This window comes from Kribbella sp. NPDC051952 (assembly GCF_040680855.1).
Lineage (GTDB): Bacteria > Actinomycetota > Actinomycetes > Propionibacteriales > Kribbellaceae > Kribbella.
On record NZ_JBFAXQ010000031.1, the window covers coordinates 1 to 57,671 of the forward strand.

Annotated in this window: 49 protein-coding genes (1 of these 49 running past the window's edge); 19 read left to right on the top strand and 30 right to left on the bottom strand. The window is 67.9% G+C overall.

Features of this window, described 5'->3' with window-relative positions; translation table 11 throughout:
- From AB0L70_RS35990 to AB0L70_RS36030, 9 genes are all read right to left on the bottom strand, one after another.
- The coding region (locus AB0L70_RS35990; protein WP_363691305.1) for a BTAD domain-containing putative transcriptional regulator at window positions 1-2,703 on the bottom strand (2,703 nt) is incomplete at its 3' end.
- 101 nt (window positions 2,704-2,804) lie between these two features.
- Window positions 2,805-3,374 carry a hypothetical protein gene (locus AB0L70_RS35995; protein WP_363691306.1) on the bottom strand — a complete coding sequence of 190 codons (570 nt, stop codon included), beginning with the start codon at window positions 3,372-3,374 and terminating at the stop codon, window positions 2,805-2,807.
- 118 nt (window positions 3,375-3,492) lie between these two features.
- Window positions 3,493-4,446: a helix-turn-helix domain-containing protein gene (locus tag AB0L70_RS36000; protein WP_363691307.1), complete on the bottom strand. Its 954-nt coding sequence runs from the start codon at window positions 4,444-4,446 to the stop codon at window positions 3,493-3,495.
- Between the two features lie 20 nt (window positions 4,447-4,466).
- The gene (locus AB0L70_RS36005) at window positions 4,467-4,631 is read right to left on the bottom strand and encodes a hypothetical protein (RefSeq protein ID WP_363691308.1); all 165 of its coding nucleotides are present in this window, start codon (window positions 4,629-4,631) and stop codon (window positions 4,467-4,469) included.
- Window positions 4,632-4,820: 189 nt separating this feature from the next.
- Window positions 4,821-6,374, bottom strand: coding sequence for an MFS transporter (locus tag AB0L70_RS36010; protein WP_363691309.1), 1,554 nt, complete (start codon window positions 6,372-6,374; stop codon window positions 4,821-4,823).
- A gap of 141 nt (window positions 6,375-6,515) precedes the next feature.
- Window positions 6,516-7,319, bottom strand: coding sequence for a DUF899 family protein (locus AB0L70_RS36015; RefSeq protein ID WP_363691310.1), 804 nt, complete (start codon window positions 7,317-7,319; stop codon window positions 6,516-6,518).
- Window positions 7,320-7,400: 81 nt separating this feature from the next.
- Complete coding sequence (locus tag AB0L70_RS36020) at window positions 7,401-8,501, bottom strand: FAD-dependent monooxygenase (RefSeq protein ID WP_363691311.1); 1,101 nt, start codon at window positions 8,499-8,501, stop codon at window positions 7,401-7,403.
- Complete coding sequence (locus AB0L70_RS36025) at window positions 8,498-9,901, bottom strand: FAD-binding oxidoreductase (RefSeq protein ID WP_363691312.1); 1,404 nt, start codon at window positions 9,899-9,901, stop codon at window positions 8,498-8,500. Before AB0L70_RS36025 ends, AB0L70_RS36020 begins: the two co-directional genes overlap by 4 nt.
- Window positions 9,902-9,990: 89 nt before the next feature.
- Entirely contained in the window at window positions 9,991-10,725 is a 735-nt protein-coding gene (locus AB0L70_RS36030) for a BTAD domain-containing putative transcriptional regulator (protein WP_363691313.1), read from the bottom strand.
- Window positions 10,726-10,800: 75 nt separating this feature from the next.
- On the opposite strand from AB0L70_RS36030, the gene AB0L70_RS36035 reads away from it, so the two are divergent.
- On the top strand, window positions 10,801-10,968 hold the full coding sequence (locus tag AB0L70_RS36035) for a DUF1059 domain-containing protein (protein ID WP_363691314.1): 168 nt from the start codon (window positions 10,801-10,803) through the stop codon (window positions 10,966-10,968).
- 63 nt (window positions 10,969-11,031) lie between these two features.
- Here the strand turns inward: AB0L70_RS36035 and AB0L70_RS36040 are convergent, their stop codons facing one another.
- Window positions 11,032-12,561 (bottom strand): helix-turn-helix domain-containing protein, encoded by a 1,530-nt coding sequence (locus tag AB0L70_RS36040; protein ID WP_363691315.1) that lies wholly within the window; start codon window positions 12,559-12,561, stop codon window positions 11,032-11,034.
- Window positions 12,562-12,741: 180 nt separating this feature from the next.
- Here AB0L70_RS36040 and AB0L70_RS36045 point away from each other — a divergent pair, with 180 nt between their 5' ends.
- From AB0L70_RS36045 to AB0L70_RS36075, 7 genes are all read left to right on the top strand, one after another.
- Window positions 12,742-14,217, top strand: coding sequence for an MFS transporter (locus AB0L70_RS36045; protein WP_363691316.1), 1,476 nt, complete (start codon window positions 12,742-12,744; stop codon window positions 14,215-14,217).
- Window positions 14,207-15,316, top strand: a complete 1,110-nt coding sequence (locus AB0L70_RS36050; protein ID WP_363691317.1) for a sugar phosphate isomerase/epimerase family protein — start codon at window positions 14,207-14,209, stop codon at window positions 15,314-15,316. Before AB0L70_RS36045 ends, AB0L70_RS36050 begins: the two co-directional genes overlap by 11 nt.
- Window positions 15,309-16,640, top strand: coding sequence for an MFS transporter (locus AB0L70_RS36055; protein ID WP_363691318.1), 1,332 nt, complete (start codon window positions 15,309-15,311; stop codon window positions 16,638-16,640). The genes AB0L70_RS36050 and AB0L70_RS36055 overlap by 8 nt, the downstream gene beginning before the upstream one ends.
- Window positions 16,637-17,653: a DUF6282 family protein gene (locus tag AB0L70_RS36060; protein ID WP_363691319.1), complete on the top strand. Its 1,017-nt coding sequence runs from the start codon at window positions 16,637-16,639 to the stop codon at window positions 17,651-17,653. Before AB0L70_RS36055 ends, AB0L70_RS36060 begins: the two co-directional genes overlap by 4 nt.
- A 3-nt stretch (window positions 17,654-17,656) precedes the next feature.
- On the top strand, window positions 17,657-18,331 hold the full coding sequence (locus AB0L70_RS36065) for an aspartate/glutamate racemase family protein (RefSeq protein ID WP_363691320.1): 675 nt from the start codon (window positions 17,657-17,659) through the stop codon (window positions 18,329-18,331).
- A 129-nt stretch (window positions 18,332-18,460) separates the two neighbouring features.
- Complete coding sequence (locus AB0L70_RS36070) at window positions 18,461-18,970, top strand: RNA polymerase sigma factor (protein WP_363691321.1); 510 nt, start codon at window positions 18,461-18,463, stop codon at window positions 18,968-18,970.
- On the top strand, window positions 18,963-20,123 hold the full coding sequence (locus AB0L70_RS36075) for a hypothetical protein (RefSeq protein WP_363691322.1): 1,161 nt from the start codon (window positions 18,963-18,965) through the stop codon (window positions 20,121-20,123). The genes AB0L70_RS36070 and AB0L70_RS36075 overlap by 8 nt, the downstream gene beginning before the upstream one ends.
- Here the strand turns inward: AB0L70_RS36075 and AB0L70_RS36080 are convergent.
- Window positions 20,120-20,983 (bottom strand): alpha/beta hydrolase, encoded by an 864-nt coding sequence (locus AB0L70_RS36080; protein ID WP_363691378.1) that lies wholly within the window; start codon window positions 20,981-20,983, stop codon window positions 20,120-20,122. The two genes, AB0L70_RS36075 and AB0L70_RS36080, sit on opposite strands and share 4 nt — an antisense overlap.
- On the bottom strand, window positions 20,944-21,747 hold the full coding sequence (locus tag AB0L70_RS36085) for a class I SAM-dependent methyltransferase (RefSeq protein WP_363691323.1): 804 nt from the start codon (window positions 21,745-21,747) through the stop codon (window positions 20,944-20,946). The genes AB0L70_RS36080 and AB0L70_RS36085 overlap by 40 nt, the downstream gene beginning before the upstream one ends.
- Before the next feature lie 185 nt (window positions 21,748-21,932).
- Here AB0L70_RS36085 and AB0L70_RS36090 point away from each other — a divergent pair, with 185 nt between their 5' ends.
- Both AB0L70_RS36090 and AB0L70_RS36095 read left to right on the top strand, forming a co-directional pair.
- The gene (locus AB0L70_RS36090) at window positions 21,933-23,297 is read left to right on the top strand and encodes an MFS transporter (RefSeq protein ID WP_363691325.1); all 1,365 of its coding nucleotides are present in this window, start codon (window positions 21,933-21,935) and stop codon (window positions 23,295-23,297) included.
- A gap of 141 nt (window positions 23,298-23,438) precedes the next feature.
- Entirely contained in the window at window positions 23,439-25,049 is a 1,611-nt protein-coding gene (locus AB0L70_RS36095; protein WP_363691326.1) for a ubiquinol-cytochrome c reductase cytochrome b subunit, read from the top strand.
- 1 nt (window position 25,050) lies between these two features.
- On the opposite strand, the gene AB0L70_RS36100 is transcribed toward AB0L70_RS36095, so the two are convergent.
- The 9 genes from AB0L70_RS36100 to AB0L70_RS36140 form a co-directional block, all read right to left on the bottom strand.
- On the bottom strand, window positions 25,051-25,686 hold the full coding sequence (locus AB0L70_RS36100) for a class II aldolase/adducin family protein (protein WP_363691327.1): 636 nt from the start codon (window positions 25,684-25,686) through the stop codon (window positions 25,051-25,053).
- A 5-nt stretch (window positions 25,687-25,691) separates the two neighbouring features.
- Window positions 25,692-27,209 carry an L-arabinose isomerase gene (gene araA, locus AB0L70_RS36105; RefSeq protein WP_363691328.1) on the bottom strand — a complete coding sequence of 506 codons (1,518 nt, stop codon included), beginning with the start codon at window positions 27,207-27,209 and terminating at the stop codon, window positions 25,692-25,694.
- A 25-nt stretch (window positions 27,210-27,234) separates the two neighbouring features.
- Entirely contained in the window at window positions 27,235-27,912 is a 678-nt protein-coding gene (locus AB0L70_RS36110; protein WP_363691329.1) for an L-ribulose-5-phosphate 4-epimerase, read from the bottom strand.
- Entirely contained in the window at window positions 27,909-29,576 is a 1,668-nt protein-coding gene (gene araB, locus AB0L70_RS36115; protein WP_363691331.1) for a ribulokinase, read from the bottom strand. Before araB ends, AB0L70_RS36110 begins: the two co-directional genes overlap by 4 nt.
- 104 nt (window positions 29,577-29,680) lie before the next feature.
- Complete coding sequence (locus AB0L70_RS36120; protein ID WP_363691332.1) at window positions 29,681-30,718, bottom strand: LacI family DNA-binding transcriptional regulator; 1,038 nt, start codon at window positions 30,716-30,718, stop codon at window positions 29,681-29,683.
- 32 nt (window positions 30,719-30,750) lie between these two features.
- Window positions 30,751-32,001, bottom strand: a complete 1,251-nt coding sequence (gene mmsB / locus AB0L70_RS36125; RefSeq protein ID WP_363691333.1) for a multiple monosaccharide ABC transporter permease — start codon at window positions 31,999-32,001, stop codon at window positions 30,751-30,753.
- Window positions 31,998-33,536: a multiple monosaccharide ABC transporter ATP-binding protein gene (gene mmsA, locus AB0L70_RS36130; protein ID WP_363691334.1), complete on the bottom strand. Its 1,539-nt coding sequence runs from the start codon at window positions 33,534-33,536 to the stop codon at window positions 31,998-32,000. Before mmsA ends, mmsB begins: the two co-directional genes overlap by 4 nt.
- A gap of 82 nt (window positions 33,537-33,618) precedes the next feature.
- Complete coding sequence (gene chvE / locus AB0L70_RS36135; RefSeq protein ID WP_363691335.1) at window positions 33,619-34,758, bottom strand: multiple monosaccharide ABC transporter substrate-binding protein; 1,140 nt, start codon at window positions 34,756-34,758, stop codon at window positions 33,619-33,621.
- A 311-nt stretch (window positions 34,759-35,069) separates the two neighbouring features.
- On the bottom strand, window positions 35,070-36,065 hold the full coding sequence (locus AB0L70_RS36140) for an alpha/beta hydrolase (RefSeq protein WP_363691336.1): 996 nt from the start codon (window positions 36,063-36,065) through the stop codon (window positions 35,070-35,072).
- Between the two features lie 144 nt (window positions 36,066-36,209).
- On the opposite strand from AB0L70_RS36140, the gene AB0L70_RS36145 reads away from it, so the two are divergent.
- Both AB0L70_RS36145 and AB0L70_RS36150 read left to right on the top strand, forming a co-directional pair.
- Window positions 36,210-37,097, top strand: coding sequence for a sigma-70 family RNA polymerase sigma factor (locus tag AB0L70_RS36145; RefSeq protein ID WP_363691337.1), 888 nt, complete (start codon window positions 36,210-36,212; stop codon window positions 37,095-37,097).
- A 72-nt stretch (window positions 37,098-37,169) separates the two neighbouring features.
- Window positions 37,170-38,597 carry an MFS transporter gene (locus tag AB0L70_RS36150; RefSeq protein WP_363691339.1) on the top strand — a complete coding sequence of 476 codons (1,428 nt, stop codon included), beginning with the start codon at window positions 37,170-37,172 and terminating at the stop codon, window positions 38,595-38,597.
- Here AB0L70_RS36150 and AB0L70_RS36155 read toward each other — a convergent pair.
- From AB0L70_RS36155 to AB0L70_RS36180, 6 genes are read right to left on the bottom strand one after another with little or no spacing between them, the layout of a single operon-like run.
- Entirely contained in the window at window positions 38,569-39,270 is a 702-nt protein-coding gene (locus AB0L70_RS36155; protein ID WP_363691340.1) for an alpha/beta hydrolase, read from the bottom strand. The genes AB0L70_RS36150 and AB0L70_RS36155 overlap by 29 nt on opposite strands.
- Entirely contained in the window at window positions 39,267-40,286 is a 1,020-nt protein-coding gene (locus AB0L70_RS36160) for a saccharopine dehydrogenase NADP-binding domain-containing protein (RefSeq protein ID WP_363691341.1), read from the bottom strand. Before AB0L70_RS36160 ends, AB0L70_RS36155 begins: the two co-directional genes overlap by 4 nt.
- Window positions 40,286-40,660 carry a nuclear transport factor 2 family protein gene (locus AB0L70_RS36165; RefSeq protein ID WP_363691342.1) on the bottom strand — a complete coding sequence of 125 codons (375 nt, stop codon included), beginning with the start codon at window positions 40,658-40,660 and terminating at the stop codon, window positions 40,286-40,288. Before AB0L70_RS36165 ends, AB0L70_RS36160 begins: the two co-directional genes overlap by 1 nt.
- Before the next feature lie 14 nt (window positions 40,661-40,674).
- Window positions 40,675-41,676, bottom strand: a complete 1,002-nt coding sequence (locus AB0L70_RS36170; RefSeq protein WP_363691343.1) for an MBL fold metallo-hydrolase — start codon at window positions 41,674-41,676, stop codon at window positions 40,675-40,677.
- 13 nt (window positions 41,677-41,689) lie between these two features.
- Window positions 41,690-42,493 (bottom strand): GNAT family N-acetyltransferase, encoded by an 804-nt coding sequence (locus tag AB0L70_RS36175; RefSeq protein ID WP_363691344.1) that lies wholly within the window; start codon window positions 42,491-42,493, stop codon window positions 41,690-41,692.
- On the bottom strand, window positions 42,490-43,491 hold the full coding sequence (locus AB0L70_RS36180; RefSeq protein ID WP_363691345.1) for a zinc-dependent alcohol dehydrogenase family protein: 1,002 nt from the start codon (window positions 43,489-43,491) through the stop codon (window positions 42,490-42,492). Before AB0L70_RS36180 ends, AB0L70_RS36175 begins: the two co-directional genes overlap by 4 nt.
- 130 nt (window positions 43,492-43,621) lie before the next feature.
- Here AB0L70_RS36180 and AB0L70_RS36185 point away from each other — a divergent pair, with 130 nt between their 5' ends.
- On the top strand, window positions 43,622-44,533 hold the full coding sequence (locus tag AB0L70_RS36185; protein WP_363691346.1) for an AraC family transcriptional regulator: 912 nt from the start codon (window positions 43,622-43,624) through the stop codon (window positions 44,531-44,533).
- A gap of 70 nt (window positions 44,534-44,603) precedes the next feature.
- On the opposite strand, the gene AB0L70_RS36190 is transcribed toward AB0L70_RS36185, so the two are convergent.
- A complete protein-coding gene (locus AB0L70_RS36190; protein WP_363691348.1) occupies window positions 44,604-45,062 on the bottom strand; it encodes a carboxymuconolactone decarboxylase family protein in 459 nt (152 codons plus the stop codon).
- Between the two features lie 267 nt (window positions 45,063-45,329).
- Here AB0L70_RS36190 and AB0L70_RS36195 point away from each other — a divergent pair, with 267 nt between their 5' ends.
- From AB0L70_RS36195 to AB0L70_RS36215, 5 genes are all read left to right on the top strand, one after another.
- On the top strand, window positions 45,330-46,265 hold the full coding sequence (locus tag AB0L70_RS36195; RefSeq protein WP_363691349.1) for a hypothetical protein: 936 nt from the start codon (window positions 45,330-45,332) through the stop codon (window positions 46,263-46,265).
- A 102-nt stretch (window positions 46,266-46,367) separates the two neighbouring features.
- Complete coding sequence (locus tag AB0L70_RS36200) at window positions 46,368-46,703, top strand: YciI family protein (protein ID WP_363691350.1); 336 nt, start codon at window positions 46,368-46,370, stop codon at window positions 46,701-46,703.
- Window positions 46,704-46,783: 80 nt separating this feature from the next.
- Window positions 46,784-48,739: a glycoside hydrolase family 43 protein gene (locus AB0L70_RS36205; RefSeq protein WP_363691351.1), complete on the top strand. Its 1,956-nt coding sequence runs from the start codon at window positions 46,784-46,786 to the stop codon at window positions 48,737-48,739.
- Between the two features lie 77 nt (window positions 48,740-48,816).
- Complete coding sequence (locus tag AB0L70_RS36210) at window positions 48,817-49,689, top strand: LLM class F420-dependent oxidoreductase (protein WP_363691352.1); 873 nt, start codon at window positions 48,817-48,819, stop codon at window positions 49,687-49,689.
- A gap of 78 nt (window positions 49,690-49,767) precedes the next feature.
- A complete protein-coding gene (locus AB0L70_RS36215) occupies window positions 49,768-50,868 on the top strand; it encodes a nucleoside hydrolase (protein WP_363691353.1) in 1,101 nt (366 codons plus the stop codon).
- Here AB0L70_RS36215 and AB0L70_RS36220 read toward each other — a convergent pair.
- Window positions 50,840-51,661, bottom strand: coding sequence for an NADPH-dependent oxidoreductase (locus AB0L70_RS36220; RefSeq protein ID WP_363691355.1), 822 nt, complete (start codon window positions 51,659-51,661; stop codon window positions 50,840-50,842). The two genes, AB0L70_RS36215 and AB0L70_RS36220, sit on opposite strands and share 29 nt — an antisense overlap.
- Before the next feature lie 14 nt (window positions 51,662-51,675).
- On the bottom strand, window positions 51,676-52,701 hold the full coding sequence (locus tag AB0L70_RS36225) for an aldo/keto reductase (protein WP_363691379.1): 1,026 nt from the start codon (window positions 52,699-52,701) through the stop codon (window positions 51,676-51,678).
- A gap of 343 nt (window positions 52,702-53,044) precedes the next feature.
- Between AB0L70_RS36225 and AB0L70_RS36230 the strand changes: the two genes are divergently transcribed.
- Window positions 53,045-57,671, top strand: the 5' portion of a protein-coding gene (locus AB0L70_RS36230; RefSeq protein WP_363691356.1) for a hypothetical protein. The gene runs 638 nt beyond the window's last position; only the first 4,627 of its 5,265 coding nucleotides appear in the window; its start codon is at window positions 53,045-53,047; the stop codon falls past the right edge of the window.

The window sequence follows — 57,671 nt, forward strand, 5'->3', positions numbered from 1 at the left end:
CCGGAACGCCTCGGTGGTCTGCGGACCGCCGCTCAGGTTGGCGAACTGGACGAACTTGGCAGCCGCGAGCCGCGCGGCCGTGAGGTCGCCGACCTTCTCCTGCGTGAGGGCGATGACCACCTGGGCTTCGGCTTCCATGCTGGGATCGCCCAGCTGGCGGAAGAGGTCCAGGCACTCGGTCAGATGCACCAGGGCTTCGCGGTAGTTGCCGCGCTCGAGTTGGATCTCGCCCCGACTGCCGGCTGCCATGGCGAGGCCACGGCGGTACTCGAACGTCCGGTAGATCTCATACCCCTCGGCGGCGGCTTCTTCGGCACCGTCCAGATCACCCAGGCGCATCAGGCACGAGGCCAGGTTGGTGATGGCATTCGCCTGTCCCAGAGGTTGCTCGGTCTTGCCGCAGAGCTGGTAGCACTCACGGTAGTAGGGCACGGCTTCGGCATGCCTGTTCTCGAGGTGCAGAACGCGTCCGAGATTGCCGGTCGCGACCGCCTCGCGGCGGCTGTCGTTCGCCCGCCGGGCCAGCTCGTGTGCTTCCTCGAACGCGTCGATGGCGCGGTCCGGATGGCCTGACATCAGCTGGGCGTTGCCGTAGTCGTTCAACAGACCCCCGAGCCCCTGGACCTGACCGGTACGCCGCGCTGCGTCGACTGCGGTGGCGAAGAGAGTCCGGTGATCCTGCCAGCGGCGCCGGGCCTCGACGTACCGCCACAAGCTGGCCGCCAACTGCCAGCACCGGTCGTCCAAACCGTGCTCGGAGGCCCACTGCACCGCAGCGACGAGGTTGTCCCACTCGCGGTCGAACCAGCCGAGCGCCGCATCCACACCCACGACCGACTCGGGCACGAGTCCCGTCGGGGGCGGATCGCTGATACCGGCGATGCCGCTGTCGTAGATCTGGCCCGCCGCCGCGGCGGCGGAGTACAGGTACCAGTCCAGCATCCGGGCCCTGGCGACGATTGCCTGCGGGTACTTCGAGACCTGCTCGCAGACGTACTCCAGCAACAAGTCGTGGAAGGCGTACCGATCCACGTCGACACGGATGAGCAGACTGGCATCGGCCAGCCGACTCAGCGATCCGGCGGCATCTGCGGGCGAGCGGCCCGTCAGCGCCGCAGCGACCCCGGCGCCGAACTCGTGGCCGGGGTGCAGTCCGAGCAGCGCGAACAACTCCCGCTCGGCCGGTGGAAGCGCTCGATGGGAAAGGTCGAAGGCCGCGCGGACGCCGCCCAGGTGCCCGGGCCCCAGCGACAATCGATCCAGCCGACTGCCGTCACGCAAGTGTGCGACGTACGTCGACAAGTTCAAGCCGGCGGCCGTAACAGCAGCGATCCGGAGTGCGAGCGGCAGGCCGGCACACAACCTGACCAGCTCGTCGAGTGCCTCTCCTTCGGCCAGCCCTGGTTCGGCGGCCAGCAACAGGTCACGAGCTTGCGGCAGCGCCAGCGGATCGACGGTTCGGCACCGGGCTCCCACCGAGATCGCCAACGCCCCGAGGCGGTGCCGGCTGGTGATCAGCACAGCGGCGCCCACCGAGTTGGGCAGCAACGACTCCACGTCCCCGTCCGCGCCGGCATCATCCAGGATCAGCAGCACACGTCGTCCGGTCAGTGTCTGCCGAAGCAGACCCGCCCGGGCCTCGAGCCCGGTAGGAATGACGTCCGCAGGCACCCCGCAGTAGGTCAGCAGCTCGCCGCACACCTCGGCAAGGTCTCGTGGCACGCCTCCGCCGCCGCGCAACGCCACGAACCATTGCCCGTCGGTAAAGGTGGATCTCAGCTCATGGGCGACCCGGATCGCCAGGGTCGTCTTGCCGACGCCCGGCAAGCCCGAGAGTGCGACAACCGGCGTCCCGTCGGCATCCGCGAGGGTGGCTCGGAGTTGCCGCACCAGGTCGTCGCGCCCGACAAAGCCTGCGACGGTCAACGGCAGCCTGGTGCGGACCGGCCAGCTGTCGACCGGACTCGTCGCCCCGGCCAGGATCGTCTGGTGCAGGTCGCGGAGTTCCGGTCCGGGGTCGGCCCCCAGCTCGTCGGCGAGCACGCGACGGACGGCGTCGTACGCGGCGAGCGCCTCGCCCGATCGACCGGCCGCCACAAAGGCCCGCATCAGCAGCAGCCAGGCCCCTTCACGAAGCGGGCTGCTCGTGGTCAGCGCGGCGAGATCGGCAATCGCCGCATCGACCGCACCGCTGTGCAGCCTGGCCGCCGCACGTAGTTCTGCGGCGGCCAGGCGCTCCTCAGCGAGCGCCGACGCGTGACGATCGACGAGCGTCCCGGTGGTAGCACCCTGGAGCGGGTCACCTCGCCACAACCCCAGTGCCCGGTCGAGCAGCTCGATCCGGTGCGTGGGCTGATCGACCTTGCGTGCCGCGGCCGTCAATTCGCGGAACTGTTGCAGATCCGTGGTGTGCCCGTCGAGATCGATCAGGTAGCCGCTGGGATCGGTCCGGATCAGGGTTGCGTCCGTGTCCCCCAGCGCCCGCCGGAGCCTGGAGACTCCGGCCTGGATCACGCCGCGCGGGCTCAACGACGATTCCTCGCCCCAGACGTCGAGACGCAACTGGTCGACAGTCACCACGCGCCCCGCTCGCAGCAGCAACGCCGCGAGCAGGGTCCGCATCCGGCCGCCACCCAGCCCAACGGGGCCGTCGTCACCGACGGCCCCGACCGTACCGAGCACCTGGAACTCCACAGACGCCATTCTCACCGCACAGTGGCTCACTCGTTGGCTCACTCGTTGGCTCACTCGTACGGCGGAGACGTCGCGCCGGTCCCGTCCCGAGAGCGGTCCGGCGAGCTGCCCTACTTGTGGGTCCAGACGTAGCCCATGAAGCCGTCCAGGTGCCAGCCGGCCTTCACGTACGCCGCGGCCTGGGCAGTGCGGAGCACCCGCCAGCCGATGCCGCTCTTCGAGACCCGATAGATCTTGACCCGGTCGGCCGCCGCGGCCACCGGAACCCGGCCGACGACACCCTGGTACACCCATGCGCCTGACGCCGTGAGCTTGTTCCGCTCGGCGGCCGAGATCGACAGCAGGTACGACGCCCGGGTCTTCATCTTCAGCCGGTACACAGGCACCGTGCCGCGGATCGCCGTATTCGCCACATACCCCGGCACCTGGCCGGTGAACTTCATCCCGTATTTCGGCGCGTTCAGGTACTCGGACTGGCTGGCGGTGTAGAAGTACCCCTTGCTGCCCGCGGTCCGCATCTCGATCAGCTGGGTCCGGTACGACGTCGCCGTCGCGCCGGTCTGCGCCGCGCCGGCATTGCCGGCAACTGCCACGCCACCCGCCACCAGCCCGGCGACGGTCGCGACGGCACCCGCTCCGAGCGCTATCCGCCGACGGGATCCGGCAAACTTCCAACGCATTCAGGTCGTCCTTTCGATCCTGGTGAAATTACATGCTGTAGGCAACAAGCCCAGGACCAGTGTGCCCGGCGGCGTTGACGGATCGCTGACGGTTCGCTGACGGACCTGCGGAGCTCCGTCAGCTGAAGACGTCCAGCAGGGCCGCGCCCCGGGCGGTGCGGTGGATGGCGATCGAGCGGCCTTGGCGGACGCGTTCGACCAGGCCGGCGCTTTCCAGCGTGTTGCAGTGGTGGGTGAGGCTGCTCGGGGGACAGTTCAGCCTGGCGGCGAGCGCGCTCATGGTCGTCCGGTGGTCGAGGTTGCGCAGTACGTCGGCACGGAAGCGGCCGACCACGGTGGCCAGCGGGTCATCGATCTCCTGGACGGCACGCGCCGGACGCGTCCAGTTGGCCAGCGCGCCGGGGAGTGGGTAGCCGATCACGACCGCGACCGGATCGTTGTTCTCGACAACCATCGAGTCCGGGGCGGAGATCATCGGCGCGAGCACGATCCGCCGGCCGTTCACGGGGACCCGAACGCGGCCGTCGAGTACGAACGCGTCATCGGCGTACCCGATCCGGGGCGACAGGGTGTTGTACAGCGCGTCAGCGGCGCCGCGGCCGGCCAGGTCCTCCTGGCGCCGGAGCTCGCGGTCGATCGCCGGGCGGGATCGGTTCCAGGCATCGTGGCCGAGGCCGTTCCAGACGTCCGCGAGCACGTCGCCGAGGGATCGGGACCAGCGGGCCGGTCGCTCGGCCGCCGCCCGCCAGACCGCCGGAATCCGGTCGGAGTAGATCTCGATCAGGTTGGCGCGCAGCCGGTCGTTGTGGTTCGACCGGAGCGCGTCCACCTGCGTCGCGATCGACAGATCTCCGGTCGGTGTCAGCGGCGCCACCGCCGACGGAATCTGCCGCCGCTGCCCGGGTGGCGTCACCATCGGGCGCAACGCGGCACGCCCCGACGGTGTGTGCATCAACGAAAGCATCCGCAACCGCAGCGGATCCGCGATACTGCCGCTCTCCCCCTGCAACGTCTCCAACGTCACGGACAACATCGACAGATCCGGTACCAGGACCCCCTGCGGCTCGCTCATCACCGTCATCTCCGCCCGGATCAGGCCATCAACGGGTGCGACTGCGCCAGGTGCCGAATGCCCGCGACCTTGGCTGCGTCGGCGACATTCTTGCCCTGGGCAATCTCATTCGGCGCGACCGCCGCCGGCGTGGTGACGTCTCGCACCAGGGCGATGACCAGGACCGTCTCACCGTGGAGGTTCATGGCACTGGTTCTCCAATCAGTGCGTCGAGGCGGGAGCAAACGCCCACCGAGAGGGATGGTGCACCGGCGCGTCGGAGGGGCGACCTACCGGTGCACCATCGGGACGGGCAGTGATGGGCCGGCCGCATCACCCGCTCATCCGTTGTGCGCTCCAACCATGCCCGACGGTCCTGACCGATCGCTGACAGGTCATTGACCGAGTACCGACGGGCGGGGATCGGCCAGTGGAGTCGGTGCCGCTGCCGGCTCCTGAGCCTGAGCAGTTCCGCGGAGCGTGAGAGTTGAGGTGATCGCGGTGGCCAGCAGAAGGAGGGCCCCGACCAGCGCGACCACATTCATGCTGTGGGTGAAAGCATGCTGCGCGGTGGTCAGAACGGTCTGAGCGATCTGTCCCGGCAGATGCGCGGCCGCGGCAGTGGCGGCAGGTAAACCTTCGCGGACCGCACCGGCCACCTCTGCCGGCAGGCCGGCCGGCACGTCGGCGCGGTACGCCGCTGTGCCGATCGACCCCAGGACAGCGATCCCCAGCGCCCCGCCGAACTCCGAGCAGGTCTCCATCACCGCAGACGCGGAACCAGCCCGCTCCGGAGCGACAGCTCCCACGACGGCCTCGGTCACCTGCGACATCACCATCACCAGTCCCCCGGCCAGCAACCCGGCACCCGTGAGTACGCCGACCAGTCGCGTCTCGGCCTGCACCTGGGTCAGGACGACATAGCCGGCCGCGGCCAGTGCGAACCCGGTCCCGATCACGTAAGCACGGTCGATCCTGCCCGCCAGTACGGCGGCCAGCGGGGCAGCCATCGCAACCCCCACCGACGGCGCGAGCGACCACAGCGCCGCGGTGAAGGGGCTCAGCTCATGCACCAGCTGCAGGTACTGGGTCATGAAGACCGCGTTGCCCACCAGCGCCAGCGTCGCGATGGTGTTGGCGACGAGCGCGCCGCTGAACGCCCGGTTGCCGAACATGGCCAGCTCGATCATCGGGTGGTCCGCAGTACGTTGCCGCTGGATGAAGCCGAACCCGACGAGCAGACCGGCGACGATGCTGACGATCGGCAGGATCTCGAGGCCGTTCGCGGCGAGCTCCTTGATCCCCCAGATCGCCGGCAGTACGGCGGCCAGCGAGAGCAGCGAGCTGAACAGGTCGAAGCGGCCCTTGACCGGCGTCTTGAACTCGGGCAGGAGAACCGGAGCCAGCACGAGGAGCAGCACCATCGCCGGGGTGTTGATCAGGAAGACCGAGCCCCACCAGAAGTGCTCGAGCAGGAACCCACCGAGCACCGGCCCGAGCGAGATGCCGCCCATCATCACCGCGCTCCAGAACGCGATCGCCTTCGACCGCTGCCCCGCGTCGTGGAACATGTTGCGGATCAGCGCCAGCGTCGACGGCATCAGGGTCGCGCCGCCGATGCCGAGGATGGCGCGGGCCGCGATCAGCTGCTCCGGGTTCTGTGCGTACGCCGCTGCCACCGAGGCCAGCCCGAATCCGATCGCACCGAAGATCAGCAGCCGGCGCCGCCCGATCCGGTCACCCAGCGAACCCATGGTGATCAACAGGCCGGCCAGCACGAACCCGTAGATGTCGAAGATCCACAGCTGCTCGGTCACCGATACACCGAGATCTGACGAGATGAACGGAACCGCGAAGTACAACACCGACACGTCCATCGAAACCAGCAACAACGGCAACGCGAGTACACCGAGCGCGATCCATTCCTTGCGCCCCGCCCGTTCCGCCATCCCCATTCCACCCCTCCACGACACGTCCGAGCTCGCGAGAGAGCTTGAACCAGTCGGCGTGAATTACCTTGTGCCCGTCAACGATGCCCGGTTGCTCTGACGAACCGCTGACCGATCGCTGACGGGCTTCGATCCCCGCGGTTATGCGCCGCCGGCGAGGTCGTCGGATCGGCCTGCGGCGAGGCGCGACCACTGCGCGATGGGGCGTCCGTTCGCGCGGGTGATTCCGTCGTACCGGGTCCGTGGGTCGGCTGAATCCTTGACACCCCAGCCTTGCGGCCAGCCGGAGGGCGAGTCCTCCCACGGCTCCTGACGTCCCCAGACGGTCAGGTCGATGAGCCGGTAGTTGATGTCCATCGCCTCCACGCCGCGGCCGGTCGTCCAGTAGGTCTCGAAGACGCGATCGCCGTCACGCAGGTAGCAGACAATGTGCATGGAGCCGATCGAACGGCCGACCAGCAAGGTCTCGAGCGACGCCTGCGCCGAGTACCACGGCATCGTCCAGCCCATGAAGTCGCGGTAGCGGCGGCTCTCGTCGTACGGACCCTGGCAGAGCACCGCGTAAGTGATGTCGCGGGATTCCAGGTAGGAGCGCTCGTCGGTCTGGGTGTTGTTCCAGGTGCAGCCCTCGCACTGCTCGTCCGCAGGTCGGCCTGGGTACCACATCATGTAGTAGGTCAGCAGCTGCCGCCGCCCTCCGAACGCGTCGAGCAGAGTCGTCGGACCGTTCTCGCCGATCAACTCGGTGCCGGCATCCACCTCGACCATCGGCAGCCGCCGCCGGGCCGCCGCGATCGCATCGCCCTCGCGCGTGTGGACCTTCTCCCGCACCCGCAGCTCATCCAGCTGGGCCTGGAACGCCTCCCGATCCGCGACCGGAGGCAGACTTTCCGCCTCGGTTGCCCCAGGAATCAGACCACTCAGCTTGCTCGCCGCATCGACCATGCATTTCTCCTCGCCTGTTGATCGGGCCCACAGCAGGCTCGATCGCGAGGAGACACTAGCGCCCATCACTGACACACCGTGTCAAGTTTTCTTGAGAATCCGTAGTGGTTCGTAGGTGGCTCGGTAGGCACGCGGGCCCATCAATGGGGCCACGGGATGGGACAGCCAGGATGGCAGGCGTGCCAGGCGGGACAGCTGGTCGGTGGCGCGCTGGACGTGCTCGACCCGAGGACGCCGTACCTGTTCCCAGAGGGATCCCACGGTCGACCAGTCGTCGGTTTCGGCGAGCAAGTCGGCCAGGATGATCGCGTCCTCCATGGCCATCGCGGCGCCCTGGGCCCAGACGGGGCCGGTCGCGTGTGCGGCGTCGCCGACCAGGGTGACGCGGCCGTGGTGCCAGGTCGGGATCCGGACCTCCTCGACTGGCGAGTGGTACGGCGGAACCGGCGCCGCGAGCGCCTGGGCGACCGCGCGGGTGACCGGCTCTGGGAAAGCGGCGTACGCGTGAGCAAGGGTCGCGATGTCCACCCCCTGGCTGCTGGATGCGTAGGCGTACACCTCGCCGGGCGCGACCGGGATCAGGAGGAAGGTGCAACCCCGGCCGGTCCAGGCAGTCCAGCAATCGACGCCGGGGTTCGCGGTGATGAACCGCCAACTGGCGGCCGTCATCAGGGAGGGCCGTGGAGTCGCGGGCGCCAACGCCGAGCGCACGGTCGAGTGGACGCCGTCCGCGGCGACCACGAAGTCGACGCGGTCCTCGCTCCCGTCGGCGAAGAGAACGTTCACGGAGCCATCCGCCTGCTGTTCCAGGGATGCCACCGCCACGGCATGGTCGACCGAGACGCCGGCCGTCAGGGCATCCAGCACCACCTGGTGCCGGACGCAGATCGAGCCGGCCGTCCCCGACCAGAACCGCGCCTCGTCGACGTCGAACAGCAGTCGGCCCCCGGCCGTGCGGTACTCCCGTCGCGCGACCGGCACACCTGCGGCCCGGACGTCGTCGGCCGCCCCGAGCACCGCGAGAGCCGCGACGGCGTTGCCGGGCAGGTTGAGTCCGAGCCCTGCTGTCGAAGGGTGTGGTCGCCGTTCGACGACCCGGTACTCGAGGCCGTGCCGGCCGAGGGCGCGAGCGGCGGCCAGGCCGGCGATGCCCGCACCCACGACCAGCACGGTCCGGCTCATCGCGGCGGCTCGTTCGGTGAGATGTTCTGGTTGATGTGGAGGGCGTTGTCCGGGTCGTAGCGACGCTTGATCTCGACCAGCCGCTCGAAGTTCTCCCGATAGCTGGCGCGGACCCGGTCCGGTCCCTCGTCGTCCATCATCATGTTCACGTAGGCGCCGCCGGCCGAGTGAGGGTGGAGCGCGTCGTGGTACTCACGGGCCCACTCGGTCATCGGCTCCAGGTTCGCGGGATCCGGATCCACGCCGACGATGACCTGGCAATACCTCGCCTGCCGATGGGCGTACGCCGTCTCGCCGGCACCGACTCGCTGGGCTGCGCCGTCCACCGGGTAGAGGTGCATCGTCGACAGCGGCGTCGGGAGCCTGCTGCCGTAGTCGACGTGGATCGCGATCGCCTCGTCGGTGAGTTCGTCGACGAAATCGGCACGCCAGTACCACTGCATCCCGGCGGGCAGCAGCGGATCGAAGATCGACTGCAGCGCGGGCCAGGGCAGCTCACCGACACCATCGAGCAACGGCTCCAAGGCACGCAGCGGCGCGAGGAGCGCGGGTACGTCGACAGCCGGGCCGTTGTAGCACCACATGATCGCGGCCACCGTACGTCCATGAAGCTCGACGGGGAAGCTCTCCGCGGGCGGCACCTCGAAGAATCCGAACCAGCCACTGAGGGTCTCCGGCGACTCGGCGAGGAGCCGGTCGTAGGCCCGCAGTACCTCGCCGGTGCGATTGATGTCGAACATCATCGGGCCGGCCACCACGTCGCGCACCGGCTGACCGCGGAACACGAACGAGGTGACAATGCCGAAGTTGCCACCGCCGCCGCGCAGCGCCCAGAACAGGTCGGGGTGCCGCTCGGCGTCGGCAGTGACCATCGTGCCGTCGGCCAGCACCACGTCGGCCGACAGCAGGCAGTCGATGGTGAGCCCGAACTGCCGGGCCAGGTACCCGATCCCGCCGCCCAGCGTGAGTCCGCCGACGCCGGTCGACGACACCCATCCACTCGGAACCGCAAGCCCGAACGGATGGGTGGCGTGATCCACGTCCGCCCACACAGCGCCACCCTCGACCCGCACGAGTCGCTCAGCCGGATCGACGTGTACGGCGTGCATCGCGGACAGGTCGACGACGAGCGCGTCGTCCCAAACGCCGAGGCCACCGGCGTTGTGGCCGCCGCCGCGGACAGCGATGGTCAGCCCTCGGGCTTGTGCCACTGTCACTGCGGCCATCACGTCGGCGGTGTCGACGCAGCGCGCGATGATCCGCGGGCGACGGTCGATCGCACCGTTGTAGACAGCGCGGGCCTCGTCGTACCCGGGATCGCCGGGCTCGACGAGCTCCCCGCGGAAGCCGGGTACGTCGATCCTGACGGTGGATGCTGCGGCCTCTTCTAGCGTGGTCATGATGGTCTCCTGCTGCGTCGGGAACGTCGGAAGGCCAGCCTCGACGAGCTCCCTTGGCGCAACATTTCTCAAACCTTGGCGCGGTCCCGTCAGCTGAGCAATGCCTGGTAGGCGTCCTGCAGGTCGCGACTGGGGTTCACGCCGAGCTCGTCGCGCAGGTGCCGTCGCAGTCGCTCGTACACCGCGAGCGCCTCGGCCGTGTTGCCGGCCGCTGCCAGCGAGCGCATCAACATCAGATGGCCCGTCTCGCGCAGTGGAGCGACTTCGAGGAGCTCGCGGGAAGCGCGCTCGGCGCCGGGCAGCTCCGGCCCACCCAGCTCGAGGCAGGCCGAGGCGTAGGCCTCCAAGGCCCGGACGCGCACGTCCGCGAGACGTCGACGCCAGGAATCGACCCAGGCCAGTTCGGCCTCCGGCAGCAGGGTGCGCCGCGCGTTGAACTGCGCGGTCAACGCACTGAACCAGGCGCGCTGCCAGTCCCCCATCGCGACCGCCGACTCCGCCGTGTGAAGGGCCGCGAACGCTGTCTCCACGTCGATCTGGACGTCATCGGGGAGTGCGATCGCGACCTCGGTCCGGCCGCGGATGAAGTCACTGCCGACCGTGGTCCGAAGCTTCGAGATGAGAACACTCAGAGCCGCTGCCGCCGAGGTCGGCGAGGTGTCCCCCCAGAGCGCGTCGACCAACATGTCCCGGGTCACCGGGTGTGGCCGGGACAGCACGAGGTACGCGAAGAGCACCCGGGTCTGACGACTCGGAAACGTGGTCGTGACCCCGGGCCTCAGCTCGACGACGAACGATCCACAGAGCTGGATCCGGGCGGTCATGGATCGACAGTAAACCCTTCCCGAGCCGCTCACTCCAGGCGATAACGTGGAGCGCCCAGGCAGGAGCGGAGACCAATGACAACGCGACAGGTGCGGTGCGAGTGCGGCTACACGGCGCAAGGAGCGACCGACGAGGAGGTGATTGCATTGACCCTCGCGCACGTTGCCGCTGACCATCCCGATCTGGCCGCCACCGAGACCGCCGACGACGTCCGCGGCTGGATCGAACTCCTACCCGAATAGCCGTTAGAACCGGCGGATCCGGGGACTATTCGGATTTGGTGCGATCCTCCAGGGTGGGAGCTGTCACAGCGACTTCAGGGCCAGGAACATGTCGACGCGGTCGTGGAAGCGGGAGAGGTCGCGGCCGGTGAGTTCCTCGATCCGTTCGATCCGGTACCGCACGCTGTTCACGTGGAGATGAAGCTGCTCCGCGGTCCGTGCCCACGAGCACGCGGTGTCGAGGAACGTGGACAACGTCGACACAAGGTCGCCGCGAGTACGGCGATCGTGGTCGAGTACCGCAGCGAGCACGCTGGTCGCATAGGTACGACGTACGTCGGCCGGGACCGCGGCCAGCAGGAGTACGTGAGACGTGACATCCTCCGCGCTCACCACGCAGACCGGCGTACCGCCGACGCGGGCGACGCCGTGCGCGAACCGCGCCTGCTGCAACGCGTCCGCGAGCGCGGACACCTCTGCCGGTCGGCTGATGCCGACGGAGAGCGTGGTGCCTGGCAGCAGGCCCGGCTCGAAGCGGGAGCACGCGGTGCGCACGAGGTCCGGCAGGTCCGATGAGTACGGGAAGAACGCGATGGCCAGACCGTCGGCGCTACGAGCCACCACGGGTCGGCTGACCGCGAGCGCGAGGTCCTCAAGCAGCGCCGGCGCACCCTCCGGCGGACCACTGCCCGAGATCTCCACAATGACGGCGACCATCGGCCCATCGGTAGCCAGGCCGGTCTGCCGGATCCCTGCCAGTACGTCGCTTTCCGGTGCCCCGGCCTCGACCATCGCTACGGCTTCGGCGGCGATCGGACGGAGTGCGCGCTGGCTCTCGTCGCGCCGGGAGCGGTCGAGCGACGCGATCGCGCAGAGTTCGCCGACCGCGTCGACCTCCTCGCGTGCCCACGTGCGAAGGTCGCCGTCGACGACCACCAGCCAGGTGGTGAGCCGCTGGCCGAGCGTGGACCCGACCGGGAACACGCTGTACGTCGCCGACGCCGTCTCGATCGGCGCCGGTAGCCGATCGGCGGTGAGGAAGCCGGCCGTGACGGCATCCACGATCGCGTCGTCGAGCTCGACCGGGCCCGGCACCACGTGGCGGCCCGACGGTGTGAGCACCCGGCAGACGTGGCCGAACGCGACCGACACCCGGTCGGCGAGCTCGTCCAGGCTGCGGCCGGCGGCGATCGCGGAAAGCATCTCGCGCTGACGGACGCGGCTGGCCGACGTACGGGAGTGGCTGCTCTCGGCGTCGTGCTCAGCGATGTGCTCGGTGATATCGGTGAACGCGACCTCGGCCGGCACCTCGACCAACGTGAGTCCGTGCGCCCGGCAGGCCTCGACCAGATCGTCGGGGACCTCGCCCAATCGCTCGCGCGCGGCCAGTAGGGCGTGTACGTTCCGGCCGGACAGCTCGGTCACGAAGCGCTCGCTGTCACCGGGACCGCGGTGCCAGACGAGGCCGCTGAGTACGAGCTCGCCTCCGCTCAGGTAGCGGCCGGGCTCGAGCAGGTCGGTGGTCACCAACCGGCCGATCGGCTGCGCGGGCGCGTGCGGCGCGGCGAACAGCACCCGCAGGCCGAGATCGTCGAGCAATTCCGACAGCAGCACAGGCAGCCTCCAAGTCCTGGATGATTCTACAGTTTCAGCGCCTCGGCGGCACGCCTCGACTGTGGGATTGCATGAGCCAACTCCTTGACACTAGGGATGGTCGGGTTCAGCCTCTAGGAAATCGGAATCGAGTTTCCGATATGCGGAAATCCTTCTTCGGGCAGTGGTCAGGAGCGCACGATGGCTGAGCTAGAAAAGATTCCTGAGCAGGACGTCCTGCTCGCACCGACCACGAGCACAGCGGGCGATCGCTCGCCCGACGACGGCAGGCGGGCGCTGCTGCTGCTCGCGGCCGTGATGGACCGCATCGGCACCACCCGCAGTCACAAGGTCATCCTGGCCGTCGTCGTCTTCGGTGCGTTCTTCGACGTGATCGAGCAGAACACCGTCGGCATCGTCGGACCGTCGCTCAAGGAGCAGTGGGGCGTCTCGTCCGCCGGGATCGGCTTCCTGGCGTCCGCGACGTTCGGTGCGATGTACATCGGCGCCGCGCTCAGCGGCTGGTTGAGCGACCTCAAGGGCCGCAAGACCATGTTCAACTTCAACCTGGCGCTCTACAGCGTCGGCGCCCTGGTCTGTGCGCTGGCTCCGAATTTCCCGGTGCTGGTGATCGGCCGCGGGATCGTCGGTCTCGGCCTCGGCGGTGAGTTCGTCGTCGGACTGGCGCTGCTCGCGGAGATGACGTCGACGCAGTACCGCAGTACGGCGGTGGGACTACTGCAAGTGGGCGCCGGCGGTCTGGGCAACCCGGCCGCCTACCTGTTCGGCTTCGTGATCGTCGGCGTGATCGGTCCCGATCTGCCGCTGTGGCTCGGCGGACCGGAGGCGAGCTGGCGCTGGGTCTTCGCGCTGCTCTGCCTGCCTGCACTGCTCGTTCTCTGGACGCGTCGGCACATGCCCGAGACGCCGCGGTACCTGCTGAGCAAGGGCCGCATCGCCGAGGCGAACCGGTCTCTCAGCGTGCTCGCGTCCGGCCGGTTGAACCCGGACGGCCTGAGCGTGACGAACTATCTGCCGCACGACCTCCGGCTCGGGCGGGCCGACGTACGGTGGACCGAAATCCTGCGCGGTCAGCTCGGGCGGAACTCGGCGGTGCTCGGAGCCTGTACGGCGTCGCTGTTCGGGGCGCAGTTCGTACTCCTCACCTTCTGGCCGGTCCTGCTGGTCGAGCAGGGCTACGCCATCGCGACCAGCCTCTGGTTCACGATGGTGATCTTCCTCGGCGCCGTCAGCGGAGCGCTGTTCGCATCGTCGCTGAACGCACGGTTCCGCCGGCGTCCGACCATCGCCGTCGCCGCCGCGTTGTCGTGCATCTCCGCGCTGGCCTTCGCCTTCCTGGCCCACGGTGCGGTCGCGATCCTGGTGCTCGGGTTCCTGTTCGAGTTCTTCTCGTGGTGGGCGAACTGCTCGATCTCGACCTGGTGCCCCGAGCTGTACCCGACCCGGGTGCGCGCGTTCGGGATCGGCGTGATCTCGAACCTCGGCATGATCGGCGGCGCTCTGCTGCCGCCGCTGGCCGGAGCTCTGCTCGGTTCGCTGGGACCGGTCGCACTACTGAGTCTCGTCGCTGCGATGTGTGCGGTCGTCCTCGTGGCCGTGCCGTTCGGTCCGGAGACCTTCGGACGTTCGCTGGAGGAGCTGCACGATGGCAACTGACACGATGGCACCTGACAGCAGGCCAACCTCCCCGCGGGTCGGCGTCGACGGACTCAAGATCCCCGAATCGGCCAAGCGCGGTCCACTCGGAACCATCGAGCACGCCCAGCAACTCGGCCTCGAGGGCGTCTTCTTCCGGTCCGTGCTGGACATCAGCCCGACGCTGGACCCCGGCGAACTGCGGAACGTCCGGGCCTGCGCGGACGACCTCGGTATGTATCTCGAGACCGGGCTCGGCAAGGTCAACCCGTTCGCGATCCCGGAAGCTCCCGAGCTGCGGGCGGTGGGCGACGGCAACACGTTGCTCGGGTTCCGCCGGATGATGCAGGCGTGCGCGGCGATCGACTGCTACGAGCTGTGGTCGTCGACGGCACTGTTCAAGCCCCAATTCCGGGGGCGATGGGCCTGGGATCGGTTCCGTACGGACGTCACCTGGGACGAGCAACTGGTTGCGATCGAACGCTTCCTGCTGCGGCTCGCGCCATTCGCTCGTGACCTCGGCATCCACGTGAACCTCGAGACCCACGAGGAGATCAGCTCGTTCGAACTGGTCCGGCTGGTGGAGACCGTGGGGCCGGACGTGACCGGGATCGTCTACGACACCGCCAACCCGTTGCACCGGATCGAGCACCCAGTGTGGACCGCCCGGCGGGTCGCGCCGTATGTCCGCCAGAGTCATATCAAGGACGCCCATCTCGCCCATGGTGAGGACGGTCTCTACTACCAGCTCCGGCCGTGCGGAACGGGCGTCGTGGACTTCGCCGAGGTGCTGCCGATCATCCTCGACGCGAACCCCACGCTGAACCTCACGATCGAGAACTACGAGTCGTACGACGACCGGCCGCGGCCGCCGGAGAAGTGGCTGCTGGAGGTCTACGAGGAGGAGTTCCTCGCCGCCCATCCCGACCTGACGGTCCAGGAGTTCGCGGCCTACCTCGGCCTGGTCCGCCAGTACGAGGCGCGGATCGCGGCCGGCGAGTTGCCGGACCTCGCGACGTACGCCGCGCAGCCCTTCGGGTACGGCGAAACGGTCCGCTACATCGCCGACAGCGCCGACCACATCCGCGACATCTGCCGTGGGAGGACGATCGATGGCTGAACTGTCGACGACGACCACGACGAGCGCCGAGCGCGACCGGATCTTCCGGCGCGTGGTGCTCCAGATCGTCCCGTTCATCACGCTCGTCTACGTCATCGCCTGGGTCGATCGCGTCAACGTGGGCTTCGCGAAGCTGACGATGCTCGAGGACCTGCACTGGAGCGAGGCCGTCTACGGCGCCGGCGCCGGGATCTTCTTCCTCGGGTACTTCCTGTTCGAGGTGCCGAGCAACCTGCTGCTGGAGAAGATCGGCGCACCCAAGACGATCATGCGGATCGCCCTCGGGTGGGGCGTGGTCTCGATCCTGATGGCATGGGTCAGCGCGCCGTGGCACTTCTACGTCCTGCGGTTCCTCCAGGGCGCCTTCGAGGCCGGACTGCACCCGGGCATCATCGTCTACCTGACCTACTGGTTGCCGACCCATCGCCGGGGCAAGGCGGTCGCGATCTGCATGTCCGCCTCGCCGCTCGCGCTGCTGATCGGCAGCCCGATCGCCGGCTACATCATGAAGTACACCGACGGGCTGCTCGGTCATGCGGACTGGCAGTGGCTGTTCGTGATCGAGGGAGCGCCGTCGATCCTGCTCGGTGCGCTCGCCTACTTCCTGCTCACTGACCGACCGAGGAACGCCACCTGGCTCACCGACGATGAGCGTGCTCATGTCGAGCACGAGCTGCAGGCGGAGGCCGCGGAGCTCGGAGGCCGCGAACACTCCTTGCGGGGTGCGCTACGGCTGCGCAGTACCTGGGTACTGATCCTCACGCTGTTCTGCATCATCTGTGGCAACGCGACGCTGTCGTTCTACGGGCCGAGCCTGGTCGCGGCAGCCGGGTTCGACGACCTCGCGACGATCGGGTGGATCATGTCCGCCGTTTTCGCGTTCGGCTGGCTCGGCATGATCGTCAACGGGTGGTGGTCGGACCGGCGCCACGAGGCGCGCTGGCACACGGCCTGCGCCGCGGCGGTGGGCGCGTCCGGCCTGGTACTGGTGGCGCTCGCACAACATGCGGGCAGCACGGTCGGCGTCATCGCGGGCCTCGCGATCGCGGCCGCGGGCACGATGGGTTCGATCCCGGTGTTCTGGAGCATCCCGACGCGCTTCCTGTCCGGCACCGCGCTCGCCGGCGGCGTCGCACTCATCAACTCGTGCGCCAACCTCGCCGGCTACTTCTCGCCCCAGTTCCTGGGCGCCATGAAGTCGGCCAGCGACTCCTACTCTCTCGGGCTGGTCATCATCGCCTGCGTCGAGCTGGTCGCGGTGGTGCTCATCTTCACGTTCATCAGCAAGGAACCCACCACAGAAAGGACGGATCGGACTCCATGACCGATCTCGCGGAGACCTTTGACAACCGCTCGATGGAGCTTCCCGACGAGCTGCTCCGGGGCGCGATCGACATCCACGTGCACGCCGGCCCCTGGCTGCGGTCGTGTCCCGGCCGGCTCGATCCGTTTCAGATCGCCGAACAGGCCAGGGACGTCGGCATGCGAGCGGTGATGTACCTCGACCACACGCTCGGGATGAGCTGCGGCACGTCACTGCTGACGACCCGCCAGGTGCCCGGCATCGACGTGTACGGCGGGATCATCATGACGTCGGTCCTCGGCGGCCTGAACCCGAGGGCGGTGAAGACGGCACTGCAGTACGGCGCCGGCGCGCGGTTCGTGCACTTCGGTGCCCACTGCACCCATTTCATGGCCAGCCACGAGGGCAGCTACGTCGACGGGAAGCCGGTCCTGTTCAAGGATCGGTACCCCGAGTTCCAGAAGGAGCTCGACCGCTCGATCCGGATCCCGCTCGACGGTTCGGTGCCGGACGACCTGGCCGAGATCCTGGAGCTGATCGCGGCGCATCCGCACGTCCACCTCAACACCGGGCACGTCTCGGTCGAGGAGGCGATCCGGCTGTCCGACCTGGCTCTCGACGCCGGGATCACGAAGATCGTCGTACCGCATCCGTGCCGCGGCCGGATGACGGTCGAGCAGCAGCGCAAGCTCGCCGAGAAAGGTGTGCTGCTCGAGGGCGCCGTCTCGGACTGGATGTTCCATCGGGGGCTGCCGCGGACGAACTACTACGTCGAGCGCGAGTGGGCCGACGAGATCGCGGGGATCGCGAACGCGCCGGAGTTCAGCGGCATCATGCCGTGGGCGCGACAGATCCGCGAGATCGGCGTCGAGCACTTCGTCCTCGGCACCGACTACGGGATCCGGTCCGGCCCGACGCCGGTCGAGGGCATGCGGACGCTGATCAGTTCGCTGCTGGATCTCGAGTTCACCGTCGACGAGATCAACACCATGGTCAAGACCAACCCCGCCCGCCTGCTCGACCTCGAGCCCTGATCGATGGAGGAGACCGTGCCGACCGTCCTCGTCGTCAACCCGAACACCAACGAGCAGACCACCGCGATGATGACTGAGCTGGTCCGTCCGGAGCTGGCTACGGCCGGGTTGGCGGTCGAGGGCATCACGGTCGCGCACGGTCCACGGATGCTGGCCGACCCCACCACCCTCGCCGCGGCCGAGACCCACGTCCTCGAGGCCGTCCGCCGCCGCCTCGCGGCACCGGTCGGCGATCGGGACGTTGTCGCGGTGATCGTCGCGGCGATCGGTGATCCCGGGCGGGATCGGCTCGAGACAGAGCTGGAGCTGCCGGTGGTCGGGATCGGGCAGGCGTCCATCCTCGCCGCCGCGCGGGACGGATCCCGGTTCGGCATGGCGACCAGTACGCCGTTACTCGCGGACTCGCTCACGGCGCTGGTCGCCCGCTGGGGTCACCGGACCACCTTCACCGGCGTCCGGCTGACCGAGTCCGAACCCCTGGTACTCGCGGCTGACCCCGAACGTCAGTTCCGCGAGCTGGCCGACGCGGTCCGTGGCTGCGTCGCCGACGGCGCAGAGTCGGTGATCATCGCCGGTGGGCCGTTGGCCGACACCGCCCGCCGCCTGGCCGAGCTCGGCCTCGCGCCGATCGTCGAGCCACTCCCGAGCGCAGCCGCGCTGGTCGTCGCGAAGGTCTGAGAAGTCGTTTGTGCTCCCGCAGCCGCCGGGAGAGGCTGTGTGCTGCCGATCGACGTCGTGCTTCGGTGATGCAACCGGATCGTTCCGCCAGGACTCGTGCAGGCAAAAGGGTCCGATCTGGGAGTGGTGATGGCTGACGGCGACACGGTGCGCGAGCTGTATGAGGGGTGTTACCGGCGGCTGGTCGGGCAACTGTTCGCGATCTGCGGGAATCTGGGCGAGGCCGAGGACGCCGTCCAGGAGGCGTTCGTCCGGGCGGTCGAGAAACCTCGGCGCTTCGCCCAGGTCGACAACCCGGAGGCATGGCTGCGCACAGTCGCGCTGAACGCCGTACGCCGGCACTACCGTCGCGCGACCCGATTCCACGGGTTGCTCTCCCGCACAGGTGTCCCCGAGACCACGACGGCCGGGCTGTCCGCGGACCGGGTCGCGGTGGTCGAGGCCCTGCGGCAGCTCCCCTACGAACAACGCGAGGCGATCGTGCTGCACCACATCGTCGATCTGCCGGTGAGTGAGATCGCCGTACAGCTGGGTGTTCCGGAGGGGACGGTCAAGGCTCGCCTGTCCCGGGGCAGGGCCCGGCTGGCACCACTGGTCCACGAGTTCGCCGACGACGTCGAGGAGGTCAACCATGTCTGAGCTGAAAGAACTGTCCTGGGAGGTCCAGGAGACCGTCCAGCCGCTGCCGTTCGAGGCACTGGAGCGCCGTGCTGTCCGCCGCCGGCACCGTCGGCAGGCGCTGACCGGCGCGGGAGTCGTCGCGGCGGTGACGATCGCCGTACTGGCTGCCGTCCTCCCGCTGGGGAACGTGATCGGCACCGAGAAACACCCGGCGTCGATGCCGCTCGACCAGGCGGCCGAGCAGGTGATTCACGACAAGAGGGCCGGCGCTTTCGGTATCGCGTACGGAACACCGACGCGGTGGGCCGCGGTGTGGGCGGTATCCCAGCCGGGATACACCTGGAAGTCCGCCGCGGTGCTCAGCCGCGACGGCGTACGGGCCACCGCGCCGGTGCGCAAGAACCCGTACGTCGTGGTGCGGGACGGTGACGAGGCGCTGGCACTGTCGATGCCGACGAGCATGAAGGGCAGCGATCCGACCTGGGCCCAGTCGGTGATGGTCCGGCTGACGGATCAGGGCCGGACCGAGAAGAGGTTGCGCTGGGCTCCGCCGACCACCGAGTTCGGCGCCGGCGACGTACTGATGGCGTACGGCACCCTACGGGCGCTGAATCCGGAGACCGGCGTGCTGCGGGAGGTGAAGATCCCCGGGATCGACAATGCCTACGAGCCCTTCCGCGACCGCACCGGACGGTGGTGGATGGTCGCCGCCAAGAGCAGTGGCGTCGGCAACATCTACTGGACCGACGACAGCGGCAAGACCTGGGGCCACTCCGTCATCAGCGCGGGTCGGACGAATGGCGGGCTGGGGGTCAGCCCCGACGGGAAGACGCTGGTGGTGATCCCCGGCAGCAAGCCCCGCGAGCCGCAGGACATGGTGCCGCTACGGTTGTCCACCGACCGGGGCGAACACTGGACGACGGTGGCCACCCGGGACTCGCCGTACCTGCAGTCTCCCGTTGCTTTCGACAACGGAACGGGGCTGGCGCTGTATCAGGGAAAGGAGCGCGAACTCCTCCGGCCTGGTGCCGGTGCGTCGTTCACACCGCCGACCGACCTGGGCGAGCTGAGGGCGGTAGGCGACTTCGTCTACGGCATGCAGTACGGCGGCAACCAGGCCATCACCAGCACCAACCACGGCAAGACCTGGACCCACTTCGAACCCCGCTAGGAATGGTTCCGGACGGCAAGCAGGTCACCGCAGAACGAGGCGATGGCCCGGTTGACCGTCTCCGGCCGCTCCCACGGCATGAAGTGGCCCGCGCCCTTCACCCAGAACGGACCGACCGCCGCAGGAAAGGCGACCGCGCACCGCTGTTCGGCGTGGTCGCCTTTGGTCACCTGGTCCTCCCCGATCAGTACCAGCGCCGGCCGCTGGACCGGCCGGTCCAGCAGCTCCGGGGCCGACAGCGACCGGTTGCCCATGACAACCTCATAGTCGGCGAACGCGGCCCGGAGCCGGGCCGCGTCGCCGTACGGCTCGGTCAGGAAGGCCAGGTCCGCTTCGTCGAAGGCATCGGGCGGACACCACAGGCGATGACCGTAGAACTCACCGATGTAGCGCCGCCGCCGCTCAGGGGTGTCCAGTTCGGCGACCAATGCGTCGGCGTGGTGCCCTTGGAGACGGTGGTAGTCGTAGACGGCGGGCTTGGGGCGAGTCGGCGGGATACCAGCCGCTGCGAACGCCTCACCCAGGTCGGCCATGGAGTCATCGAGGATCACCAGGCGGTCCACCCGGTCGGGGTGACGGTTCGCCAGGTCGATGGCGATCATCGCGCCCAGATCATGACCGGCAACGACCGCCCGGTCCCAGCCGAGCTGGTCGAACAGGCCGGTCAGGTCGGCGTTGAACGCGTTGAGGTCGTAGAAGTCGTCGGGCGCGAAATCGGAATCGCCGTACCCACGCAGGTCCGGAGCGACGGCGTCGAAACCCGCCTCGGCCAATTCGTACGGGCGCAACCAGATCAGTGGGGAGAGCCATGCACCCTGATCTACACCAGGTTCCGGACGGAGGCCTTCCGGAAGTTTGATCGGCGGGCGAGGTGGGTGGTGATTTCGGCGTTGATTTCCACGGTTTCGGGGAGGACCTGGAGGATTCGGCGGAAGACCTGGTCCCGATCGGCGGGTGGGAGGAGCACGTACGCCGAGACCGTCGAGAGGTGACCGATGTAGTCACGAGAGCTCATCGTCAGGCGCCGTTCGAGCACCGACTGCTGGACATCGCTGAACCACTCGGACTGCTCGAGCTCCGTGCCCGGCCACTCCATCGGGCGGTCCGCGGGCGGTCTGTCGTCGGGCGACGGAACGCCGTCGGTCTCCAGGTACGGCGCACGTGCCACCCGCGCGGCCTCCTTGAGGTCCGGGTCGGCCAGCTGGATCGGCACCGCGAACGAGGCGAACACCCCACCCGGCCGGACCAGCGCAGCCATCCGAGCCCACCGGCCCTCAGGCTCGGTCCAATGCAGCGCGGCAGCCGAATACACCAGCTCGTACGACGAATCCAGCGGCAAGTCCTCGAAGGCGGCTTGCACGGCGGTGACGTTTGCCGGCACGTGTTTGCGCAGCTCCGCGAGCATCGCCGCGTCAGGCTCGGTCGCCGTGACCGCGATCCCTCCCCGCGCGAACACGCGCGTCGCCTTGCCTGTCCCAGCGCCGAACTCGAGGGCAGTCCGAATCGGCCCACCGGCGTACTCCGTCACCACGTCGAGAAGTTCCACCGGATAGCCAGGACGAAAACGTTCGTACGCCTCCGCCACCGTCCCGAAGCTCAACGCGCGCACGACCATGCCCGGCATCCTGGCACCTCTCACAGCCCCACCGCTTGTCATTTTCTCAGCCTGTGTCGGATCAGGTCCGGGGTGTTCGTAGAAGCAGTGAGAGGCCGCCCGGAGCGGGTTGCCCACGGCAGAAAGCAGGCATACCACTCATGACCACCCTCGTAGAACCGGGCACAGTCACCTCCCCTCGTTCGAGTCGCTGGATGTGGGCGATTCTGGGGCTGGTGCTGCTGGCCGATGCTCTCGACGTGATCGATGCGACCATCACGAACATCGCCGCTCCCACCATCGCCAGTGACCTGAACGGCGGTGAGAGCCTGATCAAGTGGCTGGGACCGGCGTACATGCTCGCCATGGGCGTCCTGCTCGTGGTCGGCGGACGACTGGGTGACAAGTTCGGCCAGCGCCGGCTCTTCCTGATCGGCATCACCGGATTCACCCTCGCCTCAGCGGTGGCCGGGTTCTCCCCCGACCCGACGCTGCTCATCGCCGCCCGGGTCGTCCAGGGAGCGTTCGGGGCGCTGCTCATCCCGCAGGGCATGGCGATCATGACCAAGGCATTCAGCCGCGACATGCTCGCCAAGGCGTTCGGGCTGTTCGGCCCGGTCCTCGGCCTGTCCAGCATCGGCGGCCCGATCCTGGCCGGATTCATCATCAGCGCCGACCTGTTCGGTCTGTCCTGGCGCCCGATCTTCCTGGCCAACGTCATCCTCGGCGGCATCGGGCTGGTCCTGGCCGTCAAGCTCCTGCCACGTGACGACGGCGACCGGTCCACCGTCATCGACGGCTGGGGCTCCGGCCTGCTCGCCGCGGCCATGTTCGGACTGCTGTACGGCCTGATCGACGGCTCCACCAACGGCTGGACGACCATCCCCGTCGCCACCATCACCGTCGGTATCGTTGCCTTGGCCGCGTTCGCCTACCGTCAGCGCACGGCAGCCGATCCGCTCATCACACCCTCGTTGCTGAAGAACCGGGGCTTCACGTCCGGGATGCTCGTCGGCCTGGTCGTCTTCGCCGCCGGTACGGGCCTGATCTTCGTCCTGTCCCTGTTCCTGCAGGAGGGACTGCACGCCAGCGCACGCGACGCCTCACTCTCGCTCCTGCCGCTGACGGTCGGCACCATCGCCGCCGCGTTCGCCGCCATGGGTGGACTGGTCGCCAAACTCGGCCGCCGGCTCGTCGTCATCGGCCTGCTCGTCACCCTCGCCGGCTGCGCCTGGGTCCTGGCCCTCATCACCAACTCCGGTACCGACCTCAGCCTCTGGTCGCTGGCCCCGGCCTTCTTCGTCATCGGCGTCGGCATCGGTCTCTCCTTCGCCACGATCCCGGCCGTTGCCCTCGGCGACGCGAAGCCCGACGAGGCCGGCAGCGCCAGCGGCTCCCTCAGCTCCATCCAGCAACTCGCCTCAGCCATCGGCTCCGCCGCGGTCACCTCGACCTTCTTCCACGCCGCGCCCGCGGGCCTCGACCACGCCATGAAGCTCACCCTCATAGTCGTCCTCGCCGCCACCGTCCTCAGCCTCCCGGTCGTAGCCCTCATGCCCCACAAAGCCCCATCGGACTGAACACCCAGCTTCTCCAGCCAAGCGGTGACGTCACGTAATTCACGGACGTCACTGCATCCGGTGGGGGGTTTGGGGTGGAAGTAGGGGTGACAGGGTCGTCGACGGTGCGGCTGACTGCGCTCGAGAGGATGGCTCGACCAGATGGCGGAGCAAGGACTTCCCGGGCCGGTTGCGTGGGTTGACGAACGGGTCGGGATCGGCAAGATCGGGCGGAAGAATCTGCGCAAGGTCTTCCCGGACCACTGGTCGTTCATGCTCGGCGAGATCGCGCTGTACAGCTTCCTCATCCTGATCCTCACCGGCATCTTCCTGACCTTCTGGTTCAAGCCCTCCATGGCCGACGTCGAGTACCAGGGCTCGTACAGCCTGCTCAAGGGCCTGCACATGTCCGAAGCCTACGAATCCACCCTGAACATCTCGTTCGACATCCGCGGCGGCTTGCTGATGCGGCAGATCCACCACTGGGCCGCGATCCTGTTCACCGCCGCGATGAGCGTGCACCTGCTCCGGATCTTCTTCACCGGCGCGTTCCGCAAGCCCCGCGAACTCAACTGGCTGATCGGCATCGCGATGCTGTTCCTCGGTGTGGTCGAGGGCTTCATCGGGTACGGCCTCCCCGACGACCTGCTCTCCGGCACCGGCCTGCGGATCACCGAGGGCCTCGTACTCGCGTCACCCGTGATCGGCACGTACCTGAGCTTCTTCATCTTCGGCGGCGAGTTCCCCAGCGACGACTTCGTCTCCCGCTTCTACACCGTCCACGTCCTGCTCATCCCGGGTCTGATCCTGGCGCTCGTCACGGTCCACCTGTTCCTGGTCGTCTACCACAAGCACACCCAGTTCCCCGGCCCCGGCCGGACCGAGAAGAACGTCGTCGGCTACCCGCTGATGCCGGTGTACATGGCCAAGGCCGGCGGCTTCTTCTTCGTCGTCTTCGGCATCACCGCCCTGATGGGCGCCTTGTTCCAGATCAACCCCATCTGGTTGTACGGCCCGTACAACCCGGCCCAAGTGACAGCAGGGTCGCAGCCGGACTGGTACATGGGCTGGCTGGACGGCGCGGTCCGCCTGATGCCCGGATTCGAGTCGCACTTCTGGGGCGTCACGCTCAGCTGGAACATCCTGCTGCCCGCACTCCTCGTCCCACCCCTGTTCATCACCTTCGTCGCCCTCTACCCCTTCCTCGAGGCCTGGATCACCGGCGACAAGCGCGAGCACCACCTGCTCGACCGCCCACGCAACGCGCCCACCCGGACCGGGATCGGCGCCGCGATGATCACCTTCTACGGCGTCCTCTGGCTCAACAGCGGCAACGACCTGATCGCCACCCAGTTCCACAGCTCGATCAACACGATCACCTGGATCTGCCGGATCCTGATCTTCCTCGGACCGCTGCTCGCCTTCCGGATCACCCGGAGAATCGCGATCTCACTCCAGCGCGCCGACAACGACCGTCTGATGCATGGCTACGAGACCGGAATCATCGTGCGCGGGCCAAGCGGTGAGTACGCCGAAGCGCACGCCCCGATGTCCAAGTACAAGGCGTACGAACTGTCCGCCCGCGAGCGGCTCGTGCCGGTGGAGCCGGAACCGCACACCGATGACAACGGCGTCGTACGACCGCACCGCAGGCGCAACCGGATCCGTGCGGCGCTGTCCCGCTTCTACTTCGCCGACTCCGTACAGAAACCGACCGCGGACGAACTCACGGGAGCCGCGCATGACAAGCCCCGCGAGCTGACCCCGCCCTAGATCACTGCGTGCCGCGGTTGCGTAGCCAGTCCGTGGCGTGGGGGTCGAGGGGTTCGGCCGTGCCGAGGTGGCGGGCGATGTGGACTGTCCGCATCGTCTGCTCGAGCTGGGCGGCAAGTCGGACTGCCTCGCCCGGGTTCGGCCCGGTGGTGAACAGCCCCTGGCCGCGCATCAGGACAGCTGGGGATCCGCTCGCCAGCAGAGTGTCGACGATTCCACGGCCGATGGCTTCGCCGGTGCTCGAAACCGCCGGGCCGACCGGAGTCGGACCTTCGAACCCGTGCGCCATCCCGGGCAGGCGCGGAATCGACTCGCCTCGGCCCGCCCAGGCAAGCGCCAGCGTCGACCGGATGTTCACGATGCCACGCACTTCGGGCACATTTCGGTACACGTAGGCGTGCGCGTCACCGCCGGCCGCCGGCGCGAGCACGCCGTCGAGCAGCTGCCCGGACAGGTCCGTGACCACGATCGAACTGGTCGAGAGCTCGTCGGCCGAGACCGCCGAGGGCTTGAGCCCGATCAGGTCATCCGGCAGCCGAACGGACACAACGCCCGTCATGAACAGGGACAGCTCAGGCTCCGTGCGGTCGACCACGCTTCGGCGCAGCTCACCGACCGCATTGCCTACTTCGGTCATGAGCATCAGCGAGCACCGGCCCTGCTGAGCCGGTGGTAGACGTCGTTCCAGTGCAGCTCACGCTGGAACTCGCGCACAGTGGTCGACGCATCGATGACGGCCAGCTCAACGGAGAGAATGTCGGCGAAGTCCTCGTACACCTCGCGCTCGAGGGCTGTGGTCAAGACGGTGTGGTGAGGTGCGCCGGCGACGAGCCACGACTCGGCCGAGGTGGCCAACGACGGCTCCGGTTTCCACACCGCACAGGCGACCGGCAGCTTCGGAAGCGCCTCGTCCGGCTCGACGACGTGTACGACGTTCGCCGTGAGCCGGAAGCGATCGCCCAGATCGGCGATCCCGACCACGACACCGGCGCCAGGATCGGAGGTGAAGCGCAATCGGACCGGATCCTCGCGGCCGCCGATGGAGAGCGGATGAATCTCCAGCGACGGGCGTGCCGACGTGAGCGACGGACACACCTCGAGCATGTGGGCGCCGAGGATCTTCTCCTCCCCCGGCACCAGGTGGTACGTGTAGTCCTCCATGAACGACGTACCGCCGGGCAGGCCGACGGCCATCGCCTTGCTGGCACGCAGCAGCACCGACGTCTTCCAGTCCCCTTCGCCGCCGAATCCGTAGCCGTCGGCCATCAGCCGCTGCACGGCCAGCCCGGGCAGTTGGCGGAGTCCGCCGAGATCCTCGAAGTTGGAGGTGAAGGCCCCGAACCCGCCGTCGGTCAGGAACGCCCGGAGCCCGAGTTCGATCTGGGCGCCGTAGCGCAGCGATTCGTGCCGGTCACCGCCCGGCAGCAGTTCGGGCGCGACGGTGTAGGTGTCGACGTACTCGTCCACCAGCGTGGAGATCTCGGCACCGGCAACACCGTCGACCGCCGCGACGAGCTCGTTGACGCTGTAGGTGTTGACCGATACGCCGAACCTCAACTGCGCCTCGACCTTGTCGCCCTCGGTCACGGCGACATCGCGCATGTTGTCACCGAACCGGGCGAGCTTGAGCGAACGGAGTTCGGCGACGCCGAGCGCTGCGCGCGCCCAGTGCCCGACTCGCTGCTGAACGGTCTGCGACTCGACATGTCCGGCCACGGTCTTGCGCGGCACCTGCAGCCGGGACTGGATGTAGCCGAACTCCCGATCGCCATGGGCAGCCTGATTGAGGTTCATGAAGTCCATGTCGATCGTTGCCCAAGGCAACGCAGCGTTGGCCTGCGTATGCAGGTGCAGCAGGGGTTTGCGGAGCGCGTCGAGTCCGGCGATCCACATCTTCGCCGGCGAGAAGGTGTGCATCCAGGCGATGACGCCGACGCACTCCGGCGCACTGTTGGCCTCGAGCAGCTGCCGGCGGATCGCATCGGCGTCGAGCAGCACCGGTTTCCACACGACCGTCACCGGCAGGCGCGCGTCGGCGAGCCGCTTGGCCACCGCCTGGGATTGTTCGGCGACCTGCTCGAGCGTGCTGGGCCCGTAGAGGCCTTGGCTGCCGGTCAGGAACCAGACCTCTCGAACGGTCTCGGTGGTGTTCACAGACATGCGGTCCTTCCGGGTCCGGGCTGCGTCATCGTTGGCCGTAGACGTTCTGGTAGCGGTCGAAGAGGCGCTCGACGTACGACTGGTCGATCGGGATCGGGTCACCGAGCTGCCGGGCCAGGTGCACCGACCGGGCCACGTCCTCACACATGACCGCCGCCTTGACCGCGGCCTTGGCGGTCGGCCCGATGGAGAAGACACCGTGGTTCTGCATCAGGACGGCCGGCGAACGCGATCCACGGAGCGTCTCGACGATGCCGCGGCCGATCGAGTCGTCCCCGATGATCGCGAACGGCCCCACCGGGATCGGGCCGCCGAACTCGTCGGCGCACATCGTCGTGACACAAGGGATCGATTCACCTCGAGCCGCCCAAGCGACGGCGTACGGCGAATGGGTGTGCACGACGCCGCCGACGTCCGGCATCTCCCTGTAGACGTAGGCCTGCGCCTCGGTGTCCGAGGACGGGGCGTGCTCACCGTCGACGACCCGGCCGTGGAGATCGCAGACAACCATGTTGCCGGGTGTCAGCTCGTCGTACGCGACCCCGCTCGGCTTGATCACCAAGAGGTCGTGGCCGGGAACCCGGGCCGACACGTTGCCCGCCGTCCAGACCACCAGCCCGTTGGCCGGCAGGTGCGCATGCAGCCGGCACACCTCGGTCCGGAGCCGGGTGAGAGTGTCGGCGACCTCCGCGATCGCGCTCACCGAGCCTCCTCCACAGCAGTACGCCGGATCTTTTTCAGCTTCCGCATCAGCCGGGTCTGCCGTCCGAAGTAGTCGTGCAGCTCGAGGTACACCTCGAACAACTGGTCGTAGGCCTTGGCCCGCTCCTCGTCCGGGAGGTGCACACCGCGTCGGACCTTGCCCATGCTCTTGGCCGCCGTCGGAACATCGGGATAGGCGCCGGCGGCAACGGCCGCGTGGATGGCCGAACCCAGCGCCGGACCCTGTTCGGAGTCGATGATCGAGAGCGGAAGCCTGGTGACGTCGGCGTAGATCTGCATCAGCAAGGCGTTCTGGGCCAGTCCGCCGGCGATGATCAGCTCCTTCACCGGTACGCCGCTACTGGCGAAGGTCTCGACGATGACGCGAGTACCGAACGCGGTCGCCTCGAGCAGGGCCCGGTAGCCGTCCTCGGCGCGCGTCGCCAGCGTCTGGCCGACGATCAGTCCGGAGAGTTCGTGATCGACGAGCACCGACCGGTTGCCGCTGTGCCAGTCAAGCGCGACCAGACCGTGCTGGGCGACCGCCTGACTCGCGGCGAGTCTGGTGAGGTGCTCGTGCAATGACTCCCCCGCCGCAGCCGCGGCTTCGTGATACGAGGGCGGTACGGCGTTGTCGACGAACCAGCCGAAGATGTCGCCGACACCGCTCTGGCCGGCCTCGTAGCCCCAGCGACCCGCGATGATGCCGCCGTCGACGACACCGCACATGCCGGGCACCTCTCGCAGCGCGTCCGCGCTCATGACGTGGCAGGTCGACGTGCCCATGATCGCGACCATCTGTCCCGGGTCCACGGCCTGTGCCGCCGGCGCTGTCACGTGCGCGTCGACGTTCCCGACGGCGACCGCGATGCCCTCCGGCAGCCCGGTCCACGCCGAGGCCTCAGCGGTCAGCCGGCCCGCCGCGGACCCGAGCTGGCCGATCGGATGTTCCAGCTTGTCGGCGACGAACCCCTCGAAGCCGGGCGCGAGTTGCTCGAGGAAGTCCGTCGACGGGTACCGGCCGTCCTGCAGGATGCCTTTGTAACCCGCCGTACAGGCATTGCGGACATAGCGTCCGCACAACTGCCACACGATCCAGTCGGCGGCCTCGACCCAGTGCTCCATCCGGTCGTAGACCGCGCGGTCCTCGTCGAACATCTGTAGCGCTTTGGCGAACTCCCACTCCGACGAGATGAGTCCGCCGTACCGCGGCAGCCAGGTTTCGCCCCGCTCGCGAGCGAGCTCGTTAATGCGGTCGGCCTGGGGCTGGGCGGCGTGGTGCTTCCACAGCTTCACGTAGGCATGCGGCCGGTCCGCGAGCCCGTCGACCTCGTTCAGCGGTGTGCCGTCGGCCAGACACGGGACCATCGTGCAGGCAGTGAAGTCGGTGGCGATGCCTATCACCTGGGCCGGATCTATCCCCGCCGCCGCGGTTGCCGCGGGGACCGCGGTCTTGAGCACCTCGCGATAGTCGGCGGGAACCTGCAGCGCCCAGTCCGGTGGCAACCGCGGACCAGTGCCCGGCAGCTGTTCGTCGATCACGGCATGTGCGTACTCGTGCACCGCCGTACCGAGCTCGGCCCCATCGGAGACGCGGACGACGACGGCGCGGCCGGACAGCGTACCGAAGTCGACTCCGACGACGTAGGGCTCTTCGGGGCTCATGCACAGTTCCTCTCTGATGATGTGGAGGCAGCATCAGAGACAAAAGTGTGAACGCTAACATTCTTTGTTGTCAAGGACGGAAGTCCGCGGATGGATCTTGAATGTTAGCGCTCGCGAGCGGCCGGACGCGGCGCCGCGGTGGAGTCGCGCAGGACCAGCGACGGCCGGATCAGCTCGGTGGACGGATCGGTCTCCCCGGCCAGCGCCCGCAGGGTCAGCTCGACCGCCCGCCGGCCGAGCAGGGAGAACTCCTGATCGACGGTCGTGAGCGCCGGCCAGAGATACGGCGCCTCGGGTACGTCGTCGAATCCGACTACGCTGATCTCGCCCGGTACGTCGCGACCCTTCTCGTGCAGCGCGTACATCAACCCCATCGCCATACCGTCGTTGGCCACGAAGACCGCGGTCACGTCCGGATCCTCGGCGATCCGCAGTCCGGCGTCGTACCCGCTCTTCGGCGACCAGTCGCCGGCCAGCTCCGGCCCCGGCAGAACATGCCGATCCGCGTGCGCATGCTGCCAGCCCGTACGCCGCTGGCCGGCTTCCACCCACTCCAGTGGTCCGGTGACATGGGCGACATGGCGGTGGCCGAGGTCGAGCAGGTGCTCCACCGCCGCGCGGGCACCCGCCTCCTGGTCGATTCCCACCGCCATCCGCTGTCCGTCGCTCACCCCTTGGACGACGATCATGGGGACGGGTATCTCGACCGACCTGACCTGCTCGAGAGCGTCACGATGGGCCACGGCCACGACGATCGCCTCGACCGCCTCGTCGAGCAGGCGATCGACCGCCTCCCGGAGCGACTGCGACGAGAAGTCCTCGACCGCGACGAGTGAGACGTCGTACCCCGCCTTGTGGCCGGCGTCCTGCACCGATACGGCGATCATGCTCGGCCCGTGCAGAACCAGGTGCGCCGAGATCATCCCGATCCGGCCCGACCTGTTCGTCACGAGCAGCCGCGCCGCGTTGTTGCGCCGGTAGCCCAACTCGGCGATCGCCGCGAGCACGCGGGTGCGGGTCTCGTCCCGAACCAGCTCCGATCCGTTCAGCACCCGGGACACGGTCTGATGCGAGACGCCGGCCGCGGCGGCCACATCCGTCATGCTCGGAGCCCGTCCGAGACCTTCGCTCGCTCTCACCATAAGCAAATACTAGGGATCCCCACCGATGACCGTCAGCGGGTGGCACCGGCGCGGCGCTTGTTGTAGATGTCGAAGGCAACGGCCAGCAGCAGCACCAGGCCCTTGACGACGGACTGGGTCGACTGGTCGACACCCATCAGCTGCATGCCGTTGCTCATGACCGCCATGATCAGGCCACCGACCATCGCCCCGACCACGGTGCCGACGCCGCCCGCCACGGCCGCGCCGCCGATGAAGGCCGCCGCGATCGCGTCCAGTTCGAACATGTTGCCCGCCGCGGGCTGGGCGCCGTTGGACCGGGACGAGTAGATGACGCCGGCGATCCCGGCCAGGAATCCCATGTTCACGAAGATCCAGAAGTTGACCTTGCGGACCTTCACCCCGGACAGCATCGCGGCCGACAGGTTGCCGCCGATCGCGTAGACCTGGCGGCCGAACACGGTGTTCTTCGTCATCAACCCGTAGGCGATCACCAGGACAGCCAGAATGATCAGGACGATCGGCAGACCGCGGGCGTGGGCGAGCTGCCAGGCGAAGTACATGACGACCGCGGCGACCGCGAGTACGCGCGTGACGAACAACGGGAACGACTCCACCGGCTGCTCGTAGCGGATCCGGGCCAGCCGGGTGCGGAAGACGCCGACCGCGTACCCGGCCACCGCGATCCCGCCGATGAGCAGCGTGAACGCGTCGTACCCCTGCCCTCCGATCAGGCCGTTCAGGAAGCCGCTGGCGACCTTCTGATACTCGCCCGGGAACGGCGACAACGAGACGTTGTCGAGCACCTGCAACGTCAGTCCACGGAACAGCAACATGCCCGCGAGCGTGACGATGAACGCGGGCATACCGACGTACGCGACCCAGAAGCCGTGCCAGGCGCCGACCGCGGTGCCGACCGCGATCGATGCGACCACGCCGATCCACCACGGCTGTCCGTGCTGGATCACCAGTACGGCGGAGACCGCGCCCGTCAGCGCGACGATCGACCCGACCGACAGGTCGATGTGGCCGGCGATGATCAGGATCACCATGCCGATCGCCAGCACCAGGATGTAGGAGTACTGGAGCACGATGTTGGTGATGTTGCCCGGGCTGAGCAGGACACCGTCGGTCAGGGTGGCGAACAGCGCCACGATCACGACGAACGCGATGTAGATGCCGCTCTGCCTCAGGTTGCGCATGATCAGCGTGAGCGGATCGCTGGTGCCGACGTGCAGCGCGGCGGCGGAGGCGCTCTCTGCTGATGCCTGTTCCGTTGGCACGGAAGGTTTGGTGCTGGTCATCCGGCGAGCTCCTTCTCCTGCGTCATGAGCGCCATCAGGTTCTCCTGGGTTGCCTGGCCCACCGGCACCTCGCCGGTGATCCGTCCGGCCGACAAGGTGTAGATCCGGTCACACATCCCCAGCAGTTCGGGCAGTTCCGACGAGATGACGATGACCGCCTTCCCCTCGGCGACCAACCGGTTGATGATCGTGTAGATCTCGAACTTGGCTCCGACGTCGATACCGCGGGTGGGCTCGTCCAGGATGAGTACGTCGGGATCCGTGAACAGCCACTTCGACAGCACGACCTTCTGCTGGTTCCCGCCGGACAGGGTGCCGACGGTGTCCAGTACGGTGCGCGTCTTGATGTTCAGGTCGCGCCGGCCCTGCTCGGCGACCTTGATCTCCTCGTTGCCGTTGACCCAGCCGGCCCGGGCCAGCTTGCCGAGTGCGGCGGCCGAGACGTTGGCGCGCACGTCGGCGATCAGGTTCAGGCCGTAGCGTTTGCGATCCTCGGTGGCGTAGGCGATGCCGTTGGAGATCGCCTCGGCGACGGTCCGGGCGCGGACCTCCTTTCCGTGCAGGTAGAGCCGGCCGCTGATATTGCGTCCGTACGAACGCCCGAAGACGCTCATCGCGAGTTCGGTCCGGCCCGCACCCATCAGTCCGGCGATGCCGACGACCTCGCCGGCCCGCACGTCGAGGGACGCGCCGTCGACGACCTTGCGCGGCTGGACCGGATGCCACACCGTCCAGTCCTCGATCCGCAGCACCTCGGGGCCCGGCGCGGAGACCCGGTCGGGGTAGAAGCTGTCGAGATCGCGGCCGACCATGCCGCGGATGATCCGCTCCTGGGTGACCTCCCCCGACGACATGTCGAGCGTCTCGACCGTCAGACCGTCGCGGATCACCGTGGTGGAGTCGGCGATCGCGGTGATCTCGCTGAGCTTGTGGGAGATCATGATGCAGGTGATCCCGCGATCCCGCAGCCGTCGCAGCAGCTCGAGCAGGTGGGCCGAGTCGACGTCGTTGAGGGCGGCGGTCGGCTCGTCCAGAATGAGCAACCGCACGTCCTTCGACAACGCCTTCGCGATCTCGACCAGCTGTTGTTTGCCGACGCCGAGCTGAATCACGGGCGAGACCGGGTTCTCGTCCAGTCCGACGGACCTCAGCAACTCGCGGGCCTCGGCGTTGGTCCGGTTCCAGTCGATCAGCCCGCCGCGCCCGCGGCGCTCGTTGCCGAGGAAGATGTTCTCCGCGATCGACAGGTACGGCACCAGCGCGAGCTCCTGATGGATGATCACGATGCCGACGGCTTCGCTGTCGCGGATGCCGGCGAAGTGGACGGGCTTACCGTCCAGGCTGATCTCGCCGTCGTAGCTCCCGGTCGGGTAGACGCCGGACAACACCTTCATCAGCGTCGACTTGCCGGCCCCGTTCTCTCCACAGATCGCGTGGATCTCGCCACGCCGGACGACGAGCGAGACGTCCTCGAGCGCCTTGACACCGGGAAACGTCTTCGTGATGCCCCGCATCTCGAGCAGTACGTCGACCATGGGTCCTCCTTCGCGATCGAACCGTCCACGTCGACTCGCGGGCTGGACCCGGCGGTCGGTGCCGCCGGGCCCGGCCCAGCTGTCACTTCGCCTGGCCGGCGACCACCTCGGCGGCCGTGTAGTAGCCGGAGTCGACGAGCGCCTTCTGGATGTCCGGCTTGAAGACGGTCTGGATCGGCAGCAGGTACGCCGGAACGACCTTCTCGCCGTTGTCGTACGACTTGGTGTCGTTGGACTCCGGCTGCTTCTTCTCCAGGAACGCCACCGACGCGTTGACGGCCTGCTCGGCCAGCAGCCGGGTGTCCTTGAAGATCGTGGAGCTCTGCACACCGGTGTTGATCAGCTTGACCGATGCGATCTCCGCGTCCTGCCCGGTGATGGCCGGCATCGGGTTGGCCGCCGTACCGTAACCGACGTTCTGCAAGGCGGTGATGATGCCGCGCGAGATCCCGTCGTACGGCGCGAGGACGCCGTTGACCTTGCCTCCGTCGTTGTAGCTCGAGGTGAGCAGGTCTTCCATCCGCTTCTGCGCCGCCTCCTGCTGCCAGCGCAGGATCGCGACCTGCTCCATCTTGGTCTGCTTCGACTTGACCACGAGCGAACCGTTGTCCAGGTAGGGCTTTAGCGTGTCCATGGCGCCGGTGAAGAAGAAGTGCGTGTTGTTGTCGTCCAGCGAGCCGGCGAAGACCTCGATGTTGAACGGCCCGGTCTTGGTGCCCTTCGAGCCGTCCGCGTTCTCCAGGCCGAGCCCGCGCAGGAGTGCCTTCGCCTGGGCGACGCCGACCTTGTAGTTGTCGAAGCTGACGTAGAAGTCGACGTTCTTGCTGCCACGGATCAACCGGTCGTACGCGATCACCGGGATCTTCTTGTCGGCCGCCGCCTGCAGCTGGCTGCTGAGCGCGGTGCCGTCGATCGCGGCGACGATCAGTACGTCGGCGCCCTGGGTGATCATCTGGTCGACCTGCTGCGACTGCGTCGGGATGTCGTCGTTCGCGTACTGCAGAACGACCTTGTACCCCTTCGCCTCGAGCTTCTCCTTCACCGCCTTGCCGTCGGCGATCCAGCGCTCCGAAGTCTGCGTCGGCATCGATACGCCGATGGTCAGGTCCTCGGGCTTCTGACTGGCAGTCTCGGTGGTCCCGCCCGCTCCTTGCCCACCGCACGCCGCGAGGCCGAGCACCAGCAGGGCGCCACTCAGAGTGGCAACAAACCTCTTCTTCACAGACTCTTCCCTTCCGGCAGAGATGTCCCCCCGCATAACGGGCCCCGTATCGGACTGTTAGCGCTCACATGTTGGCGCCCACTTACACATCGGTCAAGATGTCGGCAAGACATCACGTCGTCACGGTCTGATAACGGCAACTGACCGAGTCATCGTCCGTACAGCGCGGGAAATCGTTAACCGGAAGGGATCTCAGGCTCGCGGACAGGTGGCGCGCGAACCATCCGAGCCCGGCGGGAAGAGCGGTGATAAATCCTCACTGCACAATGCGCACGTTAACAATGATGGATTTATCACCTGGCGTCCTCTGGTCAGGTGAGGAAGTTGAGGAGGGACTTCGTGACCAGGGTTGGGTCTTCTTCGCAGAGCCAGTGGAGGGCTTTGTCGACGGTGATGATGCCGCGTACGTCGGTTGCGATCTGCGGCAGGGTGTACTCGAACCATTGGCGCGACGTGGCCGCGATCAGCCCCAGCACCGGCATGGTGACCTTGGCGTAGGTGTTCATGTCGGCGATGTCCTGGTGGATGGCCTGGTACCACCCGTTCGACGCGCGGATCGCGTCCGGGTCGTCGTACCAGGAGGTGTAGACGCGGCGGTCGGCGTCGGTGACGTTGTCCTGGTTGCGCAGACCGATGCCGTAGTGCCAGTCGATCAGGTACCTCGAGCGCCCCTGCAGGAGCTGGTCGGGAAGCTGCTTCACCTGGTTGAAGGCGAACCACCACATGTGGACACCGGCACCGGGCTTGGTCAGCATCGGCAGGTTGTACAGGGTCTCGTCAGGGTGCAGGACGTCGAGCAGCGCCAGGCGCCGCGTCGCCGCGCCGTGGTTGGCCGCGAAGCTGAAGGCCACCATCGCCCCGATGTCGTGCCCGGCGATGTTCACCTGCCGGTAGCCGAGGCTGCGGACCAGCTCGTAGATGTCGCGAGCCATCGTCTTTTTGTCGTAGCCACCGGCCGGGCGTTCCGACGCACCCATGCCGCGGATGTCGACGACGATCACGCGATAGTGCTTGGCGAGCAGCGGCATCACCTTGTGATAGCTCCACCACGTCGCCGGCCAGCCCGGTACCAGCACCAGCGGCTCACCCTTGCCCCCGGCAACATAATGCAGTCGTACGCCGTTGACCCGGGCGAAGTGACTGTGGAAGTCACCGTCCAGCCGCCTGGCCAGCACTTCGTCGTCGATGCCCCGCGGCGGCCGTTGACCCACCGCGGCCATCGCCTCGCCGGAAGCAGCACCATCGATTCCAGCCGCCAGCGCCACGCCCGCACCGACAGCGAGGGCCCTTCTCCTGTTCAGTTCCATCTCGAGTTGCTCCTCAGTCATCACGCCGAAATCGGCCTTTTCGCAGCACTGACGCAGCTCGGGCGGCGAAGGTGACAGCTGGTCAGTCACCTCGGGCCGGTTTGATCCGTCAGGTCTCTGACAGTCGACGGAGAAGGGTGAGCAATGAGCGAGCAGGACTACCTGGCGGACGGATTCGAGACGCATCGACCGCATCTGAAGGCGGTCGCCTACCGGATGCTCGGCTCGTTGAGCGAGGCCGACGACGCGGTCCAGGAGGCGTGGCTGCGACTGAACCGCACCGACACCAGCGATGTGGAGAACCTCGGTGGCTGGCTGACGACCGTCGTCGGCCGGGTGTGTCTGGACCTTCTGCGTCGACGCACCGCCCGCCGGGAGGCGCCGTACGCGGCCCATCTCCCGGATCCCATCGTGAGCCGGGACGAGACGGTCAATCCCGAGGACGAGGTGCTGATCGCCGACTCCGTCGGGCTGGCGCTGCTGGTGGTCCTCGAGTCGCTCGGGCCGGCCGAACGGCTGGCGTTCGTACTGCACGACCTGTTCGGGGTGCCGTTCGACGAGATCGCGACGATCCTCCAGCGCACGGTCCCCGCGGCCAAGCAGTTGGCCAGTCGCGCCCGGCGCCGAGTGCGTACGGCGGCACCGGCCCCGGATCCCGATCTGGCCCTGCAACGGCGCGTGGTCGAGGCGTTCCAGGCCGCATCACGCGACGGAGACTTCGCGGCGCTGGTCACACTGCTCGATCCTGACGTCGTACTGCGTGCGGACCGCGGTCTGATCGCCGGCGCCGGCTGGACCGAGATCCACGGCGCCGCCGAGGTGGCCGGGCAGGCTCTGACGTTCCGCCGGTTGTCCGCCTTCCCGCTGCCGGTCCTTGTCAACGGCAACGCCGGTCTGATCACCGTTGCGGACGGTCAGGCGATGGCACTGATGAGCTTCACGATCACCGGCGGCAAGATCGTTGCCATCGACATCCTGGCCGACCCCACCCGCCTGCGTCAGTTGGACATCGACGTACTCACCGGCGACTGAGGGCCGCGATACCTCTGGATGATCCGGCGCGTCAGTGCAGCGAAAGACAAACTCCTCACATCGGAAGGTCTCATGTCTGCACAGCAAGACACCGGAGTCGCCGCCCAGCCCGTCCCCCGGGCCGGGTTGGCGCTGCTGGTCATCGCCGTCGCGCAGTTGATGATCGTGCTCGACGGCACGATCGTGACGGTCGCACTGCCGAGCATCCAGAACGGGCTGCACCTGGCCGGCTCGGATCTCAACTGGATCCTCACCGTCTACGCGCTGACCTTCGGCGGGCTCCTGCTCGCCGGCGGCCGGGCCGCGGACCTGTTCGGCCGGCGGCTGATGTTCCGCCTCGGTCTGATCGTCTTCACCGCGGCCTCCCTGCTCGGCGGGGTCGCCACCACCGGCGCCGTTCTGATCGGTGCCCGCGCGTTGCAGGGTCTCAGCGCCGCGATCATCGCCCCCACCGCGCTTTCGTTGCTCGCGGCCACCTTCCCCGCCGGTCCGCAACGGACCAGGGCTCTCGGCGTGTACGGCGCGATGGGTGCCCTCGGGTCGGTGGTCGGACTGCTCGTCGGCGGCGCACTGACCGAGTACCTGAACTGGCGCTGGATCCTGTTCGTGAACATCCCGATCGCCCTCGTACCGCTGGCCGGCTCCGCGGTGTTCGGTCCGGACACGAACCGGCGTAGCGGTGTCGAACTCCCTGGTCCGGTGACTGCCACGCTGGGATTCGGTGCGCTGGTTCTGGCCGTCAACAAGGCGAACCAGGACGGCTGGACAGCTCCCGTCGTACTGGTATCGGCTGGGGTCGCGGTCGTCCTGCTGACCGCGTTCACGCTCCTGCAGCGCTTCGGCACGAACCCGATGGTCCCGCCTGCTGTATTGGCCGACCGTGGCCGGGCCGGCGCCAACGTCGTCATGCTGCTGATGGGCGCCGGCATGCTGGCCACGTTCTACTTCCTCACTCTGTACATGCAGGTGGTGAAGGAGTACTCGCCGATGCTGACCGGGGTCGCCTACCTGCCGTTCGCGGCCGGTATGGGCGTCGGCGCGGGTGCGATCGGTCCTAGCTTGATGGCGAAGACGTCTGTACGCACGGTGTCGGTCATCGGGATGTTGCTGGCCGCGGCCGGCATGGGCTGTTTCACTTTGCTGAGCCCGTCGCAGAACGCGTTCGCCGTACTGCTGCCGGCCCAGCTGGTCGCCGGTGCCGGTCTCGGTATGGTCATCGTCGCGATCACGATCGCCGGGGTCCGCGACGTCGAGGCCCGCGACACAGGTGTCGCGTCCGGACTGATCAACACGAGCCAGCAGATCGGTGGTGCGGTCGGTCTCGCCGTCCTGGCCTCCGTGGCGACGAAGGTCACCGAGGACAGGACCGCCGGCAACTCGTTGCCTGAGGCATTGACCAGCGGGTACACGAGCGGCCTGCTGGTCGGCGGCGGGCTCTATCTGGTCGGTGCCCTCGTCGCGCTACTGGCCTTCAGCCGATCGACCGATCACCAGTCGTAGCCGGATGAACGTCGAGCAGAAGGGCGGTCAGCTCATGCGGGTGGGTGAGCATCACGTTGTGCGGACCGTCGATGGGGACGGTCCGGTAACCGATCTCCTTCGCGAACTGCTCGAACTGATACACCTGCGGCCGGCAGTAGATGGCGGTGCCAGGGATCTGATCGACGGCGCCGGTCAGCCGAGTTGCCTCGGTGAACGTTCGCAGCGGCTGGGGGACCAGCCGCTGCGACAACCAGTCGACGTCGCCGGGATCGGTGATACCGAAGGCACCCGCGGCCGGGGCGGGGATGTAGCGATTGTCCGCGTTCGCCTCGGCACTGCGCCGGACGGCGTCGACGAACGGCGCGGGTGCCAGGTCGAACAAGCCGGCACCGTCACTCGCCGCCCAACCGTCCACCAGGATCAGTTGACGCACCAGCGTCGACCGCTGGTCGGCCGCCTCACGAACGACCAGGCCCGCGTAGCTGTGGCCGACCAGTACGACGTCATCCGCGGCGGTCAGGCCGTCCAGGGCACTGACGACTTCGGCGACATGGTCGTGAAGACCTGGAGCGCCTTCCCAGGGCAAGGTGACATTGACGGTGCGCGCACCGGCGTCCTCCAGTACCGGCACCACGCGGTCCCAGGCCCACGACCCGTGCCAGGCACCGTGGACGAGCACAAAGGTAGTCATACCGTTTCCTCTCGCAAATGTACGTCGGTGAAGCAGTCGAGCTCCTGGAGCCGCTGCAGGAAGTCAGCCGGAGCGAACAACTCCGCAGCGCTCCGGGCACCGTCGAGCCGAATATTGCCGACGGCAAGGGCTTGGGCCGCCTCGACGGAGACGAGTGCGCCGACCCGGTAGATGTCGTTGCCCCGGACGTACCCGATCCGCGTCCCGGCACCGGACGTCGCCCGCACGACGACAGTGAAGGCGGATCCGGCCCGATCGGCCGAGGCGATGTCCTCGCTGGTGAAGACAGTCTCCTCCTGGAACGTCTCCGCCGTCATGAACACCCCGACGGACCGGGTGTCGACGCGGCGCGGGATCGTCACCACTTCACCGGCCGGATAGTTCACCAGCACCGGGCGGGCGCCGATCGGCGCCGGGTAGTCGAAGATCGCAGTCTCCGCTTCGCGAGCCACCAGCTGGAGCGTGCCGTCGACGTAGGTCAGTCGGTCGGCGCTCACCAGGTGGGTGGCCGTGTTCTTGGAGGCTGAAGTCATTCGCCAGCCGTTGACCGCGTACGCGACGCTCACCGCGTCGACCGGGCCTTGCCCCTCGGTCACCGTGGCAGCGAGAAGATCAGCGATCGCGCCGTACAGGCTCATGCCAGGACTCAGCACGACCTTGGCTGTCCGCGCGTCTGCATCGAAGTTCTCGAACAGGTTCCGTGAATGCAGCGGCTCGGCGGCGTGGTCCAGGTAGTGGGCGCCGGCCGCGATGGCCGCCGTCGCGACCGGACCACCCGACCGGGCGAAAGGCCCGGCACAGTTGATCACCACTGCCGCGCCGTCCATTGCCGCCAGCAACGCCTGGCCGTCGTCCAGGCCGGCCGCGCGAACCTCGGTGAGCGGACCCAACTCGGCGGCGAGTTTCTCCAGGCCTGCGGCGTCCCGTCCGGCCAGGATCACCTTCTCGCCACGGTCCACCAACTCGGCCGAGACCAGGCGTCCGGTGTGTCCGGTCGCGCCGTACACCGCGATCATCAGGACACCGCCACAGGTCGGATGGCGGCCGGGTCGAAGTGGGCGAGGCCGTCGACGGCCAGATCGCCCTGCAGCGTGAAGCGGTCGATACCTTCCCACTCCACGAGTACGTCGTCGGCTGTTGCCTGCAGGCGCCAGTGGACGAACGCAACGTCCGGGCCGGTCGCGGTCATGAGCGGCTCGAGCTTCAGGTCCGGACGCGCCCGGAGCACCTGCTCGAAGTACGCCCGGATCGCGTCGCGGCCGCGGATCGGTTGCGGGAGGTTCGGACGGTGCAGCGTCGCGTCCGCGGTGAAGAGCTCGCTCAGCGAGGCCGGCGTTGGTTCGCTCCAGGCCTGGGTGAATCGCTGGAGGAACTGCTGCGCATTCGTCATCGGTCTGTCCAGATCTACTTGGGCGATCTGCCGGCCTCGAGCAGCCGGTAGATCGCGAGGATGTTGAGTTTGTGCAGGTTGTGGCACAGGGCAAGGAACTGGTCGACCACCTGCTGCCGCGGCAGCTGGTACGTCGCCAGCCCGGCGAGCAACCGCGGATCCAGGCCGTCGTCGAACGGGGACGGGCACTGCTCGATCGTCTCCTCGACCGTGCGGCCCGAATCGTGCAGCCGGGTCACGTCTGCGCGCAGGCGATCCAGGTAGTCGATCAACCAGGTGATCGACTCGGGACCGTTGCCCATCGGGCCGTGTCCCGGAACGATGGTCTCCAGGTCCGGCAGTGCCTTCCGCATCGCGGACAGGGATTCGATGTAGGGCTCCGGACCGCCCTGCAGGAGCATGTGCGCCGTACCAGCCGCGCAGAGGAAGTTGCCGGTCCATGCGATCTTTGCCTCAGGCACGTATACGACGGTGTCGCCGGGGCCGTTGCCCGGACCGAAGTGCCACAGCTGCACCGTCCGCCCACCGAGGTCGACCTCCGCGAACGACTCGAAGACGACGTCCGGCAGACGCCAGACCTGGTCCGCGTCGAGCAGCCCCTCGTCGCCGTACATGTTCCCTGAGCGGATCTTCTTCTCGAAGTCCAGATCGGACATGTTCGCCTTGTTCGAGCGCGACGAGATCACCGTGATCTCGGGTGGGAACGCCGCGTTCCCGAAGGTGTGGTCGCCGTGGTAGGTCGTGTTGGCCAGATACCGCACCGGACGATCGGTCAGCTCGGTTGCCAGGTCCTGGATCTGCCGCGAGACATCCGAGGTGATGCCCGCGTCGACGATCAGGGCCGACTGTTCGCCGACGATCAGACCGTTGTTGTCCTTCGGCGGCAGGTTCGCCATCAGCGCCAGCACGCCCGGAGCCAGCTCCTGTGGCAGCAGCTTCAGGCCGACCGGACTCAGGTTCGGTCCCTGGTAGCCGGTCGGCCGCTCGGCGATCTCCCGCTCGGGAATGTGATTCACACGAATCTCCTTGTCAGGCTGGGGTATGGACGTACGGCGTCGTGGTGGTGACCGCGACGAAGCCGAGGCGTTGCAGAATCGGGGAACTGTCGTCCGACGCGTCGACGTACAGGTACTGGTAACCGAGGTCGACCGCACGGGCAGCGCGGATCGCGACCAGCGCCTTGTAGATACCCCGGCCACGCCACTCGGCGAGCGTCGAACCGCCCCAGAGACCGGTGAAGTCGGTGCCCTTCTTGTAGACGGCCCAGGCCGCGGACACCACCTCCCCCGCGACCTCGGCGACATAAATCTCGATCTGCCCGGCGGCTTGGCGCTGGACGAGATCGTCGGTGAGCCAGGACCAGTCCTGGTCCCACACAACCGACTCCATCGCCGCGATCCGTTCGATGCTCGCGCGATCGTGAACCGGTCGAAGGGTGACACCGGCAACGGACTCCCGACCGCGCAGCCGATCTGCGATGTCGATGCTGTCGGCAACTAGGACGGTCTCCTGATCCTCCGGGACGAATCCCGCCGCACGGAGCCGGTCCGGCAGATCCACCGGGACGTCGTGGCCGCGATACTTCCACTCGACCGCCTGTCCCTTCGCCGCGAAGAAGTCACGCTGGCGGGCGATCAGTGCGTCCACCTCGCCGTCTTCCAGACCGGCGAGAGACCGATAACTCACCATCCCGCGATTCGCGAACTCGATCCGGATCACCGGCCCGTCCACACTCGAGGGCGCCTGCCCGGTCTCACTCGCACCACGCAACTGCGCGTCATACGCCGCAAGCCACCGGACCTCGCCGGGACCAGGCTCCGGGAGGCCGCTCAACTGTGGTTCACGGTCAGGACGACCTTGCCGAGTTGCGCGTTGGCTTCGAGGTAGCGGTGCGCCTCGACGACCTCGGTCAGGTCGAACGTGCGGTCGATCACCGGCGACAGCGCCCCGGAGCGAAGCCCCGCGGTGACGAACCGCTTCGCCCGCTCGAGCCGGGCATCGTCGGCCATGGTGACCTCGGTGAAGGCGTACGTACGAACGTTGCGCGCACGGAAATCGGGATGCACCGGCAACGGCATCGGCGCCGGATCCAGCCAGCCGTAGACGACCAGCGAGCCGCCCGGAGCGACCGTCTGGATCACGGTGTTCAGTCCCGCCCCACCGACCGCGTCGATCGCGAGCGCCACCCCCGCGCCGTTCGTGGCGGCGAGAACCTCTTTCACGACGTCCTGGCTCTCGGTCACGACGACGTGCGCGGCGCCGGCATCCAGCAGTCGCTGCCGCTTCGCCTCGGTGCGGGTCGTCACGATCGGAATCGCGCCGATGCTGTTCGCGACCTGGATCGCCGCGATCCCGACGCTGCTCGACGCGCCTGTGATGAGGACCGGCGCCGCCGGCGCGAGTCCGCCGAACTCGAGCAGCATCCCGTACGCCGTCGAGTACGCCATCCAGGTCGCCGCAGCGTGCGGCGCATCGACCGTGTCGGGATGCCGCACCAGCGCTCGCGCCGGCAGGATCGCCATCTCCGCGTACGTCGCGAAGTCGGTCATCAGGAACGTCGGCAGCGCACTGACCACATCGCCCGGCACGAAGTCGTCGACCTCGTCGCCGACCGCGTCGACGACACCGGCTGCTTCGTACCCGAGTCCTGATCCGGGCAGCGCCGGCGGATAGATGTAGGTCCCCTCGCGGAAGTTGGTCTCGGCCCGGTTGACCCCGATCGCGTCGACGCGCAGCCGCACCTCGCGCGGCCCGGGATCGCCGACCTCGACGTCCTCGATCCGCAGCACCTCGGGCCCACCCAGCCGATCGAACCGAACGGCTCTCGTCATCTCGTTCCTCCTGGTACGCCGGCCCCGGCGGCCAGCCTCAACAAGCAGGCTAGGGACCTGTCCGCTGGATGCTCAATAAGTGTTTGTCTTGGATGACTTATTCATCGTCTTGACGTTCTACACTCCTGGTATGGATGTACTGACCGATGCGATCGCCGCGATGCGCACGGGCCGACCGCATTCGAAGCGCCATGTCCTCGCCGCCCCGTGGGGGATGCACTTCCGCGACTACTACGGCGCCGCGTTCCACGTCGTACTGCAGGGCTCGTGCTGGCTGCTGCCGCCGGACGACGCCGCACCGATCCGGTTGGGAGTCGGCGACGTCGTCTTCCTCCAGCACGGCGCGCCACACGCTCTGGTCGACCATCCCGACACTCCGGCCCGGCCGTTCGATCCGGCCCGTGAGGTCCCGACGCCGAGCGTCGACAGCTCGGCGACCGTTCTGCTGTGCGGCGCCTACGTCCTGGATACGGCGCGACCACATCCGCTCTTCACCGCCGTGCCTCCGGTCATCCACCTTCCGGCCAAACTCGGTCAGCGCGACTCGCTCCGGGCTGCCGTTGGCCTGCTCGGCGACGAACTGTTGACGCCTCGGCCGGGGGCGACCGGGGTCATCGGGGCATTCATCGACACGCTTCTGCTCTACATCCTGCGCACCTGGTTCGAGGAGCAGGCCCAAGAAGTCCCGGCGGCGGGATGGGCGCTCGCCTTGCAGGATCCCGCGGTGAGCGGCGCCCTGGACGCCATCCACCAGGCGCCCGAGCGAGACTGGACCGTGGCCGATCTGGCGGCGTCCGCCGGTCTCTCGCGCGCCGCGTTCGCCAGCCGTTTCTCCACCTTGGTCGGCCGTCCGCCGATGAGCTACCTCGCCTGGTGGCGTATGACGACCGCCGCCCGGCTCCTGCGCGAGTCCGACCAGCCGCTCGCCACCGTCGCCCGGCAGGTCGGTTACGGCTCCGGCATCGCGCTGGCCACCGCCTTCAAACGCGAGTACGGCGTCACCCCCGGCCGCTACCGCACCGGCCTGGTCACCGCTCACTGAGAGCACATAGGGCACGCCGCGGCGAGGAGTGGGGATCCTCGCCGGGGCGGCCGCGTGCGTACCGTGAATCTCAGTTCCAGGTGGCGCCGGCAGGCTCACGGATCGTGGTGTTCAGTCGGTTGAACAGGTTGGTGATGCCGATCATCAGGATGATCGCGGCCAACTGCTGCTCGTCGAAGTGATCCGCCGCGTCCGACCAGATCTCGTCGGTCACCGCCTCCGGGTTGTCCGCCAGCCGGGTCGCCGCCTCGGCCATCGTGAGCGCGGCCCGCTCGGCGTCGGTGAACAGGTCCGACTCGCGCCAGGCGACGAGCTGCAACAGGCGGTCGTCGCTCTCACCGGCCTTCCGTGCGCTCTTCACCCCGGCGTCCACGCATGGGCTGCAACCGTTGATCTGGCTCGCCCGTAGATGCACGAGCTCCAGGGTGGTCTCCGGGACACCGCCCTTGTGCATCGCCTTGTAGATGTTCTGGATCCCCGTCATCGCGTCCGGAAGGACCATGGCGGGATTCTTCATCCTGGCAGTCATCGTGTTGTTCTCCGTTGATCCTGATCGAAATGGTTCGCCACACTGACGCATCCCACGAAGAAAAGGTGACAGCCCGACTGTTTCAGAACGATGACGGTTGCCTTCAGGTATGAAGGTGGCCGGTGACATTTAGTTGCTCATGACAAGGAGATGGCCGGTTCGGTGCGGCTGTGCAACTTTTGTGGGCTTGGCCGCATCTAGCGGGTAACGATCTGCTGCCGGCACGGAGCCTGCAACCTGGGGGGTCAGGTCACAAGGGGTTGCGTCATGCGCGGTAAGGACAGGCTTGTTCGTAGAAGCTCGGTAGTACTGGGTGCGGCCGCAGTGTTGGCCGCCGGCTTGTTTCCCGGCGCCGCGGACGCTGTGCCGACGACTGCCCGCGATGCGAGCGCCGGCAAGTGCACGATGGATCTGGGGTCGGTCACGGCCGGCGGCGACCACCGGTCGCAGCGCATCACCGCGAACTCACCTCCGACGCGAACCGACGACCATGTTGTCGCGGCCGATCCGTTCGACGGTCAAGTACGGCTGAGCGGCTCGATGTACGCCTCCCCGGATCCGCGCGGGGTTTACGTCGCCGGCCACGTGATCATCGGCTCGACCGTGGTCTACAACGGCTACACGCTCGTCGGGGGCCACGAACTCGACCGGGGCTCGTTCGTCCGCGAGGTCGACGGCGGCGACTACGGTGACATCGTCGCGTTCGGGGAGTCTCGCTATCGAGAAGGGACCTCCGTTCCGCGTACGGCGATGTACGGCCTGCGCGGCGACGGCGTACTGCTCAGATGGACCTCCACCAGCGGAGGTTGGCAGGTGACCGGCACGTCCCCGGGCTTCGCGGCGGTGAAGACGATGACGTTGATCAGCAAGTCCAAGACCTACGACACGTTCCTCGCGAACACCCGCGGCGGCGCCCTGTACACGATCCACATCCCGACGACGGCACCGATGAAACCAGTGGTCAAACCGGTCCGCAGCCGGACCTGGCAGGGCTTCGAATTCCTCGTTGCGACGAAGTGCGGCAACCAGGGCACGCTGCTGCTCGGCATCGACAAAGACACGCAATCGGCCTACCTGTACGCCGTCGGCCACGCCAACGGCACCGCGACAGTCATCCAAGGCCTCGGCAAGGTCCCCGGCACCTTCAACGACCCGACCTACTTCCGGTGGGCCACTCCCACCGACCCGCTCGTAGGCGAGTAGCGAACGAGATCTTGGCGGGCGGTGTCGGATCGGGTCGCTCTTGTTCGTAGCAAGGGTGAACGGCAGCCCAGGAGGGCGGCCCGAACCGGAAGGATGATTGCTATGCGGTACTTGCTCTCCGTCGTGGACAACGAGTCGACCTCAGCCAGTCCGGCCGAGCACGACGGCGATCCCGTCGGTGCGTTCAACAGCCGGCTGAAGGCGAACGGCCACTGGGTCTTCGCCGGCGGCCTGGCCTCGCCCAGCGCCGCGACCGTCATCGACAACCGGCGCGACGAGGTGGTCTTCACCGACGGTCCCTACCTCGAGTCGAAGGAGTATCTCGGCGGCCTGTGGATTCTCGAGGCGCCCGATCTCGGCACGGCACGCGAGCTGGCGGTCGAGGCGTCGAAGCACTGCGACCGCCGAATCGAGCTACGCCCCTTCCGGGACGAGTAACCAGGGCACCAATGGTTGCGTAAACATGGCTGCCGTGGTGGTATGCCCGGATCGCCCCGCTCGAGGTGAGGACACCGCCCATGGACCTTTCCCGTAGTCGATTCGGCCGCAAGCTCCTGATTGCCCTGTGCGCTGTGCTGACAGTCGCCTTCCTGGCCGCACCAAGCAGCTCGGCATCATCCGGCAGCACCTCCACTTACCACTCCTTCCGTCCCGGTCAGCCGTGGCTCGACCGCAGTAGCAAGGTGATCCAGGCGCACGGCGGTCAGGTCGTGCCCGCGACCGACCACACCGGTCGCCGGATCTGGTACTGGTACGGCGAGGACCGCAGCAACGGCTACTTCGACAGCCCCGGCGTACACGTGTATTCGTCGTACGACCTCTACAACTGGACCGACCGCGGGCTCGCGCTCCGCGCGATGAGCTCGCAGGACCAGTTCGAGACCGACAAGTACTTCGCCAAGCTCTACAAGCACTACACGCCCGCCCAGAAGGGCATGGTCTGGCGGGACCTGTCGACGAACGCCGTCCGGACCGACGGCTGGGCGGCGCCGTCGATCCTCGAGCGTCCGAAGGTGATCTACAACCGCTCCACCCGCAAGTGGGTGATGTGGGTTCACTCCGACGGGCCGTCCTCGCCGACCAGTACGTCGACCTACGCGCGAGCCGAAGCCGGGGTCGCGATCTCGGACTCGCCGTTCGGCCCGTTCCGCTGGACCGACTCGTACCGGTTGAACCGCGTCCCGAGCGACTCCGTCCCGTGGTGCGGGACCTCCCCCGCGTTCGACCCCGCCGGCGGGATGGCCCGGGACATGAACCTGTACGTCGACGACGACGGGACCGGGTACATCGTCTACTCGTCCGAAGAGAACCGGACGATGTACATCTCCAAGTTGAACCGCGCCTACACCTACCTGTCCGCCCGACCGGAGAACGCCGTACCGGGCAAGGACTTCGTCCGCACACTCGCCTGCAACCAGCGCGAGGCTCCGGCGCTGTTCAAGGTCGCCGGCACCTATCACCTGATCACGTCCGGAGCGACCGGATGGGACCCGAATCCCGCGCGCGACGCGACCGCGACCAGCATCCTGGGTAGCTGGACCGACCGTGGTACACCGATCACCGGGCCCGGCGCGGCCGACACCTACAGGTCGCAGAGTACGTCGGTGATCCCGATCGATCCCGCGCGGAACCGCTTCGCGTTCATGGGTGACCGATGGACGCCGGACGAGCTGGCCAACGCGCCGTACGTCTGGATGCCGATGAGCTTCGGCGAGGGCGGCAGTCTCACGATCGGGCCTGACCAGGAGTGGTCGCTGGGCGATCTCGCGCCGTACCAGCCATGGACCGTGCAGACCACTATCCCGGACCACGTCCCGCTCGGTGGCACCAGCACGCTGCCGACCCAAGTCGTCGTGAAGACCGGATCCCGGACTCGCAGCATGCCCGTGACCTGGAATGCGGCCGATGTCGCACAGGCCGGTCCGGCAAAGGTCACTGGCACACTCTCCGACGGACGGACCTTCACGCGTCCGGTGCTCGTCGTACCCGACGGTCTGCGGTACGTCGTACACGCTGGCGGCGCCACCACCGCGGACTGGACCCGGCTGACCCAACTCTCGGCGCTACTGAACTCGGCGCCCGACCAACCGCTGGGTGTCGATCCCACGACCGGGACCACTTGGGGCTACACGGGCGACAGCGCACCGGCCGGCGACGCGAACGGCGACCTCTACACGGCCTTGCGTTATGCGAAGAACCATGAGCCGCTCGTGTACACCTTCACCGGTCTGCCGCCAGGAACGTACTCCGTCCACGCCGGCTACTACGACCCCTGGCCGTGGGCGAACCGCGCCGCGCAGGTCACCGTGAACGGCACGGTCGTCGACCAGGAGCGACTCTTCACGAGCACAGGCACCGCCACCCGGTACGGCGGCATTGTGGTCGGCGACGACGGCCGGATCACCCTGACCATCACACCGACGAGATCCCCAGATATCCAGGTCAGCTGGGTGATGGTTGCCGAGGACAACTAGCACGGAGCGCCGATCGATTGAATCCGGTTGCCCGCGGGTGTTAGGTGGAGAGGACATCACTTCGGAAGGACACCCGGATGGAACTCGGTCTGCAGATTCCTGACTTCACCTGGCCGAACGGCGCGGCTGCGCTCGGACCGGAGCTCGCGGCCGTCGCCCGCACGGCCGACCAGGCCGGTTTCGGCTACCTGGCGGTGATGGACCACTTCTTCCAGATCCGCGGCGTCGGGCCTGCGGAGAACGACATGCTCGAGGCGTACACGACGCTCGGATTCCTGGCCGCTCACACCGAACGCACCAAGCTGCTCACGGTGATCACCGGCGTGCACTACCGGCAGCCGGGCCTGCTCGCGAAGGCCATGACCACGCTCGACGTACTGTCCGGTGGCCGCAGCATGATCGGGCTCGGCGCCGGTTGGAACGAGGAGGAATCGCGCGGGCTGGGCTTCCCGTTCCCGCCGGTCGCCGAGCGGTTCGAGCGGCTGGAGGAGACGCTGCAGTACCTGCTGCAGATGTGGTCGGCCGATGACGGCCCGTTCCAGGGCAAGCACTACCAGGCCGAGCGACTGATGAACGTCCCGCAGGCGCTCAGCAAGCCGCATCCGCCGATCATGGTCGGCGGTGGCGGCGAGAAGAAGACGCTGCGCCTGGTCGCGAAGTACGCGCAGGCGTGCAACTTGTTCAACACCCCGGATCTCGAACACAAGCTCGACGTGCTCAAACAGCATTGCGAACGCGAGGGCCGCGACTACGACGAGATCACCAAGACCGTCTATCACCTGATCGATACCGGCGAGAACGGCGAGAAGACCGGCGAGCTGATCGACGAACTCGGTCGCCTCCACGGGCTCGGCTTCAGCGCGGCCATCGGTATGGTCCCGCAGGTCCCGCGCCTCGACGTACTGGAGCGCATCGGCTCCGACGTCATCCCGGTCGCAGCAGCCTTCTGAGCCATTCCGGTTGAAAGCGTTCTGAAAGGGACGTCGACGAGACTCGGCACCTCCATCGGTTCGACCCTGGAGTTGTCGATGACACGAGCCATGCCCGGCGTACGGACGTCGCGTTTCTGGAGGACTGTTGCCGCACTGGCGGCTGGGGCACTGTTGAGCGTCGGATTGGCCCCGGCTGCCACGGCGGGACCGGTCGGGCACCGGCCCGTTCCGGTTGTGTACGACAGTGATCTGGACTTCGACGACGGGTCGACGCTCGCGTTCCTCTGTCAGGCGCACAAGCAAGGCCGGATCGAGCTGCGCGCCGTCACGGTGACGAACAACGGCATCGGTACGGCGGGCCGGTCGTTGACGCATGCGCGGACGATTCTCGAGAAGTGCGGTCTGCCCCGGGTTCCGGTGGCCGATGGTTCACCGACTGGTGTGCATCCGGCCCCGCCGGAGGCGCGGGAGACCTTCGAACGTGTCCTGACCGGAGCGCTTGGGGACGCCGATCGACCCAATCAGCCGTCGTCGTTGACCGCGGCACAGCTGATCGCCAAGTCAGTTCTCAGTTCACGTGAGCCGGTGACGGTGCTGGCGACCGGTCCCGTCAGCAACGTGGCCGCGGCGCTGCGCGAGAACCCAGGGGTCGCGCGGAGGATCGCGTCGCTCTACATGATGGGCGGGGCTTTCGACGTACCGGGCAATCTCTTCGGCTCGACCACTGGAGGGTTCGACAACACCCAGGAGGTCAACCTCTGGATCGACCCGATCGCGGCCGATCAGGTGTTCCGAACGATGCCCGCTGGCCGGGTCCGGATCGTCCCACTCGACGCGACGAACCATGTGATGATCACCCAGGCATACGTCGATCGGCTCGGGGCTTCCGCCCGTACGGTCGAAGCCCGGCTGGTCCACGCGATCCTGACCCAGCCGGACCTGCCGCCGCTCATCGATCTCAACATCATGTTCTGGTGGGACGCCCTCGCCGCCACCTCGCTCGTCCGCGGCCCACGCGACGATGTCGTCCGCTACCGCCTGCGCCCCGTCTCCGTCGTCCTCGACGGGCCTTCCTCAGGCCGCACGATCGACACTCCCAGTGGCACACCTCAACTGGTCGGCTACACCGCCGACAGCACCTGCTTCGAACACACCTTCACGTCCACCCTCAACGGAGGGGGAAGCCTTGGGTGTTGAGGGCTTGGCGGAGGTGTTCCCGACCGTTGAGGCCAGTGATGCTGCCGAAGCGGGTGGCGACTCGGTCGATCCAGCCGGCGCGTAGGCCGGCGCGGGAGTAGAAGTCGTTCAGGGTCGCCTCGTAGGCCTCGACCTGGGCTGCCTGCGGACCCAGCTCGTAGCGCTCGTGATGGAGAACGGCCTGCTGTGGGAGGCGCGGTTTGACCGCGGTCTCGGCGATCCGGTCCGGATGACCGACCGTCAGCCCGAACACCGGGAAGACGTGCGGCGGCAGGCCGAGTTCGGCGGCGACATCGAGCGGGCGGTTGCGGATCGCGCCGACGAACACCGTCCCGAGCCCCAGTGACTCGGCCGCCAGCGAAGCGTTCTGGGCAGCGAGCGCGACATCGACGAACGCCAGTACGGCGGCCTCCACAAAGTCGGCGCCCTCCGCGGTCGCGGCCCCGAGCTCGGTCGTCACCTGCCGGGCGCGGGCCAGATCGGCCAGCCAGATCAGGAACAGCGGCGCCTGCCGGATGAAGTCCTGATCACCGGCAAGGGTCGCGAGCCGGGTCCGGCGGTCGTCCTCGCGGACGGCGACGACGCTCCACAACTGCAGATTGCCCGAGGTCGGTGCTGACTGCGCCGCGGCGACCAGCGCGGTCAGGGCCTCGTCGGAGACGGGATCGGGACGGTAGCTACGCACCGAGCGGTGGTCGAGCTGACGGGCGATCACCTCCGACCACACCGAGGGTGGATCGAACGGCAGCTCCGAGCCGTACCGGAGCCGGAACGACGTGTCTGGCGAGGTCATGTCTCTCCTGGGGATCAGGTCCGCTGGGCGGTGCCATGGATGCCATGGCGATCGATCTCGGCGAGATCTTCGTCGGTCAGCGGCGGGAAGGCGAGAGCGGCGACGTTGTGGTCCAGCTGCGCGGTCGAGCTCGCGCCGATCAGTGCGGTCGTGATCTCCGGCCGGCGCAGCACCCACTGCAGCGCGAGTTGCGCGAGCGATTGACCGCGTTCACCGGCGAGCTTGTTCAGCGCGGTGGCCCGTTCGCGGTAGACGTCGTTGATCTGATCGGGCTTGAGGAAAGCGGACGCGGCCGCACGCGCATCGGCCGGGATGTTCCCGTCGAGGTACTTGTCGGTCAGCAGTCCCTGCGCCAAGGGGCTATAGGCAACGAGTCCGAACCCGTCGGTCGCCGCGAGCTCGAGCAGCCCACTGGTCTCCGGCGTCCGGTCGAAGATCGAGTACCGCGGTTGATGCACCAGCAGCGGTACGCCGGCAGCCCGCAACAGCTCGGCCGCCTCGTGGGCTCGATCGGTCGGGTAATTCGAAACCCCGACGTACAGCGCTTTGCCCTGCTGGATCGCGGTCACCAGCGCACCGACGGTCTCCTCGAGCGGGGTCGAGGGATCGGCACGGTGATGGTAGAAGATGTCGACGTAGTCGGTGCCGAGGTCGCGCAGACTGTGGTCGAGCGACGTCAGCAGCGACTTGCGTGATCCGCCTTGCAGGTAAGGGCTCGGGCCGATCGGGTTGCCGGCCTTCGTGGTCAGGATCAGCTCGTCGCGGTACGGCGCGAGGTCGGTGCGGAGGACCTGCCCGAAGAAGGTCTCGGCAGCCCGGAACGGCGGACCGTAGCGGTTCGCGTTGTCGAAGTGGGTGATGCCGAGGTCGAACGCGTGCAGCACGATCTCGCGCTGCCGATCGGACGGGTAGTCCGCCCCGAACTTCTGCCAGAGCCCCAGCGACAACGCCGGGAGTACGAGCCCGGACCGGCCGGCCCGCCGGTACTCGATCCGCTGATAACGCTCGTCGTCCGCACGGTAAGCCGTCACAGCAACAATTCTTCCCGAAGGCAACCGGGCCACTGGACTATGTCCACGATGCGGATCAATGGACTAATAGTGCAGTTCTTCAGTTGAGATAGCCGACAATGAACTATCACATCGAGCGTGGCAGGAGAGTCAGGAGGGCGGCGAACTGGGGTCCATCGAGGACGACCTGGAGCGGGCCATCAGCCGCCGTGGTCATCCTCCGCCGGCCTTCCAGCCGGTGGAGACGCGCGCGGACCGTCAAGTCAGCGATCTGCAGGCGGCGGCCGTTCAGCATGCGCACCAGGCCGCGAGTCAGGCTGCAGCTCGGGCTGCAACTCGAGCTGTGGCTCGGGCTGCGAGCGCGGCTGCTGCTGTGGCTGCGGCAGAGGAGTTGCTCAGGGCCGCTGATGAGCAGGAAGCGTGCCGGGACGAGGCCGCGGGTGAGCGGGCCCGCAAGCTGCGTCTCCGGGCGGCGAGCAAGTTTGCCTCGGCCGAGCGGCACAGAGCGATCGCGGCTGCGCCCGCCACGATGCCGGCCACGATCGTCCAGCACAACGCGCTCCCGTCGGGTCGGCTGCCACACCTCACTGTCCTGTGCCGGCAGCTGAATGACGCGCTGGCGCGACGCAAAGCGCCGTACCGCTTCACGCCGGATGAGCTGCACGGCGCCCTGCGTGCAGAGACCCGGCGGCTACTGTCCCCGGACGGCTTGGTCCTGACCGTCGGCAACGACCCACGTGCTGACGTCGACGACCTGATCCAGATCGAGTTCAAGCTCGACCTCGGCGAGCTGCAGGAGGTCCTCGACAGCCCGGTCAGCTTCGACGAGGCCTGGGTCGGGCAGATGGTTCAGGCCGCGGCCAGCATCAACACAACCTCCACCGACGCTACTGGGGTCACCGCCGGCGTGAGCCTCAAGGGCCTGGCGGCTGCGTTCCCCCACGCACTGGCCGCCCCCGGAGTGGAGGTCGATACCGGCCGCAATCGTAGTACCAGCGGCGGTGCGACGGAGTTCATGTTCACCGGCGCGGTCGAGGTGCTCCGCGGCCAGATCCTGCACTACCGCTCGACCGAACCGCGCTGGTCCTGGCGCATCCGCTCGTCCGCGCGCGGCCCGTGGTCACCGACGCACGCCGTCGACGCCGGCGATCCTCAGGACGCGGCCTCACTCGACCTCGGCTATGGCGAGACCTACACCGTCGGCCCGCCGACGGAGACCGTCTCGCTGCAATCACTCGGATCGCCGGAAAAGCGCCGTACGACGCTGCCCGAGAACGTCGCGACCCGGGCCGACGGACTGGCCGAGCTGTGCGACCAGGCCGTCGCGGGTCTCCGGGAGCGGCTCGGCCGGCTCGATCGCGCCGGCCACGACCGACTCCGCGGCCTGCTGGTCGAGGACGCGATGACCAGGCTGGACGAGTCCACCAAGCCGGGCGGACTGTGGCGGCTCATCACGAGCGGCGGCCGGCCGGTGGCCTATGCCCAGCTGGAGACGTTCGTGGAACCGGAGTCCGCGGAGCTGCTGAGCGACAGCTCACCCGACCACAGAATCGACTTCTGGCGGGTCGGCACCTCCGGTGCCGTCGGCGGGCAGACGACAAGCACGTCCAAGACGATCGCCGGTACTTCGACGGGACTGCGGGCCGGTCGCGCCACCAGCACCGACGACGGTATGAGCACGTCAGATCAGGGCACTCGCTGGAGTGGCCACCGACTAGGCCCGACACTCGCCATGAAGCTCCGGATGCGGCACAAGGTCACCATCCATCGACTTGACCGCCAGGCAGCGTTCACCGTCGCAGGCGAAGGAGACGTCTGTCTACGGATGGTCGAGCGGGAGGCGTTCCGCTACGGCTTGCCGGTGCCTGCGGGTGCGCTACTTCGCGATGCCGACGGCAACCCACGCCGAGGAGCCGACGGCCGGTTGCTGCTCCGGGGCGATCCGCAGGAGACCGACGAGGACCTTCGGCTGCCGGTCTGGCTCGGCAACGGGCCTGGGCAATTGCGCGGCGCGGGACCGGCGATCATCCGTGAGTTCGAAGGTGCCGAGACCGTGTTGCACGAGTTCCTCGCCAACCAGTCCGACGACGCTCTGCTTCCCCCACTCGTGGCAGGCCAACCGGTGCCAGCCGACTTGGCCGGGCAGGACGACGCTCTGATCCTCAGCCGGGCGGAAAACCGTGAGCGCATCGGCCGGCAACTCGCCAAGCCGCGGTTCGAGATCGGCTACGACCACCTCACGCAAGAAGGTGCCCTGTTCCATCTGACCAGGCATCACACCGGTCGGCCGCCGAGCGTCCACACCTATCGGATCTCGGTCAAGCAGGACTTCGACCGGGCCAAGCTGCTCGGACTCACCGACAGCGACACCGTCGTCAACCTCGACATGGGTGTGAACTCGGTCGCGCGATCCGGCAGCACATCGAGCAGCCTGCCGTGGTCGGCCAAGGTCGGTCTGAACCTCGGGCCGGCGCAGGTCGGGGCCAGCTACGGCCGTGCTCCGCTCGGCCGGTTCTCCAGCTGGAGCCTGGCCAACTCCGCCTACCGGATGTCGATGTCCGAGTCCGGCGCGCGGGTCGCGGTCTTCGACGTACCGCACACGATCGAGATCACCGAGGTCACGGCGTACGGCGACTCCGAACCGCTGGCGACGGCCGAAGGCCGGTCCCAGGTGTGCCTGGACAGTGAGTTCTGCGATCGCGGTGACGAGCCGACCACCTCGGTGGCCGGCCTGGTCGATCCCGGGCTGTTGCAGACGGCAACGATCCAGCACATCGACGCCCGGGACCCGATCGAGCGATTGACCGAGGCGGTGCCCGAACTGGCCCGGGCCGACAGCGCCGCCCTGCACCATGTCAGCGGGTTCGTGGCCACCCGCAACCTGGTCGCCCGGCCGGAACTGCTCACCGCCAAGTTCCGCACCGGGCTGGCCGTCAACCCGGCGCCTTCCGACCTCCTCGAAGCCGTCGCGCGCCGCGGCCTCACCCCGCGCCCTTCGAGCCTGAGCATCACCAACCGGATCCAGAACCTCCGGTACGTCGGCAGCGGTCACCCCGTCATTGCCGACCTCAACACCACGATGGACAGCGTCACCGGTACAGCGGGCACCACCACCAGCCGGACGACCGGCCTCACCGGCGGCGTCGGCCTGGGTGCGGCGGCCGGCCTGTCGCTGGGTGGGACGAAGACGGTCAGCAGCTCCGCGGCGAGCACCGAGACCAGCACGGCCGGGGTCGAGCGGACCCTGCTCCGGGCCGGGCAGCACTATCAGTTCTGGGGAGATCTGGTCCTTCAGGCTGAGCTGCGAGCCGGCGGCGCCGACGTCCGTGCGGTGGAGGTGGACGGTGGCGCGGTCGTACTCACGGTGCCGGAGAGCGACGCGCTGCGGTCGTACGGGCAGGGGAAGCTGGACCTGCCGTTGGCGAAGGTGTCCGACGCGGTCGAGCGACTGCTGAACGGGAACCTCGCCGTCCCGCGGCGTACAGCGACTGCCCTGATCCGGAGGTATCTGCGGGAGAACACCGAGGTGACCGAGGGCCTCGCGGCGCGACTGGCGGACAGACTTCGGACGGTGGCCGGTCTGCAGCCGACTCCGGACGACACGCTCGCTGACGTGCTGGTCAAGGCCGAAGACATCACACGCCAGCGGGTCGAGGTCAAACTGCCACACCACTACCAGACCACGATGGGTGCGGCGCTCGTGGACCGGACCTCGCTGCAGGATCTGGAGGGAAACGACACCGATCTGCTGCGTGAGGTGTACGCCGCGATCGAGCGCCACGATCCGGCCGCGCTGGACGATCCCGTCCTCACCAGCGCACTCAACGGCGACTTCGCCGGTCGACGCGGCCGGGGGCACCTGGAGAGCATGCTCGACCCGGGCGGCCTGGTCCGCGAGTACTCGATCGACAAGGCCGGGATGCGGCGGAATCTGCGGGTGCGCGTCCGGTTGGCCTTCGACGGGCCGGTCACCATCGAGGGCGGCGACGCGACGGATCAGCGTGAGGACGCCTGGAATCTCGTGCAGCAGTGGGCTTTTCGCGAGCGCAGCCGCAACACCGCCGCAGGAACGTCGTACGACGGTAGCGTCGGCGGCTCGGGCTCCGTCGGGATCGGCGCGTCGGTCGGGGTTGGCACCGGGCTCGGGGCGACGGCGACCTCGGCCAGCTCCGATGTGAAGGCACGGATCAGCGAGGCGTTCTGGTTGAACACCACGCGCGTCGAGCGAGACTTCCGGCTGATCGTCGACGTCGAGGAGTCGCGGCTGCCCGGCGGGGATCCGGACCTGACCTCGCCAACCCGGCGGGAGTCGAGTGGGCGTCTCGGCATGTTCGTCCCCTCGTCCGTGGTCAGGCCGGTGTCCGCCGAGGCCGAGGCCGATGCCGGGCCGTTCGACCACCGGCCGGTGACTTTGCCGGCCAACTACCTGGCGGAGGGCACCCAGCCTTACCGGACCGGCGACGCCCAGGTGAACACGCTGTTCGAGGCGGTCTATCGCCGCCTCAGTCGGCCGGATCTGCTCACCGCCGCCGGCGCCCGCAAGCACAAGACCACGCTCGAGACCGCGCTCGGGGCCTCCGGCCGGAGCGTCGCGTTCCGGCAGATGGCCGACGCGGCGGGCCACGAGCTCGTCCCGCTGCCGGTCCCAGGGCATCCGCGGCGGAGCGTGGTGGTGCGCGTCCGAGCGGAGGTTTCCGGGCTCGAGCTCGTCTCGAATCCCGACGACACGAGCAAAGTCCAGCTCGGCGAGAACACCCGCGCTATCCACACCAGCCAGCTGACCGAACAGAGCAACAGGCTGTTGCCGACCACCAGGACCGTCGGCGGAACCATCGCCGGTGGTGCGCTGACCGCTTCCAGGACCAAGGGCGAGCAGGTCGCCGAGAAGGACAGCAGCACGGTCGGCGCGCGACACGAGGTCGGTGTGTACGAGTCCGGAGAGGTCGTCACGGTCAAGGTGGCGGTCGACTACCACCTGGAGTTCGACCGCCGCAAAGTCG

Bases quoted from the DNA above. Each gene is read 5' to 3' on its own strand.
- AB0L70_RS36065 (WP_363691320.1), top strand. From the start codon at position 17,657: ATGGAGGAGACCGTGCCGACCGTCCTCGTCGTCAACCCGAACACCAAC.
- AB0L70_RS36195 (WP_363691349.1), top strand. From the start codon at position 45,330: ATGCGCGGTAAGGACAGGCTTGTTCGTAGAAGCTCGGTAGTACTGGGT.
- AB0L70_RS36025 (WP_363691312.1), bottom strand. From the start codon at position 9,901: ATGACCACGCTAGAAGAGGCCGCAGCATCCACCGTCAGGATCGACGTA.
- AB0L70_RS36055 (WP_363691318.1), top strand. From the start codon at position 15,309: ATGGCTGAACTGTCGACGACGACCACGACGAGCGCCGAGCGCGACCGG.
- AB0L70_RS36120 (WP_363691332.1), bottom strand. From the start codon at position 30,718: ATGGTGAGAGCGAGCGAAGGTCTCGGACGGGCTCCGAGCATGACGGAT.
- AB0L70_RS36010 (WP_363691309.1), bottom strand. From the start codon at position 6,374: ATGGCGGAACGGGCGGGGCGCAAGGAATGGATCGCGCTCGGTGTACTC.
- AB0L70_RS36180 (WP_363691345.1), bottom strand. From the start codon at position 43,491: ATGACGAGAGCCGTTCGGTTCGATCGGCTGGGTGGGCCCGAGGTGCTG.
- AB0L70_RS36220 (WP_363691355.1), bottom strand. From the start codon at position 51,661: ATGACCTCGCCAGACACGTCGTTCCGGCTCCGGTACGGCTCGGAGCTG.
- AB0L70_RS36210 (WP_363691352.1), top strand. From the start codon at position 48,817: ATGGAACTCGGTCTGCAGATTCCTGACTTCACCTGGCCGAACGGCGCG.
- AB0L70_RS36070 (WP_363691321.1), top strand. From the start codon at position 18,461: ATGGCTGACGGCGACACGGTGCGCGAGCTGTATGAGGGGTGTTACCGG.
- AB0L70_RS35995 (WP_363691306.1), bottom strand. From the start codon at position 3,374: ATGCGTTGGAAGTTTGCCGGATCCCGTCGGCGGATAGCGCTCGGAGCG.
- AB0L70_RS36190 (WP_363691348.1), bottom strand. From the start codon at position 45,062: ATGACTGCCAGGATGAAGAATCCCGCCATGGTCCTTCCGGACGCGATG.
- AB0L70_RS36205 (WP_363691351.1), top strand. From the start codon at position 46,784: ATGGACCTTTCCCGTAGTCGATTCGGCCGCAAGCTCCTGATTGCCCTG.
- AB0L70_RS36050 (WP_363691317.1), top strand. From the start codon at position 14,207: ATGGCAACTGACACGATGGCACCTGACAGCAGGCCAACCTCCCCGCGG.
- mmsA (WP_363691334.1), bottom strand. From the start codon at position 33,536: ATGGTCGACGTACTGCTCGAGATGCGGGGCATCACGAAGACGTTTCCC.
- AB0L70_RS36000 (WP_363691307.1), bottom strand. From the start codon at position 4,446: ATGAGCGAGCCGCAGGGGGTCCTGGTACCGGATCTGTCGATGTTGTCC.
- AB0L70_RS36090 (WP_363691325.1), top strand. From the start codon at position 21,933: ATGTGGGCGATTCTGGGGCTGGTGCTGCTGGCCGATGCTCTCGACGTG.
- AB0L70_RS36215 (WP_363691353.1), top strand. From the start codon at position 49,768: ATGACACGAGCCATGCCCGGCGTACGGACGTCGCGTTTCTGGAGGACT.
- AB0L70_RS36085 (WP_363691323.1), bottom strand. From the start codon at position 21,747: ATGCCGGGCATGGTCGTGCGCGCGTTGAGCTTCGGGACGGTGGCGGAG.
- AB0L70_RS36030 (WP_363691313.1), bottom strand. From the start codon at position 10,725: ATGACCGCCCGGATCCAGCTCTGTGGATCGTTCGTCGTCGAGCTGAGG.
- AB0L70_RS36095 (WP_363691326.1), top strand. From the start codon at position 23,439: ATGGCGGAGCAAGGACTTCCCGGGCCGGTTGCGTGGGTTGACGAACGG.
- AB0L70_RS36165 (WP_363691342.1), bottom strand. From the start codon at position 40,660: ATGACGAATGCGCAGCAGTTCCTCCAGCGATTCACCCAGGCCTGGAGC.
- AB0L70_RS36035 (WP_363691314.1), top strand. From the start codon at position 10,801: ATGACAACGCGACAGGTGCGGTGCGAGTGCGGCTACACGGCGCAAGGA.
- AB0L70_RS36015 (WP_363691310.1), bottom strand. From the start codon at position 7,319: ATGGTCGATGCGGCGAGCAAGCTGAGTGGTCTGATTCCTGGGGCAACC.
- AB0L70_RS36155 (WP_363691340.1), bottom strand. From the start codon at position 39,270: ATGACTACCTTTGTGCTCGTCCACGGTGCCTGGCACGGGTCGTGGGCC.
- araA (WP_363691328.1), bottom strand. From the start codon at position 27,209: ATGTCTGTGAACACCACCGAGACCGTTCGAGAGGTCTGGTTCCTGACC.
- AB0L70_RS36140 (WP_363691336.1), bottom strand. From the start codon at position 36,065: ATGGAACTGAACAGGAGAAGGGCCCTCGCTGTCGGTGCGGGCGTGGCG.
- AB0L70_RS36005 (WP_363691308.1), bottom strand. From the start codon at position 4,631: ATGAACCTCCACGGTGAGACGGTCCTGGTCATCGCCCTGGTGCGAGAC.
- AB0L70_RS36060 (WP_363691319.1), top strand. From the start codon at position 16,637: ATGACCGATCTCGCGGAGACCTTTGACAACCGCTCGATGGAGCTTCCC.
- AB0L70_RS36045 (WP_363691316.1), top strand. From the start codon at position 12,742: ATGGCTGAGCTAGAAAAGATTCCTGAGCAGGACGTCCTGCTCGCACCG.
- AB0L70_RS36100 (WP_363691327.1), bottom strand. From the start codon at position 25,686: ATGACCGAAGTAGGCAATGCGGTCGGTGAGCTGCGCCGAAGCGTGGTC.
- AB0L70_RS36200 (WP_363691350.1), top strand. From the start codon at position 46,368: ATGCGGTACTTGCTCTCCGTCGTGGACAACGAGTCGACCTCAGCCAGT.
- AB0L70_RS36150 (WP_363691339.1), top strand. From the start codon at position 37,170: ATGTCTGCACAGCAAGACACCGGAGTCGCCGCCCAGCCCGTCCCCCGG.
- AB0L70_RS36185 (WP_363691346.1), top strand. From the start codon at position 43,622: ATGGATGTACTGACCGATGCGATCGCCGCGATGCGCACGGGCCGACCG.
- AB0L70_RS36020 (WP_363691311.1), bottom strand. From the start codon at position 8,501: ATGAGCCGGACCGTGCTGGTCGTGGGTGCGGGCATCGCCGGCCTGGCC.
- araB (WP_363691331.1), bottom strand. From the start codon at position 29,576: ATGAGCCCCGAAGAGCCCTACGTCGTCGGAGTCGACTTCGGTACGCTG.
- AB0L70_RS36075 (WP_363691322.1), top strand. From the start codon at position 18,963: ATGTCTGAGCTGAAAGAACTGTCCTGGGAGGTCCAGGAGACCGTCCAG.
- mmsB (WP_363691333.1), bottom strand. From the start codon at position 32,001: ATGACCAGCACCAAACCTTCCGTGCCAACGGAACAGGCATCAGCAGAG.
- AB0L70_RS36145 (WP_363691337.1), top strand. From the start codon at position 36,210: ATGAGCGAGCAGGACTACCTGGCGGACGGATTCGAGACGCATCGACCG.
- AB0L70_RS36160 (WP_363691341.1), bottom strand. From the start codon at position 40,286: ATGATCGCGGTGTACGGCGCGACCGGACACACCGGACGCCTGGTCTCG.